This is a genomic window from Streptomyces sp. NPDC058579, assembly GCF_042718575.1.
Classification (GTDB): Bacteria; Actinomycetota; Actinomycetes; order Streptomycetales; family Streptomycetaceae; genus Streptomyces.
The window spans coordinates 284,563-341,853 of record NZ_JBHXPI010000002.1; the positions used below are offsets into that span (position 1 = coordinate 284,563).

Annotated in this window: 46 protein-coding genes and 1 tRNA gene; 31 read left to right on the forward strand and 16 right to left on the reverse strand. The window is 71.6% G+C overall.

What is annotated here, in order from left to right; genetic code table 11:
- Positions 1–79: 79 nt before the first annotated feature.
- From ACFWRO_RS04165 to ACFWRO_RS04250, 18 genes are all read left to right on the forward strand, one after another.
- Positions 80–757 carry a GntR family transcriptional regulator gene (locus tag ACFWRO_RS04165; protein WP_362002521.1) on the forward strand — a complete coding sequence of 226 codons (678 nt, stop codon included), beginning with the start codon at positions 80–82 and terminating at the stop codon, positions 755–757.
- A gap of 162 nt (positions 758–919) precedes the next feature.
- A complete protein-coding gene (locus ACFWRO_RS04170; protein WP_384504107.1) occupies positions 920–1,648 on the forward strand; it encodes a hypothetical protein in 729 nt (242 codons plus the stop codon).
- Between the two features lie 80 nt (positions 1,649–1,728).
- Positions 1,729–2,373 carry a class F sortase gene (locus ACFWRO_RS04175; RefSeq protein ID WP_384504108.1) on the forward strand — a complete coding sequence of 215 codons (645 nt, stop codon included), beginning with the start codon at positions 1,729–1,731 and terminating at the stop codon, positions 2,371–2,373.
- 194 nt (positions 2,374–2,567) lie between these two features.
- Positions 2,568–3,749 carry an ROK family protein gene (locus ACFWRO_RS04180; protein ID WP_384504110.1) on the forward strand — a complete coding sequence of 394 codons (1,182 nt, stop codon included), beginning with the start codon at positions 2,568–2,570 and terminating at the stop codon, positions 3,747–3,749.
- Positions 3,750–4,105: 356 nt separating this feature from the next.
- The gene (locus ACFWRO_RS04185; protein WP_384504494.1) at positions 4,106–5,596 is read left to right on the forward strand and encodes a sugar ABC transporter ATP-binding protein; all 1,491 of its coding nucleotides are present in this window, start codon (positions 4,106–4,108) and stop codon (positions 5,594–5,596) included.
- Complete coding sequence (locus tag ACFWRO_RS04190; RefSeq protein WP_384504112.1) at positions 5,593–6,603, forward strand: ABC transporter permease; 1,011 nt, start codon at positions 5,593–5,595, stop codon at positions 6,601–6,603. The genes ACFWRO_RS04185 and ACFWRO_RS04190 overlap by 4 nt, the downstream gene beginning before the upstream one ends.
- Before the next feature lie 56 nt (positions 6,604–6,659).
- The gene (locus tag ACFWRO_RS04195; protein ID WP_384504114.1) at positions 6,660–7,697 is read left to right on the forward strand and encodes a substrate-binding domain-containing protein; all 1,038 of its coding nucleotides are present in this window, start codon (positions 6,660–6,662) and stop codon (positions 7,695–7,697) included.
- A gap of 64 nt (positions 7,698–7,761) precedes the next feature.
- Complete coding sequence (locus ACFWRO_RS04200) at positions 7,762–9,003, forward strand: Gfo/Idh/MocA family protein (RefSeq protein ID WP_384504116.1); 1,242 nt, start codon at positions 7,762–7,764, stop codon at positions 9,001–9,003.
- A gap of 13 nt (positions 9,004–9,016) precedes the next feature.
- The gene (locus ACFWRO_RS04205; protein ID WP_384504117.1) at positions 9,017–10,021 is read left to right on the forward strand and encodes a sugar phosphate isomerase/epimerase family protein; all 1,005 of its coding nucleotides are present in this window, start codon (positions 9,017–9,019) and stop codon (positions 10,019–10,021) included.
- 264 nt (positions 10,022–10,285) lie between these two features.
- Entirely contained in the window at positions 10,286–13,987 is a 3,702-nt protein-coding gene (locus ACFWRO_RS04210; protein ID WP_384504118.1) for a ThuA domain-containing protein, read from the forward strand.
- An 83-nt stretch (positions 13,988–14,070) separates the two neighbouring features.
- A complete protein-coding gene (locus ACFWRO_RS04215) occupies positions 14,071–15,204 on the forward strand; it encodes an inositol-3-phosphate synthase (protein ID WP_384504120.1) in 1,134 nt (377 codons plus the stop codon).
- Positions 15,201–16,436, forward strand: a complete 1,236-nt coding sequence (locus ACFWRO_RS04220; protein ID WP_384504122.1) for an SCO3242 family prenyltransferase — start codon at positions 15,201–15,203, stop codon at positions 16,434–16,436. Before ACFWRO_RS04215 ends, ACFWRO_RS04220 begins: the two co-directional genes overlap by 4 nt.
- Entirely contained in the window at positions 16,433–17,371 is a 939-nt protein-coding gene (locus tag ACFWRO_RS04225) for a sugar phosphate isomerase/epimerase family protein (protein ID WP_384504123.1), read from the forward strand. The genes ACFWRO_RS04220 and ACFWRO_RS04225 overlap by 4 nt, the downstream gene beginning before the upstream one ends.
- On the forward strand, positions 17,365–17,928 hold the full coding sequence (locus tag ACFWRO_RS04230) for an EboA domain-containing protein (RefSeq protein WP_384504125.1): 564 nt from the start codon (positions 17,365–17,367) through the stop codon (positions 17,926–17,928). The genes ACFWRO_RS04225 and ACFWRO_RS04230 overlap by 7 nt, the downstream gene beginning before the upstream one ends.
- Positions 17,928–18,779 carry a TatD family hydrolase gene (locus ACFWRO_RS04235; protein WP_384504127.1) on the forward strand — a complete coding sequence of 284 codons (852 nt, stop codon included), beginning with the start codon at positions 17,928–17,930 and terminating at the stop codon, positions 18,777–18,779. The genes ACFWRO_RS04230 and ACFWRO_RS04235 overlap by 1 nt, the downstream gene beginning before the upstream one ends.
- A gap of 13 nt (positions 18,780–18,792) precedes the next feature.
- Complete coding sequence (gene eboE / locus ACFWRO_RS04240) at positions 18,793–19,962, forward strand: metabolite traffic protein EboE (protein ID WP_384504129.1); 1,170 nt, start codon at positions 18,793–18,795, stop codon at positions 19,960–19,962.
- Complete coding sequence (locus ACFWRO_RS04245; RefSeq protein WP_384504131.1) at positions 19,959–21,356, forward strand: alkaline phosphatase family protein; 1,398 nt, start codon at positions 19,959–19,961, stop codon at positions 21,354–21,356. Before eboE ends, ACFWRO_RS04245 begins: the two co-directional genes overlap by 4 nt.
- Before the next feature lie 49 nt (positions 21,357–21,405).
- Positions 21,406–22,494 (forward strand): sugar phosphate isomerase/epimerase family protein, encoded by a 1,089-nt coding sequence (locus ACFWRO_RS04250; protein ID WP_384504133.1) that lies wholly within the window; start codon positions 21,406–21,408, stop codon positions 22,492–22,494.
- An 18-nt stretch (positions 22,495–22,512) separates the two neighbouring features.
- Here the strand turns inward: ACFWRO_RS04250 and ACFWRO_RS04255 are convergent, their stop codons facing one another.
- From ACFWRO_RS04255 to ACFWRO_RS04270, 4 genes are all read right to left on the reverse strand, one after another.
- Positions 22,513–23,898, reverse strand: coding sequence for an OFA family MFS transporter (locus tag ACFWRO_RS04255; RefSeq protein WP_384504134.1), 1,386 nt, complete (start codon positions 23,896–23,898; stop codon positions 22,513–22,515).
- 119 nt (positions 23,899–24,017) lie between these two features.
- Positions 24,018–26,222, reverse strand: a complete 2,205-nt coding sequence (locus tag ACFWRO_RS04260; RefSeq protein ID WP_384504136.1) for an acetate--CoA ligase family protein — start codon at positions 26,220–26,222, stop codon at positions 24,018–24,020.
- A complete protein-coding gene (gene frc / locus ACFWRO_RS04265) occupies positions 26,223–27,497 on the reverse strand; it encodes a formyl-CoA transferase (protein ID WP_384504138.1) in 1,275 nt (424 codons plus the stop codon).
- Between the two features lie 12 nt (positions 27,498–27,509).
- Positions 27,510–29,207, reverse strand: coding sequence for a thiamine pyrophosphate-binding protein (locus ACFWRO_RS04270; RefSeq protein WP_384504496.1), 1,698 nt, complete (start codon positions 29,205–29,207; stop codon positions 27,510–27,512).
- A 145-nt stretch (positions 29,208–29,352) separates the two neighbouring features.
- On the opposite strand from ACFWRO_RS04270, the gene sucC reads away from it, so the two are divergent.
- The 4 genes from sucC to ACFWRO_RS04290 all read left to right on the forward strand — a co-directional run bounded on the left by sucC (position 29,353) and on the right by ACFWRO_RS04290 (position 33,783).
- Positions 29,353–30,489 (forward strand): ADP-forming succinate--CoA ligase subunit beta, encoded by a 1,137-nt coding sequence (gene sucC / locus ACFWRO_RS04275; RefSeq protein WP_384504140.1) that lies wholly within the window; start codon positions 29,353–29,355, stop codon positions 30,487–30,489.
- Between the two features lie 80 nt (positions 30,490–30,569).
- On the forward strand, positions 30,570–31,478 hold the full coding sequence (gene sucD, locus ACFWRO_RS04280; protein ID WP_384504142.1) for a succinate--CoA ligase subunit alpha: 909 nt from the start codon (positions 30,570–30,572) through the stop codon (positions 31,476–31,478).
- A gap of 53 nt (positions 31,479–31,531) precedes the next feature.
- Positions 31,532–33,145, forward strand: a complete 1,614-nt coding sequence (locus ACFWRO_RS04285; RefSeq protein ID WP_384504144.1) for an aldehyde dehydrogenase family protein — start codon at positions 31,532–31,534, stop codon at positions 33,143–33,145.
- Between the two features lie 23 nt (positions 33,146–33,168).
- Entirely contained in the window at positions 33,169–33,783 is a 615-nt protein-coding gene (locus tag ACFWRO_RS04290) for a GNAT family N-acetyltransferase (protein ID WP_384504146.1), read from the forward strand.
- 19 nt (positions 33,784–33,802) lie between these two features.
- Here the strand turns inward: ACFWRO_RS04290 and ACFWRO_RS04295 are convergent, their stop codons facing one another.
- Positions 33,803–35,071: a DUF2254 domain-containing protein gene (locus tag ACFWRO_RS04295; RefSeq protein ID WP_384504498.1), complete on the reverse strand. Its 1,269-nt coding sequence runs from the start codon at positions 35,069–35,071 to the stop codon at positions 33,803–33,805.
- Between the two features lie 254 nt (positions 35,072–35,325).
- On the opposite strand from ACFWRO_RS04295, the gene ACFWRO_RS04300 reads away from it, so the two are divergent.
- Positions 35,326–35,410, forward strand: a tRNA-Leu gene (locus tag ACFWRO_RS04300).
- A gap of 107 nt (positions 35,411–35,517) precedes the next feature.
- Here the strand turns inward: ACFWRO_RS04300 and ACFWRO_RS04305 are convergent.
- Genes ACFWRO_RS04305 through ACFWRO_RS04315 form a run of 3 tightly spaced genes read right to left on the reverse strand, consistent with a single transcriptional unit; the run spans position 35,518 to position 37,125 of the window.
- A complete protein-coding gene (locus ACFWRO_RS04305; protein WP_384504148.1) occupies positions 35,518–36,228 on the reverse strand; it encodes a class I SAM-dependent methyltransferase in 711 nt (236 codons plus the stop codon).
- Positions 36,197–36,694, reverse strand: coding sequence for a hypothetical protein (locus ACFWRO_RS04310; protein ID WP_384504150.1), 498 nt, complete (start codon positions 36,692–36,694; stop codon positions 36,197–36,199). Before ACFWRO_RS04310 ends, ACFWRO_RS04305 begins: the two co-directional genes overlap by 32 nt.
- Positions 36,688–37,125, reverse strand: a complete 438-nt coding sequence (locus ACFWRO_RS04315) for an ATP-binding protein (protein WP_384504499.1) — start codon at positions 37,123–37,125, stop codon at positions 36,688–36,690. Before ACFWRO_RS04315 ends, ACFWRO_RS04310 begins: the two co-directional genes overlap by 7 nt.
- 256 nt (positions 37,126–37,381) lie before the next feature.
- Between ACFWRO_RS04315 and ACFWRO_RS04320 the strand changes: the two genes are divergently transcribed.
- From ACFWRO_RS04320 to ACFWRO_RS04330, 3 genes are all read left to right on the forward strand, one after another.
- On the forward strand, positions 37,382–38,245 hold the full coding sequence (locus ACFWRO_RS04320) for a helix-turn-helix domain-containing protein (protein ID WP_384504151.1): 864 nt from the start codon (positions 37,382–37,384) through the stop codon (positions 38,243–38,245).
- Positions 38,246–38,482 carry a DUF397 domain-containing protein gene (locus tag ACFWRO_RS04325; protein WP_384504153.1) on the forward strand — a complete coding sequence of 79 codons (237 nt, stop codon included), beginning with the start codon at positions 38,246–38,248 and terminating at the stop codon, positions 38,480–38,482.
- A gap of 80 nt (positions 38,483–38,562) precedes the next feature.
- Positions 38,563–39,369 carry an SAM-dependent methyltransferase gene (locus ACFWRO_RS04330; RefSeq protein ID WP_384504154.1) on the forward strand — a complete coding sequence of 269 codons (807 nt, stop codon included), beginning with the start codon at positions 38,563–38,565 and terminating at the stop codon, positions 39,367–39,369.
- Positions 39,370–39,411: 42 nt separating this feature from the next.
- Here the strand turns inward: ACFWRO_RS04330 and ACFWRO_RS04335 are convergent, their stop codons facing one another.
- The 4 genes from ACFWRO_RS04335 to ACFWRO_RS04350 all read right to left on the reverse strand — a co-directional run bounded on the left by ACFWRO_RS04335 (position 39,412) and on the right by ACFWRO_RS04350 (position 45,068).
- Entirely contained in the window at positions 39,412–41,316 is a 1,905-nt protein-coding gene (locus tag ACFWRO_RS04335) for a M64 family metallopeptidase (RefSeq protein WP_384504156.1), read from the reverse strand.
- A gap of 70 nt (positions 41,317–41,386) precedes the next feature.
- On the reverse strand, positions 41,387–42,730 hold the full coding sequence (locus tag ACFWRO_RS04340; RefSeq protein WP_384504158.1) for a 6-phospho-beta-glucosidase: 1,344 nt from the start codon (positions 42,728–42,730) through the stop codon (positions 41,387–41,389).
- 56 nt (positions 42,731–42,786) lie between these two features.
- Positions 42,787–43,185, reverse strand: coding sequence for a DUF3592 domain-containing protein (locus ACFWRO_RS04345; protein WP_384504160.1), 399 nt, complete (start codon positions 43,183–43,185; stop codon positions 42,787–42,789).
- A gap of 86 nt (positions 43,186–43,271) precedes the next feature.
- On the reverse strand, positions 43,272–45,068 hold the full coding sequence (locus tag ACFWRO_RS04350) for an FAD-dependent oxidoreductase (RefSeq protein WP_384504161.1): 1,797 nt from the start codon (positions 45,066–45,068) through the stop codon (positions 43,272–43,274).
- Between the two features lie 148 nt (positions 45,069–45,216).
- Here ACFWRO_RS04350 and ACFWRO_RS04355 point away from each other — a divergent pair, with 148 nt between their 5' ends.
- On the forward strand, positions 45,217–45,672 hold the full coding sequence (locus ACFWRO_RS04355; protein WP_384504163.1) for a YchJ family protein: 456 nt from the start codon (positions 45,217–45,219) through the stop codon (positions 45,670–45,672).
- A gap of 132 nt (positions 45,673–45,804) precedes the next feature.
- Here ACFWRO_RS04355 and ACFWRO_RS04360 read toward each other — a convergent pair whose 3' ends face one another.
- Complete coding sequence (locus ACFWRO_RS04360; protein WP_384504165.1) at positions 45,805–47,889, reverse strand: MDR family MFS transporter; 2,085 nt, start codon at positions 47,887–47,889, stop codon at positions 45,805–45,807.
- Positions 47,890–48,123: 234 nt separating this feature from the next.
- Here ACFWRO_RS04360 and ACFWRO_RS04365 point away from each other — a divergent pair, with 234 nt between their 5' ends.
- Positions 48,124–50,424 (forward strand): FG-GAP-like repeat-containing protein, encoded by a 2,301-nt coding sequence (locus ACFWRO_RS04365; RefSeq protein ID WP_384504166.1) that lies wholly within the window; start codon positions 48,124–48,126, stop codon positions 50,422–50,424.
- Positions 50,425–50,455: 31 nt separating this feature from the next.
- On the opposite strand, the gene ACFWRO_RS04370 is transcribed toward ACFWRO_RS04365, so the two are convergent.
- The gene (locus tag ACFWRO_RS04370; protein WP_384504501.1) at positions 50,456–50,653 is read right to left on the reverse strand and encodes a hypothetical protein; all 198 of its coding nucleotides are present in this window, start codon (positions 50,651–50,653) and stop codon (positions 50,456–50,458) included.
- 526 nt (positions 50,654–51,179) lie between these two features.
- On the opposite strand from ACFWRO_RS04370, the gene ACFWRO_RS04375 reads away from it, so the two are divergent.
- Positions 51,180–53,093 carry an AMP-dependent synthetase/ligase gene (locus ACFWRO_RS04375; protein WP_384504168.1) on the forward strand — a complete coding sequence of 638 codons (1,914 nt, stop codon included), beginning with the start codon at positions 51,180–51,182 and terminating at the stop codon, positions 53,091–53,093.
- A 12-nt stretch (positions 53,094–53,105) separates the two neighbouring features.
- On the opposite strand, the gene ACFWRO_RS04380 is transcribed toward ACFWRO_RS04375, so the two are convergent.
- The gene (locus ACFWRO_RS04380) at positions 53,106–54,164 is read right to left on the reverse strand and encodes an ATP-dependent DNA ligase (protein ID WP_384504169.1); all 1,059 of its coding nucleotides are present in this window, start codon (positions 54,162–54,164) and stop codon (positions 53,106–53,108) included.
- Between the two features lie 52 nt (positions 54,165–54,216).
- Between ACFWRO_RS04380 and ligD the strand changes: the two genes are divergently transcribed.
- Together ligD and ACFWRO_RS04390 are read left to right on the forward strand one after the other, a co-directional pair.
- Positions 54,217–55,239 carry a non-homologous end-joining DNA ligase gene (ligD, locus tag ACFWRO_RS04385; protein ID WP_384504171.1) on the forward strand — a complete coding sequence of 341 codons (1,023 nt, stop codon included), beginning with the start codon at positions 54,217–54,219 and terminating at the stop codon, positions 55,237–55,239.
- A gap of 230 nt (positions 55,240–55,469) precedes the next feature.
- A complete protein-coding gene (locus ACFWRO_RS04390; RefSeq protein ID WP_384504173.1) occupies positions 55,470–56,204 on the forward strand; it encodes a class I SAM-dependent methyltransferase in 735 nt (244 codons plus the stop codon).
- A 25-nt stretch (positions 56,205–56,229) separates the two neighbouring features.
- Here ACFWRO_RS04390 and ACFWRO_RS04395 read toward each other — a convergent pair whose 3' ends face one another.
- Positions 56,230–57,267: an alpha/beta hydrolase gene (locus tag ACFWRO_RS04395; protein ID WP_384504175.1), complete on the reverse strand. Its 1,038-nt coding sequence runs from the start codon at positions 57,265–57,267 to the stop codon at positions 56,230–56,232.
- Positions 57,268–57,291: the final 24 nt, after the last annotated feature.

Consider the following 57,291-nt stretch of genomic DNA (forward strand, 5'->3'; position numbering starts at 1 on the left):
TAGCCAATCCATGGTGATCGGTGTTCGACGATCGGTGACTGCCGACGCTTGATCGCCTACGGCGTACGAGGGGGCCGCGATGTTGTCCGCAGGACTGCCGCAAGGGGCCGTGCCCCGGCTGGAGCGGCCGGGGCCGCTGCGCGACCGGGTCTACGAAGCGCTGCTCGAACTGATCACGACCCGTGCCCTGCGTCCCGGTCAGCACCTGGTCGAGAGCGAACTCGCAGGTCACCTCGGCGTCTCCCGTCAGCCGGTGCGCGAGGCGCTCCAGCGGCTGAACACCGAGGGCTGGGTCGACCTGCGGCCCGCGCAGGGCGCCTTCGTCCACGAGCCGACCGACGAGGAGGCCGACCAGCTGCTCTCCGTCCGTACGCTCCTGGAGGCGGAGGCCGCCCGGCTCGCCGCCGCGAACTCCGGCTCGGCCGGGATCGCCGCCCTCGAGGAGCTCTGCGCGCGGGGCGAGCAGGCCGTCGCGGACGACGACGTCGACCTGGCCGTGGCGACGAACGCGGCCTTCCACGCCAAGGTCATGGAGCTGGCGGGCAACGTCGTGCTCGCCGAGCTGGCCGGCCAGGTCGACCGCCGCGTCCGCTGGTACTACACGCCGGTCGCCCGGCAGCGCGGCGAGCAGTCCTGGAAGGAGCACCGGCAGCTGATCGCCGCGATCGCGGCCCGCGACGAGACCCGCGCGACGACCGTCATGCGCGCCCACACGGAACACACCCGGGCTACCTACCGGGAACACAGCCAGGGCTGACGGGCATGGCCCAGCCGCCCGTTCGCCGGTTCCTCCGTTCGGCTGGGCCCGGTGGCGGGGGCCCCGGGGCCGTCCTAGCTTCGGACGGGTCGAGGGTCATCTCGTAGCCGTATGCGGAACCGTCCGCCGCGCGCCCTCGCGTGACCGGGAGGATCGACCGCCATGCGCGCGATACGAGGGGCCGCCACCGCCCTGCTCGCCACCGCCGCCCTCGGCCTGGGCGCGCCGACGGCCGGGGCCGTGGACGACGTCCCGGCGGCCGACGTCCCGGTGAGCGAGGTACCGGTGAACGACGTCCCGGCGCCCGACGTCCCGGTGAGCGACATCCCGGGGAGCGTCGGTACGGGCAGTGCTGCCGCCACCGGCGAGGGCACCGGCCAGGGCATCACCTCCTTCGGCTTCTCCGTGTCACCCTCGACGGTCGCCCCCGGCGGCAAGGTCACGCTGAAGGCCGACGGCTGCGAGACCCCGTCCGTGACCGTCACCTCAGGGGTCTTCGCCACCGTCACGCTCGACGAGGGCCGCTCGGGCACCGCCACCGTCGACGCCGACGCCAAGGTCGCCGCCGAGTACCAGGTGACCTTCGACTGCAAGGGCGAGAAGGGCACCACGAAGCTGATCATCGCCGGCCAATCGACGGGCGGTCACGAGACGGGCGGGCAGTCGACAGGCGGCGGGGACGGCGCCTCCACAGGGACCTCGACAGGGATCTCCACCGGCATCGCCACCGACACCGGCGCGCACAAGGGCGTCAAGGCCGGCTTCGGCGGCGGCGCCGACGCCATGGGCGCCACCGAGGTCGTCCTGGGCACGGCGCTGATCGCGGGCGCGTTCGGCGCGGGCGGCGTCCTGGTGGCGCGCCGCCACCGCCGCGCCACCGACCGCGCCTGAATCAGCTCCTCCGCCCTGGGATGACGAGGTCCGGGGCGGAGGAGCGCCATCGCGTACAGCGGGAACCGGGAGCGCACATCGTGCAGGGGTCGAACGGACCGTCCAGGCGCGGCGCGTGGGGCGTCGTCATCGTCGTCCTGCTCGTCGGCGTCCATCTCGTCCGGGGCGGTACGGAGGGGTGGGGGACCGGAGGCCCTCCGCAGCCGCCGGCCGCCGCGGCCGCAGGCCATGCCGCCGCCCTCGCGCCCGTACGCATCCCCGATCCGCTGCCCGCCTCCCGGCCCGCCCGGGTCCGCGTACCCGCCGTCCACATCGACGCGCCCTTCGCCGCCGTCGGTCTCGACGCCGGGGGGTGGATCGACACCCCGCCCGCGGACGAGACGAACCTGGCCGGCTGGTTCACCGGCGCCGTCACCCCCGGGGAGAAGGGCACGGCGGTCGTCGTCGGTCATGTCGACACCCCGGTCGGGCGGGCCGTCTTCTACGACCTCGGGGCGCTCGCCAAGGGCCAGCGCGTCGAGATCCTCCGGCAGGACGGCAGGACCGCCGTCTTCTCCGTGTACGGCATCGAGGTCGTCCCCAAGGAGCGTTTCCCCGCCGAGCGGATCTACCGGGCGTCCCCGTACCCCGAGCTACGCGTCATCACCTGCGGCGGAGGCTTCTCGCGGCAGCGGGGGTACGACGGCAACGTCGTCGTCTCCGCCCGTCTTGTCGAGGTGCGCTGACCTCGATCGGCCGACGGCCCCGCCCGGCGGCTCTTTGTCCTTCTCCGGGAAAAAGTCTGCACGGATCACTGCGCGACTTCTTCCCACCCCCGGACACCACTGCTACGTTCCCCTCGAAAGCCCGGCGGAGAGCCGACTTCCGTCGGGCGCCGAAGGGCTTCGCCGACTCGCTAGGGGAGGGGCGCGTGAGACGCATGACCGCACGACCCGCCAACGCGCACCAGGCGCGACTGCTGCGCCTGTTGCGTGACGGAGGCCCCAACTCCCGCGCGCAGCTCGGTGATCAGATCGATCTGTCCCGTTCCAGGCTCGCCGTCGAGGTGGACCGGCTCCTCGACACCGGCCTCGTCGTCGCGGACGGCCTCGCCGCCTCGCGCGGCGGCCGCCGTTCGCACAACATCCGGCTCGCCCCCGAACTCCGCTTCCTCGGCGTCGACATCGGCGCCACGTCCGTCGACGTGGCCGTCACCAACGCCGAGTTGGAGGTGCTCGGGCATCTCAACCACCCCATGGACGTCCGCGAGGGCCCGGTCGCCGTCTTCGAGCAAGCCCTCGCCATGGCCGCGAAGTTGCGCGCCTCAGGGCTCGCCGAAGGCTTCGACGGCGCCGGAGTCGGCGTCCCGGGACCGGTCCGCTTCCCCGAGGGCATCCCGGTCGCGCCGCCGATCATGCCCGGCTGGGACGGCTTCCCCGTACGGGAGGCCCTCAGCCAGGAACTCGGCTGCCCGGTCATGGTCGACAACGACGTGAACCTCATGGCCATGGGCGAGCAGCACGCGGGCGTCGCCCGCTCGGTCGGCGACTTCCTCTGCGTCAAGATCGGTACGGGCATCGGCTGCGGCATCGTCGTGGGCGGGACCGTGTACCGCGGTACGACGGGCAGCGCCGGCGACATCGGGCACATCCAGGTGGAACCCGACGGCCGCGCCTGCGCGTGCGGCAACAAGGGCTGCCTGGAAGCCCACTTCAGCGGCGCCGCCCTGGCACGCGACGCCGAGGACGCGGCGCGCGCGGGCCGCTCGGAGGTGCTCGCAGGACGCCTGGCGGCGGCCGGCACGCTCACGGCGGTCGACGTCGCCGCAGCGGCCGCCGCGGGGGACGCCACCTCGCTCGCCCTCATCCGCGAGGGCGGCAACCGGGTCGGGCAGGTCATCGCCGGACTCGTCAGCTTCTTCAATCCCGGTCTGGTGGTGATCGGCGGCGGGGTCACCGGCCTCGGTCACAACCTCCTCGCCAGTGTCCGCACCCAGGTCTACCGCCAGTCCCTCCCGCTGGCCACCGGCAACCTCCCCATCGTTCTCGGCGAGTTGGGCCAGACCGCCGGCGTCATCGGCGCGGCCCGCCTCATCAGCGACCACCTCTTCTCCCCGGCGTAACAACCGCCTCCGGCGCCCCGATCCGCCGTCGGCAGTCCGTGCCTCACCGGCAGCCCTTGCCCCACCGGCGGTCCAAGCCTCCGAACCGGCGGTCCGAGCCGCCGTAGCTAGTCCCTGCCCTACCGGCGGTCGGACCTCCAAACCGGCGGTCCGATCCTCCGCACCTGCGATCCGGCCCCCGCACCGAAACGCACCCGCCCGCACCGCACCGCCCGCACCCGCCCGCATCGTCCGTACCCGCCCGCACCGCACCACCCGCCCCGCCTCCGTCACCACCCGCTCAGGCGCAACCCGCATCCGCCGAGGGGATCCCACCCATGCCTCAAGACACCCAAGCGCCCCCGCCCCTGCTCACCATGTCCGCCATCACCAAGTCCTTCCCCGGCGTCCGCGCCCTCGACGGTGTCGACCTGGAGGTCGCGTCCGGCGAGGTGCACTGCCTCCTCGGCCAGAACGGTGCCGGGAAGTCCACCCTCATCAAGGTCCTCGCCGGCGCCCACCAGCCGGACGGCGGCCGGATCACCTGGCGCGGCGAACCCGTCCAGCTGCGCTCCCCGATCGCCGCCATGCGCCTCGGCATCGCCACCATCTACCAGGAACTCGACCTGGTCGAAGGTCTCTCCGTCGCCGAGAACGTCCACCTCGGCCACGAACCCACCAGCGCCGGATTCATCGTCAGGGGCCGCGCCGCCCGTACCGCCACGGCCGCGCTCCTGAAGCGGCTCGGTCACCCCGAGATCGAACCGGCCCGCCGCGTCGGCGAACTCTCCGCCGCCCAGCAGCAGATCGTGTCGATGGCCCGCGCCCTCTCCCACGACGTCCGGCTCATCGTCATGGACGAGCCGTCCGCCGCCCTCGACCCCGACGAGGTCGACAACCTCTTCCGTATCGTCGCCGACCTCACCGCCGCCGGAGTCGCCGTGGTCTACATCTCCCACCGCCTGGAGGAGATCCGCCGCATAGGCGACCGCGTCACCGTCCTCAAGGACGGCCGCGCCGTCGCCGGCGGACTGCCCGCGGCCTCCACCCCGACGCGTGACATCGTTGCCTTGATGACCGGCCGGAACGTCGAGTATGTCTTCCCGCCGCGCCCCGCCGAACCCCCGGCCGCCGCACCCGTACTCCAGGTCCAAGGGCTCGCCAGGGAAGGCGAGTTCGAGCCCGTGGACCTCGAACTGCGGCCCGGGGAGATCGTCGGCCTCGCCGGGCTCGTCGGCTCCGGCCGCTCCGAGATCCTGGAGACGATCTACGGCGCCCGGAAGGCCGGCGCGGGCCGGGTCCTCGTCGACGGGCGCGCCCTGCGCCCCGGCAGCGTCCGCGCCGCCGTCCGCGCCGGGCTCGGTCTCGCCCCCGAGGAACGCAAGGCCCAGGGCCTGCTGATGCTGGAGTCCGTCACCCGCAACGTCTCGGTCTCCACGCTCGCCCGCTTCGCGCGCGCCGGCTGGATCGACCGTAACGGCGAACGCGAAGCCGCCCGGGCCGCCACCCGGGAGCTGTCGCTGCGCCCCGAGAACCCCGACGTCCCGGTCCGTACCCTCTCCGGCGGCAACCAGCAGAAGGCCGTCCTGGCCCGCTGGCTGCTGCGCGGCTGCCGCGTCCTGCTCCTGGACGAGCCGACCCGCGGCGTCGACGTCGGCGCCCGCGCCGAGCTGTACGCCGTCATCCGCCGCCTCGCCGACGAAGGCCTCGCCGTCCTCCTGGTGTCGAGCGAGGTGCCCGAGGTCCTGGGTCTCGCCGACCGCGTCCTGGTGCTCAGGGAGGGCCGGGTCGTGCACACGGCGCCCGCCCGGGAGCTCGACGAACACCGCGTACTCGACCTCGTGTTGGAAGGGAGCCCCCGCTCATGACGCTGTCCACCGCCAAGACCACCGAGGCGTCCGCGCAGGACGGCGGCCGGCGCCCGCTCGGTCTGCGGGCCGACGTCCGCAACCTCTCCCTGCTCGGCGTGCTCGCCGTGCTGATCGCGGTCGGCGGACTCACCCGCCCCGACGAGTTCCTCGCCGTCTCCAACCTCCAACTCGTGCTCACCCAGGCCTCCGTGATCGGTGTCGTCACCGTCGGCATGACCTTCGTCATCACCAGCGGCGGCATCGACCTCTCGGTCGGCGCGATCGTCGCCCTCGCTTCCGTGTGGGCGACGACGCTGGCGACACAGGAGTACGGATTCGCCGGCATCCTCTTCACGGCCGTCGTCGTGGGCGTGGGCTGCGGCCTGGTGAACGGGCTGCTCGTGGCGTACGGCGGGATGGTCCCGTTCATCGCGACCCTCGCCATGCTCGCCTCGGCCCGCGGCCTCGCGCTGCAGATCACCGACGGCCGGACCCAGATCGTCACCGTCGACTCGGTCCTCGACCTCGGCATCCCCGACGCCTACATCCTGGGCATACCGCCGCTGGTCCTGGTCTTCGCCGCCGTCACCGTCCTCGGCTGGCTGGTCCTCAACCGGACCACGTTCGGACGCCGCGCCATCGCTGTCGGCGGCAACGCGGAAGCCGCCCGGCTCGCCGGCATCGACGTCCGCCGCCAGCGCCTCTACCTCTATCTGCTCTCCGGCCTGTGCTGCGGCATCGCGGCCTTCCTGCTGATCATCCTGTCCGGCTCAGGACAGAACACCAACGGCAACCTGTACGAACTCGACGCCATCGCCGCCGCGATCATCGGCGGCACCCTCCTCAGCGGCGGCCGGGGCACCATCGTCGGCTCCGTCCTCGGTGTCCTCGTCTTCACCACGATCACCAACATCTTCGCGCTCAACAACCTGCAGAGCGACGTCCAGCAGATCGCGAAGGGCGCGATCATCGTCGCCGCCGTCCTGGTCCAGCACCGCACCGCCCGCCACGGCGAAGCCACCTGACCCCCCCCACCACCACCCGGCACGTCTCTCCCTCACCCCCGAAGGGAACCACCGCCATGCCAGAAACCAGCCGCAGAGGACTGCTGTTCGGCACCGCAGCCGTCTCCGCCGGAGCCCTCCTCACCGCCTGCACCAGCAACGAGCCCAAGGCCCAGGCCACGGCGGCGAGCAACGTGCCCGCCGCCGACGACAAGCCCGGCACACCCGTCACCATCGGCTTCGCCGGCCCCCAGGCCGACCACGGGTGGCTCAACGCCATCAACCAGAACGCCAAGGACCGGGCGAAGAAGTACTCCGAGGTGACCCTGGAGATCACCGAGGGCTCCAACGACACCGCCGTCCAGATCGGCCAGATCCAGACCCTCATCAACAAGAAGGTCGACGTCCTCGTCATCCTGCCCGCCGACGGCAAGGCGCTCACGCAGGTCGGCCTCCAGGCGATGAAGGCGGGCATCCCCGTCATCAACCTGGACCGGATCTTCGCCTCCCCGCAGGCCTACCGCTGCTGGATCGGCGGCGACAACTACGGCATGGGGCTCAACGCCGGCCGCTACATCGGCGAGCAGCTCAAGGACAAGCCGAACGCCACCGTCATCGAACTCGCCGGCATGGACAGCCTGGAGCTGACCAAGCAGCGCAGCCAGGGCTTCGACGACGCCCTCAAGAACTACCCCAACATCCGCAAGGTGGCCCGCCAGGCGGCCGACTTCACTGTCGAGTCCGGCCAGGCGAAGATGGCCCAACTCCTGCAGGCGCAACCGAAGTTCGACGCGCTGTGGAACCACGACGACGACCAGGGCGTGGGCGCGCTGCGGGCCATCGCCCAGGCCGGCCGCAAGGACTTCCTGATGGTGGGCGGAGCGGGCGCCAAGTCCGCGATGGACGCCATCAAGGCCGACGACAGTGTGCTCAAGGCCACCGTCCTCTACCCGCCGACCATGGCCGCCTCCGCCATCGACCTGGCCCGTGCGCTCGGCCAGAAGAAGGGCGTCGGCGGGCTGTCCGAGCTGGAGATCCCGGCCTCCCTCACCCTCTACTCGGCCGTGGTGACCAAGGAGAACGTCGACGAGTACCTGCCCACCGGCTTCAGCTGACCGGGCCCGGGCCGCCGGCCCGAGCCCGGCACCCCCCACCGTGCAACCGACGAGGAGGAACCCTATGGAACAGCGGGAGAGCGAAGGCGACGAGGCCACGCCGACAGCGACGGCGGCCGAGGTGTCTGCTTCGGCTCCGACGCTCGGCATCGGCATGGTCGGCTACGCGTTCATGGGCGCCGCCCACTCCCAGGCGTGGCGCACCGCGGGGCGCGTCTTCGACCTGCCGCTGCGGCCCGTCCTCGCCGCCGTCGCCGGCCGGGACCGGGCCGCCGTGCGGGCGGCGGCGGACAAGCACGGCTGGGCCGCCGCCGAGACCGACTGGCGCGCCCTCGTCGCCCGCGACGACGTCCAGCTCGTGGACGTCTGCACCCCGGGCGACAGCCACGCGGAGATCGCCGTCGCCGCCCTGGAGGCGGGCAAGCACGTCCTGTGCGAGAAGCCGCTCGCCAACTCCGTCGCCGAGGCCGAGGCCATGGTCGCCGCGGCCGAGGCGGCGGCCGCCCGCGGCCAGGTCGCCATGGTCGGCTTCAACTACCGGCGGGTGCCGGCCCTCGCGTACGCCCGCCGGCTCGTCGCCGACGGCAGGCTCGGCGCGCTGCGGCACGTACGGGTCACGTATCTGCAGGACTGGCTCGTCGACCCCGCCTTCCCGCTGACCTGGCGCCTGGAGCGCGCGCACGCAGGCTCCGGGGCGCTCGGCGACCTCGGTGCGCACGCCGTCGACCTCGCCCAGTACCTCGCGGGGGAGCTCCTGGTCGGGGTCTCGGCGCTCACCGAGACCTTCGTACGGGAACGGCCCCTGCTCGCGGGCGTGTCGGCCGGGCTCTCCGGGGCGGCCACGGGCGGGTCGTACGGGGCGGTGACGGTGGACGACGCCGCGCTGTTCACCGGGCGGCTCGCCTCCGGGGCGCTCGCGTCCTTCGAGGCGACCCGGATGGCCGCGGGCCGCAAGAACGCGCTGCGGCTCGAGCTCAACGGCGAGAAGGGTTCCCTCGCCTTCGACCTGGAGCGGCTCAACGAGCTGTCGTTCCACGACCACACCGAGCCGGCCGCCGCCGCGGGTTTCCGCCGGATCCTGGTGACCGAGCCCGACCACCCGTACCTGGAGGGCTGGTGGCCGCCCGGTCACGCGCTCGGCTACGAGCACACCTTCGTCCACCAGGCCCGCGACCTGGTCCTCGCCGTCGCGTCCGGGTCCGGTCCTGCCCCGTCCTTCGCCGACGGGCTCCAGGTGCAGCGGGTCCTGGCCGCCGTTGAGGAGAGCGCCGAGAAGAACGCCGTCTACACCCCCGTACCGTTCTAGGAGGCCGTTGACCGTGTCCCGTCCCTTCACCCTCTTCACCGGCCAGTGGGCCGACCTGCCGCTGGAGGAGGTCTGCCGGCTCGCCCGTGACTTCGGCTACGACGGTCTCGAACTCGCCTGCTGGGGCGACCACTTCGAGGTCGACAAGGCGCTGACCGACCCTTCGTACGTCGAAGGACGCCACGCCCTTCTGGAGAAGTACGGCCTGAAGTGCTGGGCGATCTCCAACCATCTGGTGGGCCAGGCCGTCTGCGACCATCCCATCGACGAGCGCCACCAGGCGATCGTGCCCGCCCGGATCTGGGGCGACGGTGAGCCGGAGGGCGTACGGCGGCGGGCGGCGCGGGAGTTGGCCGACACCGCCCGGGCCGCTGCCGCGCTCGGCGTCGACACCGTCATCGGCTTCACCGGCTCGTCGATCTGGCACCTGGTCGCGATGTTCCCGCCGGTCCCCGAGCGCATGATCGAGCGCGGCTACGAGGACTTCGCGGAGCGCTGGAACCCGATCCTGGACGTCTTCGACGCCGAGGGCGTGCGCTTCGCGCACGAGGTCCATCCGAGCGAGATCGCGTACGACTACTGGACCACCCAGCGCGCGCTCGACGCGGTGGACCGCCGGCCCGCCTTCGGGCTGAACTTCGACCCGAGCCACTTCGTCTGGCAGGACCTGGACCCGGTCGGCTTCCTCTGGGACTTCCGCGACCGGATCTACCACGTGGACTGCAAGGAGGCTCGCAAGCGGCTCGACGGGCGGAACGGGCGGCTCGGCTCGCACCTGCCGTGGGGCGATCCCCGGCGCGGCTGGGACTTCGTCTCGGCCGGGCACGGTGACGTGCCGTGGGAGGACGTCTTCCGGATGCTCCGCTCGATCGGCTACGCGGGGCCGATCTCGGTGGAGTGGGAGGACGCCGGGATGGACCGGCTCACCGGCGCTCCGGAAGCGCTCGCCCATCTCAAGCGCTTCGACTTCGACCCGCCCTCGGCCTCCTTCGACGCCGCCTTCGGCAGCCGCGACTGAGCGGAGGGACCAGGTGGAGGCCCGGGTGGCGGCGACGTCACCCGGGCGGCTCCGCCGTGCCCTTCCGCGGCTTTGTCCTGTCGCGGTGAAAAGTTCGACAGGGGTGGTGCGCAAGGGCTTTCCGCCCCGGACGAACCCCGCTACGGTCCCTGATGTAGCCCCTGATGTGTACATGACGTAGCTCGATGGTTGCGACCAGCGTGACGGCGCGCGCCGGTCCCCGGACACCCGCACTCTCACCCGGCCCTACTCCGGAGGACATCCGTGCACAGCAAGAAACGCCCCCGAGCCAGAAAGCCACTCGCCCTCCTCGCCGCCGGACTCCTCGCCCTCGGCGGCCAGCAGGCCCTCGCGGCGGAGACCGAGAACGGCACCGCCGCCCCCGCTACCTCGGCCGCCTCGGCCGCCGAGGAGTTCCAGCAGGTCACCCTGGCCAAGGGCGGTGAGGAGGTCGGCGAACCGATGTCGCTGGCCGTGCTCCCCGACCGCAGCGTCCTGCACACCTCACGTAACGGCGAGCTGCGCCGCACCGACGCCGCCGGCAACACCCAGGTCATCGGCACCGTCCCCGTCTACTCCCACGACGAGGAAGGCCTCCAAGGCATCGGCCTCGACCCGGACTTCGCCCAGAACCGGGCCATCTACCTCTACTACGCCCCGCCGCTCGACACCCCCACCGGCGACGCCCCCGAGAACGGCACGGCGGCCGACTTCGCCAAGTACGACGGCGTCAACCGACTCTCCCGCTTCACGCTGAAGGCCGACGGCACGCTCGACAACGCCAGCGAGAAGAAGGTCATCGACATCCCGGCCACCCGGGGCATCTGCTGCCACGTCGGCGGCGACATCGACTTCGACGCGCAGGGCAACCTCTACCTGTCGACCGGCGACGACTCCAACCCCTTCGCCTCCGACGGCTTCACCCCCATCGACGAACGCCCGGGCCGCAACCCGGCGTTCGACGCCCGGCGGACCTCCGGCAACACCAACGACCTGCGCGGCAAGATCCTGCGCATCAAGATCGCCGAGGACGGCTCGTACACCGTCCCCGACGGCAACCTCTTCGCCGCGGGCACCGCGAAGACCCGCCCCGAGATCTACGCCATGGGCTTCCGCAACCCGTTCCGCTTCAGCGTCGACAAGGCGACCGGCGTCCTGTACGTCGGCGACTACGGCCCCGACGCGGGCGCCGCGGACCCGAAGCGCGGACCGGCGGGACAGGTCGAGTTCGCCCGGATCACCAAGCCCGGCAACTTCGGCTGGCCGTTCTGCACCGGCAAGAACGACGCCTACCTCGACTACGACTTCGCGACGAAGCAGTCCGGCGCGGCCTTCGACTGCGGCGCGCCGAAGAACGACTCGCCGTACAACACCGGTCTCGTCGACCTCCCGCCGGCCGAGCCGGCCTGGCTCCCGTACGACGGCGGTTCCGTACCGGAGTTCGGCACCGGATCCGAGTCCCCGATGGGCGGACCCGTCTACCGCTACGACGCGGCCTCCACGTCCCCGGTCAAGTTCCCCGAGGCGTACGACGGCGACTTCTTCGCCGGGGAGTTCGGTCGGCGCTGGATCAAGCGGATCGAGCAGGGCGCCGACGGCACCGTCCAGTCCATCAACCCCGTGCCGTGGACCGGCACCCAGGTGATGGACATGGCCTTCGGCCCCGACGGCGCGCTGTACGTCCTCGACTACGGCACCGCCTGGTTCGGCGGCGACCACAACTCCGGGCTCTACCGCATCGAGAACGCCACCGGCGGACGCTCCCCGGTCGCCGAGGCGAGTGCGAACAAGACCTCGGGTGCGGCACCCCTGAAGGTCGCCTTCTCCTCCGCCGGCACGACCGACGGCGACGGCGACGCCCTCACCTACAGCTGGGAGTTCGGCGACGGCGGTACGTCCACGGCCGCCAACCCCACGTACACGTACCGGAAGAACGGCACGTACACCGCGACCGTGACCGCCAAGGACCCGAGCGGCCGCACCGGTTCGGCCTCCGTCCACGTCGTCGTCGGCAACACCGCGCCCAAGGTGACCCTCGAACTCCCGGCGGAGGGCGCCCTGTTCGCCTTCGGCGACGAGGTCCCCTTCAAGGTCAAGGTCACCGACCCGGAGGACGGCGCGATCGACTGCGCCAAGGTCAAGGTCACCTACGTCCTCGGCCACGACAGCCACGGCCACCCGGTCACCTCGGCCAACGGCTGCTCCGGCACCATCAAGACCTCCGCCGACGGCGGCCACGACGACGACGCCAACATCTTCGCCGTCTTCGACGCCGAGTACACCGACGGCGGAGGCGGCGGCCAGGCCGCCCTCACCACCCACGACCAGGCCAAGCTCCAGCCGCGCCACCGCCAGGCCGAGCACTTCGACGCCCAGCAGGGCATCACGACGTACGACAAGACCGAGGCGAACGGCGGCCGGACCGTCGGTGACATCGACAACGGCGACTGGATCTCCCTCAAGCCCTACAACCTCAGCGGGGCCACCAAGCTCACCGCCCGCGTCTCCTCCGGCGGCGCCGGCGGCTTCCTCGAAGTCCGCACCGGCTCGCCCACCGGCACCCTGCACGGCTCCGCACCCGTCCCCGTCACCGGCGGCTGGGAGACCTTCCAGGACATCGACGTACCCCTGCGGAACGTACCCCGCAAGACCACCGAACTCTTCCTCGTCTTCAAGGGCGGCGCCGGCGCGCTCTACGACGTGGACGACTTCACCATCTCCAGCGCCCCGGTCGACCGGAACGCCAAGCGCGTCCTCGTCTTCTCCCGTACCGCCGGCTTCCGGCACGACTCGATCGGCAGCGGCGTCACCGCGCTGAAGGAGCTCGGCGCGCAGAGCGGCATCACCGTCGACGCGACCGAGGAACCACGGCAGTTCACCACCAACAACCTCGCCCGCTACGACGCCGTCGTCTTCCTCTCGACGACCGGTGACGTCCTCAACGCCGAACAGCAGTCCGCCTTCGAGCACTACGTCTCCACCGGCGGCGGCTACATGGGCGTCCACGCGGCCGCGGACACCGAGTACGACTGGGAGTTCTACGGCGGGCTCGTCGGCGCCCACTTCCACTCGCACCCGCAGATCCAGCCGGCGACCGTACGGGTCGAGGACCACGACCACCCGGCCACCGAGCACCTCGACTCCACCTGGCAGCGCACCGACGAGTGGTACAACTACCGCACGAATCCGCGCGGTCAGGCCCGGATCCTCGCCACCCTCGACGAGACGACCTACGAGGGCGGCACCATGAAGGGCGACCACCCGATCGCCTGGTGCAAGTCGTACGGCGGCGGGCGGTCCTTCTACACCGGCGGCGGCCACACCAAGGAGTCGTACGCCGAGCCGGCGTTCCGACAGCACCTCCTCGGCGGTCTCCAGTACGCCACCGGCCAGGCCAAGGCCGACTGCCGGCCGCAGACCGGCTACCGCGAGCTCTTCAACGGAGAGACCCGCGAGGGCTGGAAGCAGGCCGGACCCGGCAGCTTCGACGTCGCCGACGGCGAACTGCGCACGGTGGGCGGCATGGGGATGCTCTGGTACCAGGCCAAGGAGTTCTCCTCCTACTCCCTCACGCTCGACTGGAAGGCCGCGGGCGACGACAACTCCGGCATCTTCGTCGGCTTCCCCGCCTCCGACGACCCCTGGTCCGCCGTGAACAAGGGGTACGAGATCCAGATCGACGCGACCGACGCCGCCGACCGGACCACCGGAGCCGTCTACGGCTTCAAGTCCGCCAACCTCGCGGCCCGCGACGCCGTGCTCCGGCCGCCGGGCCAGTGGAACAGCTACGAGATCCGCGTCCAGGGCGAACGGCTCCAGGTGTTCCTCAACGGGGTGAAGATCAACGACTTCACCAACACCGACCCGGCGCGGAGCCTCAAGGACGGCCACATCGGCATCCAGAACCACGGAGCCGACGACCAGGTGTCGTTCCGCGCCATCAAGCTCAGGGAGCTCCCCTCGTAGAGCCCCCTGCCCAGCCGACGGCGGGCGGGGAGGCGCCGTACCCCCCGCCCGCCGTCTCCACCACAGTCCAGGGAGGCAGGGTCGTGACCACCACAGGAACACGGACGGACGCCGTCGGGCGTACGGGAGTCTGGCTCGTCGGAGCGCGCGGCTCCGTCGCCACCACGGCGGTGGCCGGCTGCGCCGCCGCCACCGGGGGCCTGCACCCACCCACCGGCATGGTGACGGAGACCGCCCCCTTCGCCTTCGCGGGACTCCCGCCCCTCGCCTCCCTCGTCTTCGGCGGACACGACACGGCGGCGTGTCCGCTGCCCAAACGCGCCGAGACACTCACCGTCGCGGGCGTCCTCCCGCACGGCCTCGCCTCCGCCGTCGCGGCCGAACTGCGCGCCGCCGACGCGGAGATCCGCCCCGGCGGCCCGCTGCCGGGCGACACCCGCACGGAGGAGGAGCTGATCTCCTGCTTCGCCGCCGACCTGACGGACTTCCGGATCCGGCTTGAACTCGACCGGGTCGTCGTGATCAATGTTGCCTCCACGGAGCCGGCGTCGGGGGGCGCCGGGCTCCCGCCCAGCTCCCTCTACGCGGCCGCCGCGCTCCGGGCCGGCTGCCCGTACGTCAACTTCACCCCCTCGACCGGGCTCCGCCACCCCGCCCTCGCCGACACCGTCGCGGCGAGCGGCCTGCCGCACGCGGGCCGCGACGGGAAGACCGGCCAGACCCTGCTGCGCTCCGTCCTCGCCCCGATGTTCCTCCAGCGCGCCCTGACCGTACGGGCCTGGTCGGGCACCAACCTGCTGGGCGGCGGAGACGGCGCGGCCCTCGCCGACCCGGCCGCCGCGGCCGCGAAGAACGCGGGCAAGGAACGGGTCCTCGCGGACGTCTTCGGCCACGCCCCGGAGGGCGAGGTCCACATCGACGACGTCCCGGCGCTCGGGGAGTGGAAGACGGCCTGGGACCACATTGCCTTCGAGGGCTTCCTCGGCTCCCGGATGGTCCTCCAGACCACCTGGCAGGGCTGCGACTCGGCCCTCGCGGCGCCCCTCGTCCTGGACCTGGCCCGGCTGACCGCCCGCGCCCACGAGGCGGCTCTCTTCGGCCCTCTGGCGGACCTCGCCTTCTATTTCAAGGACCCGGAGGGCGATGCCCCGGCGGGCCTCGCGGACCAGTACGCGCGGCTCGTGGCATTCGCGGCGCGCCTGGGGGAGGCCCGGTGAGCCGGGCGCGCGGGCGCGTAACGGCCTGGGCGGAGCTGCTGCGCGTCTCCGCCCTTGCCACCGTGCCGGGCGACGCCCTGGCGGGCGCGGCGGCGGCCGGGCTCCGCCCCAACCGCTCCACCCTCCTCGCCATCGGCTCCTCCCTCTGTCTGTACGAGGCGGGCATGGCGCTCAACGACTGGGCCGACCGCGTCGAGGACGCCGTCGACCGCCCTGGGCGCCCCATCCCTTCGGGCCGCGTCACCCCGCGCGCCGCCTTGGTGGCCTCCGCAACCCTGACGGCCGCCGGCCTCGCCCTCGCCGCCCGCGCGGGCCGCCCCACCCTGGCGACGGCCACCGCCCTCGCGGCGACGGTCTGGTCCTACGACCTCCACCTCAAGCACACCCCGGCGGCCCCCGCCACGATGGCCACGGCCCGCGCCCTGAACCTCCTGCTGGGGACGGTCGCCACGTCGAGCGGCTGTGCGTGGGCGGGCGGGGTGAGGCGGCCCGGGGGGAGAGGCGTCGGCGCCGCCGTCCGCGCGGCCGCCGCCGTCGGCGCCCACACCTACGCGGTCACCGCGGTCTCCCGCCACGAGACCCAGGGCGGCTCGACCCGAACCCCACTCCTGGCCCTCGCCACAACCTTGACCCTGACGGCCCTCATGGCCCGCCCCTCGCCGCAGCCCACGCCGTCCGCCGCCCAGCCCACGACCGGGGCCGACCGCTTCACGTCCGGGCCCACGGCCGGGACTGTCGCCCAGCCCACGGTGGGGCTCAAGGCGAGGGCTGTCACCCATCCCACGCCCGGGCCCACCACGCCGGCCGCCGCCCAGCCCACGGCCGGGGCCGACCGCCTCACGGTCGGGGCCGACCGCTTCACGCCCGGGGCCGACCGCTTCACGCCCGGGGCCGTCGCCCGCCCTGCCGGCAGCCCCGCCGCCCGCGCCGCATCCGCGGCCCGCCCTCGCCCGGCCGGCACCGCCGCCTCGCGGGTCTCCGCCGCGGTGGGCCCCCTCATCACGGCCGCCCTCGCCGCCTCCTACGCCCGCACCCCCGCCACCCCCCTCCTCCACGCGGCCCTCAACCCGTCACCGCCCCTCACCCAGCGCTCCGTCGGCGCCGGCATCCGTGCCCTGATCCCGCTCCAGGCCACCCTCGCCGCCCGGTCCGGCGCGCCCGGCACCGCGCTCCTGGTGCTCGGCCTCGCCCCCCTCGCCCGAGCCCTCGCCCGGAAGGTGAGCCCGACATGAGCGCCACGCCCTCCGCCACGCCCTCCACGCCCTCCTCCACCCCCGGCCCGCCCGCGATCCGGTTCGGCTACGGCACCAACGGCCTCACCGACCTCCGGCTCGACGACGCCCTCGCCGTCCTCGCCGACCTCGGGTACGACGGCGTCGGCCTCACCCTCGACCACATGCACCTCGACCCCCTCGCCCCCGAACTCCCCGCCCGCACCGCCCAGGTGGCCCGGCGCCTGGACGCCCTCGGTCTCGGGGTGACCGTCGAGACCGGCGCCCGCTACGTCCTCGACCCCCGCCGCAAGCACGGCCCGTCACTCCTCGACCCGGACCCCGAGGCCCGTGCCGCCCGCGTCCACCTGCTGCTCCGCGCGGTGCGGGTCGCCGCCGACCTCGGCGCCCACGCCGTGCACTGCTTCAGCGGCATCACCCCGGACGGAACCACCGACGAGACCGCCTGGAAGCGTCTCGTGGAATCCCTCGCCCCCGTCCTCGAAGCGGCCGCCGCCGCCCGCGTCCCCCTCGCCGTCGAACCCGAACCAGGTCACCTCCTCGCCACCCTCGACGACTTCCACACCCTCCGCTCCCTCCTCGGCGACCCGGACCCCCGCCACCTCGGCCTCACCCTCGACATCGGCCACTGCCAGTGCATGGAGGCCGCGTCCCCCGCCGACTGCGTCCGGGCCGCCGCACCCTGGCTGCACCACGTCCAGATCGAGGACATGCGCCGCGGGGTCCACGAGCACCTCCCGTTCGGCGACGGCGAGATCGACTTCCCACCCGTCCTCGCCGCCCTCGCCGAACTCACCGCCGCCGGTTACCCGGGCCTCACGGTCGTCGAACTGCCCCGCCACTCCCACGCCGGCCCGGAACTCGCCCGCTCCTCCCTCGCGTTCCTGCGCGGCCACTCCGGCCACCCCACCCCACCGAGGGAGCCGACATGCTGACCCCGACCGCCCGGGCCTGGTTCGACGAGGCGCTCACCGCCGCCACCGACCGCACCGCCCTCTGGGAGCTGCGCTTCGCCTCAGCCGGCCGGCACTGCGGCCCGGAACACGCCGACTCCGTCCGCGTCGCCCTGCTCCGAGCGGCCCGCGCGGAGCCGGCCGTCCTCACCCGGCTCTACCAGCAGGGCTCAGCCCCCGAGCGGCGCGCCGTCCTTCTCGCCCTCCCCTCCCTCGTCACGGGCCCCGAGGCGCTTCCCCTCGTCGAGGACGCCCTGCGCACCCACGACACCCACCTGATCGCCGCCGCCCTCGGCCCCTACGCCGCCGCCCACCTCGCCCCCCACCCCTGGCGGCACGCCCTCCTCAAGTGCCTCTTCACCGGCGTCCCCCTCGACACCGTCGCCGGTCTCCACGACCGCGCCCGCGGCGACTCCGAACTCGCCCGGATGCTCGCCGACTACGCCACCGAACGCACCGCCGCCGGCCGCCCGGTCCCTGACGACCTCCCCCGCGTTCTCGCCCTCACCGCCCCCACGGCCCCCACCGAGGAGTCCTGATGCGCATCTTCGACCCCCACATCCACATGACCTCGCGCACCACGGACGACTACCGCGCGATGTACGACGCCGGGGTCCGCGCCCTGGTCGAGCCCGCCTTCTGGCTCGGCCAGCCCCGCACCTCACCGGCCTCCTTCGTCGACTACTTCGACTCCCTCCTCGGCTGGGAACCGTTCCGGGCCGCCCAGTACGGCATCGCCCACCACTGCACCCTCGCCCTCAACCCCAAGGAGGCCAACGACCCCCGCTGCACCCCCGTTCTCGACCTCCTGCCCCGGTACCTCGTCAAGGACAACGTCGTCGCCGTCGGAGAGATCGGCTACGACTCCATGACCCCCGCCGAGGACACCGCCCTCGCCGCCCAGCTCCAGCTCGCCGCCGACCACGGCCTGCCCGCCCTCGTCCACACCCCGCACCGGGACAAGCTCGCCGGCCTGCGCCGGACCCTCGACGTGGTCCGCGAGTCCGACCTCGCCCCCGACCGGGTGCTGCTCGACCACCTCAACGAGACGACCGTCAAGGAGGCCGCCGACAGCGGCGCCTGGCTGGGCTTCTCCGTCTACCCCGACACCAAGATGGACGAGGACCGCATGGTCGCCGTGCTCAAGGACCACGGCCCGGACCGCGTCCTGGTGAACTCGGCCGCCGACTGGGGCAACAGCGACCCGCTGAAGACCCGCAAGGTCGGCGACGCCATGCTCGCCGCCGGATTCTCCGCCGACGACGTCGACCGCGTGCTCTGGCGCAACCCCGTCGCCTTCTACGGCCTCAGCGGCCGCCTCGATCTCGCCCCTCCTTCCTCCGACGCCCCCACCCACCTGGGCAACTCCGTCCTCCGCGGCGGGGAATGAGGCGGGCCGGACGATGCGCTTCCGCCACCCGGACGGCTCCACCGTCCACCTCGCCTACTGCACCAACGTCCACCCCGCCGAGACCCTCGACGGCGTCCTCGACCAACTCCGCGACCACTGCGAACCCGTCCGCCGGCGCCTCGGCCGGGACCGCCTCGGCATCGGGCTCTGGCTCGCCCGGGACGCCGCCCACGCCCTGATCACCGACCCGGGCTCGCTGCGCACGCTCCGCGCCGAGATCGACCGGCGCGGCCTGGAGGTCGTCACCCTCAACGGCTTCCCGTACGAGGGCTTCGGCGCCGCCGAGGTCAAGTACCGCGTCTACCAGCCGGACTGGACCCGCCCCGAACGCCTCGCCCACACCACCGACCTGGCCCGGCTCCTCGCCGCGCTCCTCCCCGACGACGTCACCGAGGGCTCCGTCTCCACCCTGCCGCTCGCCTGGCGCACCCCCTTCGACTCCCGCGCCGAGGACACCGCCCTCGCCGCTCTGACCACCCTCGCCGAACGCCTCGACGCCCTCGAGGAACTCACCGGGAAGAGCATCCGGATCGGACTCGAACCGGAACCCGGCTGCACCGTCGAGACCACCGCCGACGCCATCGCCCCCCTCACCGCCGTCTCAAGCCCCCGCGTCGGCGTCTGCCTCGACACCTGTCACCTCGCCACCTCCTTCGAAGACCCGACCACCGCCCTGGACGCCCTCGGCGCCGCCGGCATCCCCGTCGTCAAGGCCCAGCTGTCCGCCGCCCTGCACGCCGAGCACCCCCATCTCCCGGAGGTCCGCGCCGCGCTCGCCGCCTTCGCCGAGCCCCGCTTCCTCCACCAGACCCGCACCCGGACCGCCGCCGGCCTGCGCGGCACCGACGACCTGCCCGAGGCGGTCTCCGGCCGGGCCCTCCCCGACGGCGCCCCCTGGCGCTCCCACTTCCACGTCCCCCTGCACGCCCCGCCCGAGCCTCCGCTCACCTCCACTCTTCCGGTCCTCCGCGCAACCCTCGCCCTCCTCCTCGGCGGCCCGCGTGCGCGCACCCACCACCTGGAGGTCGAGACCTACACCTGGCAGGCCCTCCCGGCCGACCGGCGCCCCCGCAACCGCGCCCGCCTCGCCGACGGCATCGCCGCCGAACTCACCCTGGCCCGCGACCTGCTGACCGACCTCGGCCTCAAGGAACTGCCATGACCAGCTCCCGGAGCGACACCCGGCCCACCCCCCTCCTCGTCCTCGACGTCGTCGGTCTCACCCCCCGCCTCCTGGAGCACATGCCCCGTCTGCGGGCCCTCGGCGCGGCCGGCTCACAGGCCCCGCTCACCACCGTCCTGCCGGCCGTCACCTGCACCGCTCAGACCACCTTCCTCACCGGCACCCTCCCCTCCGAGCACGGCATCGTCGCCAACGGCTGGTACTTCCGCGAACTGGGCGACGTCCTCCTCTGGCGCCAGCACAACGGCCTCGTCTCCGGCGACCGGCTCTGGGACGCCGCCCGCCGCGCCCACCCCGGCTACACCGTCGCCAACATCTGCTGGTGGTACGCCATGGGCGCCGACACCGACATCACCGTCACCCCCCGTCCCGTCTACTACGCCGACGGCCGCAAGGAACCCGACTGCTACACCCGACCACCCGCCCTCCACGACGAACTCACCGAGAAACTCGGCACGTTCCCCCTCTTCCACTTCTGGGGCCCGGGCGCCGACCTGGTCTCCAGCAGCTGGATCATCGACGCCACCCGCCACATCCTGCGCACCCGCCACCCCGACCTCGCTCTCGCCTACGTCCCGCACCTGGACTACGACCTCCAGCGGTACGGCCCGGACGACCCGCGCGCCTTCCGGGCCGCGGCCGACCTGGACGCCGCGCTCGCCCCTCTCCTCGACGACGCCCGAGCCGAAGGCCGCACGGTCGTCGCCCTCTCCGAGTACGGCATCACCCGCGTCAGCCGACCCGTCGACATCAACCGCGCCCTGCGTCGCGCCGGCCTCCTGGAGGTCCACACCCAGGACGGCATGGAGTACCTGGACCCGATGACCTCCCGCGCCTTCGCGGTCGCCGACCACCAGCTCGCCCACGTCTACGTCCGCCACCCCGAGGACCTCGACGCCGTCCGCGAGTCCCTCACCGGACTCCCGGGCGTCGAACGGCTCCTGGACGACGAGGGCAAGAAGGAGCACGGCCTCGACCACCCGCGCTCGGGCGAACTCGTCGCCCTCGCCGAGCCCGACGCGTGGTTCACGTACTACTACTGGCTCGACGACGCGCACGCGCCCGACTTCGCCCAGCTCGTCGAGATCCACCGGAAACCCGGCTACGACCCCGCCGAACTCTTCATGGACCCGCTCGATCCCTACGTACGCGTCAAGGCGGCGAAGGCGATCGCCCGCAAGAAGCTCGGCATGCGCTACCGGCTCGCGGTCGTCCCCCTGGACCCCTCACCTATTCGCGGCAGCCATGGCCGCCTCCCCACGAGCGAGGACGAAAGTCCGCTCATTCTGTGCTCCACCCCCCGCGCTGTGAGCGGCCGCGTAGCGGCCACCGATGTGAAGTCCCTCTTGCTCCGACTGGCCGGCCTTTCCTGACCGAACTCCAGTGAAGCAGAGCCCACCGACAACGAGGAGTTATCCACAGATGACCCGCTCCCGCCGCATCTCGCCGGCCACCCCCGACCCGGAGCTGACCCGGAAGCTCAGCAGACGGAACATGCTCGGCGTCGCCGCCGGAACCACCGCCGCCGCCCTGCTCGGAGCGGCCGCCCCGCAGGCCGCCGCGGCCCAGTCGACCGACCGCCACCAAGGCAACGGCGGCGGCCACGACCACGGCCACGGAAAGGGCCGCCCCGTCCTCCCGCCCGGCCGCCTCGGCATCCAGCTCTACTCACTGCGCGACAAGGTCGCCACCCTCGGCTTCGCCGCGGTCTTCGCCGAACTGAGCAAGTACGGCTACGACGAGGTCGAGTTCGCCGGGTACGGCCAGGGCTCCGCCGGCCCGATCACCCTCGCCGAACTGAAGAAGCTCACCCGCGAGAACGGACTGCGCGGCATCGGCAGCCACGTCGGCTACTACAACGACGGCGACCCGAACGCGTACACCTTCGCGCAGAACCTCGACAAGGTCCTCGACGACGCCCAGGCCCTCGGCCTCCCGCACATCGGCACCGCCTCGGGCCCCTGGCGCTACGGCGCCACCGTCGACGGCTGGAAGCGCTGCGCCGAGGACTTCAACCGGTACGGCGCGGAGGCGAAGAAGCGCGGCATGAAGTTCTACCAGCACAACCACGCCGAGGAGTTCTCCTTCGCCACCGACCGGCCGAACGTCCGGCTCTACGACGTCCTGCTCGCCGAGACCGACCCCGATCTCGTCCACCTCGAAATGGACGTCTACTGGGCGTACGTGGCCCAGTTCCGCTTCTCCCGCCGGGCCGACGGCACCCCCGCCCCCTTCGACCCGCTGCGCTACGTCCTCGCCCAGCCCCACCGCTACCCGCTCTTCCACGTGAAGGACGGCGAACGCGACGACTCCGTCCGCGACGGCTACCGCATGGCGGACGTCGGGGACGGAGACATCGACTACCGGCGCTTCATGTCGGCGGTGAACCGCACCCACCACGGCTACCGCGCCCACCACTGGCAGGCCGAACACGACAACCCGGTCGAGTCCTTCGCGTTCGCCCGCAAGTCCAGCGCGCACCTGCACTCGCTGCGCGAGAAGCGCCGCTGAGCCGGAGGGCCGTCACGGTCACACGTCGCGGCTGATCGGCCGCGGGTTCGCCGCCACCCGGCGGGCCCGCGGCCGACCCGGCGGATGCAGGAAGACGGCCACGAAGCCGGCGAACAGCGAGATCGACCCGGCGAGCACGAAGGCCCCCGAGTAGTCCCAGGCCGAGACCACGACCGCGCCCATACCGGAGCCGAGCAGCCCCGACACCAGCTTGGAGCTGTAGACCAGGCCGTAGTTGGAGGCGTTGTTGTTCTCCCCGAAGTAGTCCGCCGTCATCGCCGCGAACATCGGGAAGATCGCGCCGCCGCCGAAACCGGAGATGCTGGAGAACACCAGGAACAGCGGCAGGTTGTGGATGCTGCCCGACCAGAGGATGCCGTACTGGGCGAGCCCCAGGACGATACAGACGAAGATCAGGCACTGCTTGCGGCCGTAGCGGTCGGAGAGCCAGCCGATCACGCCCCGCCCGGTGCCGTTCACGATGGCCTTCAGGGACATCGCCGTGGCCACGATCCCGCCCGCGAACCCCGCCTCGTCGCCGAACGGCACCTGGAAGGCGATGCCGAAGATGTTGACGCCCGAGGTACAGAGCAGACAGAACCACATCAGCCCGACCCGCCCGGTTCGCCAGGCCTCGATCGGCGTGTACTGCTTCACCGCCGGCGGGTTCTTCTCCATGGCCCGCCGCGCGCGTGGGTCGTCCGGTTTCCTCAGCGGATCCACCTGGGCCGGCCACCAGTTCTTCGGCGGGTCCTGGAAGAAGTACCCGGCCACCGCGACCATCGCGGCAAGGAAGAGCCCGACGGAGACCAGTACCCAGCGGAAGTTCGTCAGGTCCATGTAGCCGGTGAAGATGAAGACGAACGGCACCGAACCATAGGCGAAGCCGCCGTTCACGAAACCCGTCTTGCCGCCCTTCCGCTCGGGATACCACTTGCCGACCATGTTCACGCAGGTCGCGTAGACCATGCCCGCGCCCATACCGCTGAACATGCCGAAGCCGAGATACGCGACGATCACATGCGGGGCGAAGGCGAGCGAGAGATAGCCGAGCAGCGTGCCGACGGCGCCCAGCATCATCGCCCAGCGGGCCGGCAACCGCCCGCTCTCCCGCAGCTTTCCGGCCGGGAAGGCCACCGCGGCCTGGAAGAAGACCCAGACCCCGAGCATCCAGAAGATGTGCGCACTGCTCCAGCTGTGCGCGGTGTGCAGGGTGTCCTCGGCGGACGCGAACGCGTACTCCGCCGAGCTGATGCCCATCATGCCCACCCAGGGCAGGATGACCATCCACTTGCGCGTGCGGCCCATCAGGTCGACGTCGGTCTCACCGAGCCGGTACGTACGGCCGTTGGCGTCCGTCACCTCCCTGTAGGGGAGGGTGGTCGTGATGTCGGTTGTCGTCATGGAGATCGAACCCCTCGCGTGGAAGAAGTCTGGCCAGCGCCCCCTGTCCGTTCCCTTCGCACCAGAGCCCGCGGCGGGCGGGATACGGCCGCCGCGAGCCCCGTGGTTCGAGCTGTCGCTCAGCTCACCGCACCACCGTCCAGGAGCCCCGCCGCCCGCGCCCAGCGGTACTTCGCGCCGAGCACCGCCACCGGCCGCTCCGTCGTGTACGGGTAGGCCACGACCCCCCGCTCGAACAGGTACTGGCAGGCCTCCTCGACCTCGACGTCGCCCGCGAGCGAGGCCACGACCGGCTTCTCGACGCCCCGCTCGCGGAACTCCGCCACCACGCGCGCGGTGAGCTCGGCGAACACCATGGGGGGAGTGACGATGGTGTGCCAGTAGCCGAGGACGAGCGCGTGGATCCGCGGGTCCTCCATGCCGAGCCTGATGGTCGCCTCGTACGTCGACGGCGGCTCGCCGCCCGTGATGTCGATCGGATTGCCCGAGGCCCCGAAGGGCGGGATGAACGCCTTGAAGGCCGCGTCCAGGTCGTCAGGGATCTCCATCAGCCGCAGTCCGTTGTCGACGATCGCGTCCGACAGGAGGACCCCGGAACCGCCGGCCCCGGTGATGACGACGACGTTGTCCCCGCGCGGCGCCGGCAGCACGGGCAGCGCCCGCGCGTACTCCAGCATGTCGCTCAGCCCCGACGCCCGGATGACCCCCGCCTGCCGCAGGATGTCGTCGTAGACCGCGTCGTCCCCGGCGAGCGCGCCCGTGTGCGAACCGGCTGCCCGCGCCCCGGCACTGGTGCGCCCGGCCTTGAGGACGACCACCGGCTTCTTCGGCACGGTCAGCCGGGCCGCCTCCACGAAGGCCCGCCCGTCCTTGAGGTCCTCCAGGTGCATCGCGATGCAGTCGGTACGCGGATCCTCACCGAACCAGGTCAGCAGGTCGTCCTCGTCGATGTCCGACTTGTTGCCGAGCCCGACGATCGCCGACACACCCGTCCGCGTGGTCCGGGCGAAGCCCAGGATCGCCATCCCGATCCCGCCCGACTGCGAGGTCAGCGCCACGCCCCCCTTGACGTCGTACGGCGTGCAGAACGTGGCGCACAGGTCCTGCCAGGTGGAGTAGTACCCGTAGATGTTCGGGCCCAGGAGCCGGATGCCGTACCGCTCCGCCACCGCCACGATCTCGTCCTGCAGCGCGTGCTCCCCGGTCTCGGCGAAGCCGGACGGGATCAGCACCGCGTTCGGAATGCCCTTGCGGCCCACCTCCTCCAGCGCCGAGGCCACGAACGGAGCGGGGATCGCGAAGACCGCCACATCCACCTCACCGGGAACGTCCGTGACACTCTTGTACGCCTTGCGGCCGAGGATGTCATCGGCCCGCGGGTTCACCGGATGAATCTCCCCGGGGAAGCCGCCGTCGACGAGGTTGCGCATCACCGAATTGCCGATCTTCCCGCGCTCGTTGGAGGCCCCGATCACGGCCACCGCGCGCGGCTCCATCAGCCGCCGCATCGAGCGCAGGATCTCCTCGCGGCCGAAGGTCCGCCTAGGGGCGGGCATCTCGGAGGCGAGGATCACGCGGATGTCGGCCGCCATCGCGCCCTCGGGTGTGGCGATCACCGGATTGAGGTCGACCTCGGCGATCTCCGGGAAGTCGCCGACCAGGTGGGAGACGCGCCGGATCTGCTCGGCGAGCGCCCAGCGGTCGACGGCCGGCGCGCCTCGGACCCCACGCAGGATCTCCGCGGCCCGGATCGAGTCCAGCATCGACACCGCCTCGTCGGCGGTCACCGGGGCCAGCCGGAAGGTGACGTCCTTCAGCACCTCCACGAGCACCCCGCCCAGGCCGAAGGCGACGACCTTGCCGAAGGCCGGATCGGTGACGGCGCCGACGATGACCTCCTGCCCCGGCGGCAGCAACTGCTGGACCTGGACGCCGTCGATCCGCGCGTCCGGGGCGTATGCGCGGGCGTTCTCGACGATCCGGCAGAACGCCTCGCGGACCTGCGACGCCCCCTCCACCCCGACGACCACACCACCCGCGTCGGTCTTGTGGAGGATGTCCGGGGAGACGATCTTCAGGACCACCTTCCCGCCGAGCCGGTCGGCCTGCGCCACCGCCTCGTCCACATCCCGGGCGAGCGCCTCGCCCGGCACCGCGATCCCGTACGCGTCGGCGAGGAGCTTCCCCTCGGGCGCCGTCAGGGCCGTGCGTCCCTCCGCCCGGACCGCGTCTAGGAGTTCGCGTACGGCTTGCTTGTCGAAGCTGTGCGCCGTGCTGGACGCAGTGTTGTGCGCCGAGCTGTCCGCCGTGTTGTGTGCGCTCACCTAGATCACCCCGCTCGTCTTGAGCAGCCGCAGCTCCTCGTCGCCGAGACCCAGCTCGCCGACGTACACCTCTTCGTTGTGCTCGCCGAGCAGAGGGGAGCTGACGACCTCCACCGGGGAGTCGGAGAGCTTGAGCGGGGAGCCCACCGTCGTGAAGCTGCCGCGCTCTGGGTGCGCAACCTCGACCACCATCTCGTTGGCGACCAGCGAGGCGTCCTCGATGATCTCCTTGGTGGAGAGGATCGGGCCGCACGGAACGCCCCGGGCGTTGAGCCGCTCCAGGACCTCCCACTTGGGCAGCGTCGAGGACCACTCCTCGATCAGCTGGAACATCTTGGAGAGCTTGGGCAGCCGGGCCTCCGGCGTGGCCCACTCCGGGTCCTCGGCGAGTTCGGGCCGGCCGATGAGCTCTGAGAGCGGGGCCCAGCCGACGGGCTGGACGATGACGTACACGTAGTCGTTCGGCCCGCCGGGCGCGCACCTCACCGCCCAGCCGGGCTGGCCGCCGCCGGAAGCATTACCCGAACGGGGGACTTCCTCGCCGAAATCTTCGTTGGGATACTCGGAGAGCGGTCCGTGCGAAAGTCTCTGCTGATCCCGCAGTTTCACCCGGCAGAGATTCAGCACCGCGTGCTGCATCGCGACGTTCACCCGCTGCCCCCGCCCGGTGTTCTCGCGCTGGAAGAGCGCCGCCAGGATTCCCGCCACGGCATGGATGCCGGTGCCGGAGTCACCGATCTGGGCGCCCGTCGCCAGCGGCGGCCCGTCCTCGAACCCGGTGGTGGCCATCGAGCCGCCCATGGCCTGAGCGACGACCTCGTACGCCTTGAAGTTGGTGTACGGGCCGTCCCCGAACCCCTTGATGGAGGCATAGACGATCCGTGGATTGATCTCCTCGATCCGATCCCAGGTGAAACCCATACGGTCGACGGCCCCCGGGCCGAAGTTCTCGACCATGACGTCACTGCGGCGGATCAGCTCGGTCAGCAGCTCCTTGCCGCGCTCGGTCTTGGTGTTGAGGGTGATGCTCCGCTTGTTGCAGTTGAGCATCGTGAAGTAGAGCGAGTCGACGTCCGGGATGTCCCGCAGCTGCTTGCGGGTGATGTCACCGGACGGGGCCTCCAGCTTCACCACGTCCGCACCGAGCCAGGCGAGCAGCTGCGTGGCGGAGGGACCGGACTGCACGTGCGTCATGTCGAGGACACGAACGCCGTGGAGCGCCTTGGCGCCGAGCGCGTTCGCACCGACAGCCGTGGTACCGAGAGCCTTGGTCATGATGAAGACCCCTCACTTGTACATGGTCTGGTTCATGGTTCCGGGGGCGTACGCGTCCGGGTCGACCCACACGTTGATCAGCGACGGCAGTCCGGACTCGCGGGCGCGCCGCAGCGCCGGGGCGATGTCGGCGGGGTCCCGCACCTCCTCGCCGTAACCGCCGAGCATCCGGGCGAACTTGTCGTAGTGCACGTTGCCCAGGGTGTTGCCGACCCGCTCCCGCTCCCGGCCGTACTTCTGTGCCTGGCCGTAACGGATCTGGTTCATCGAGGAGTTGTTGCCGACGATGCCGACGAAGGGGAGGTTGTAACGGACGAGCGTCTCGAAGTCCCAGCCGGTGAGGGAGAACGCGCCGTCGCCGAAGAGCGCCACCACCTCCTTGTCCGGGCGCGCCTGCTTGGCCGCCAGGACGAAGGGGATGCCGACACCGAGCGTGCCGAGCGGCCCCGGGTCCATCCACTGCCCGGGTGACTTGGGCTGCACGACCTGGCCGGAGAAGGTGACGATGTCCCCGCCGTCGCCGATGTAGATCGAGTCCTCCGTGAGGAAGTCGTTGATCTCGCTGACCAGGCGGTACGGGTGGATCGGCGAGGCGTCCGACCGCAGCTGCGGCAGCCGCTTGTCCAGCGCGGTCTGCTCGGCGGTGCGCAGCTCCTCCAGCCAGGCCTTGCGCTTGATGGCCCCGCCGTTGAGCCGGCCGGTCGCCGCCTCCGTGACCGACTTCAGGATCAGCCCCGCGTCGCCGACGATCCCGAGGTCGATGTCCCGGTTCTTGCCGACGGTCCGGTAGTCGAGGTCGATCTGGACGACGGTGGCGTCCGGGGAGAGCCGCTTGCCGTACCCCATCCGGAAGTCGAAGGGGGTGCCGACGATGACGATGACGTCCGCGTTCGCGAAGGCGTAGCGCCGGGAGAGCTGGAAGTGGTGCGGGTCGCCGGGAGGCAGGGTGCCGCGCCCTGCCCCGTTCATGTACGCGGGGATGTTGAGGGTCCGTACGAGCTCGACGGCCGCGTCCGTGGCGCGGGTCGTCCAGACCTGGCTGCCCAGCAGGACGGCCGGCTTCTCGGCGTGCACCAGCAGATCGGCGAGCCGCTCGACCGCCTCGGGGTCACCGCCGCTGCGGGTGGAGGCCCGGTAGTGGCCGGCCTTGGGCACCCGCGCCTTCTCCACGGGGACGGTGGCGTCCAGGACGTCGCGCGGGATCTCCAGGAAGGAGGGCCCGGGGGCGCCGTGGTAGCACTCGCGGAACGCCATGGACACCATGTCCGCCGCGCGGGCCGTGTCCGGCACGGTGGCGGCGAACTTGGTGATCGGCGTCATCATGTCGACGTGCGGGAGGTCCTGCAGGGAGCCCATCTTGTGCTGGGTGTGGGCGCCCTGACCGCCGATCAGGAGCATGGGGGACTCGGCGCGGAAGGCGTTGGCGACTCCGGTGACCGCGTCGGTGGTGCCGGGACCTGCGGTGACCACGGCGCAGCCGGGCTTGCCGGTGATCCGGGCATATCCGTCGGCGGCGTGCGCGGCCACCTGTTCATGGCGTACGTCGACGACTTCGATGCCCTCGTCGACACAGCCGTCGTAGATGTCGATGATGTGGCCGCCACAGAGCGTGTAGATGACATCGACGCCCTCCGCCTTGAGGGCCTTGGCGACCAGATGTCCACCAGAGATGAATTCCTGCGCGGGCTGCTGCCGGCTGTCGTCGGGCATGGCGAAGTCCTGTCCCTTCGTAGGGGAGTTGAGGGTGATCGCGGTCGATTGCATACAGTCGACGAATACTGTATGAAGCTTGTTATCCCGCATCGCCCGGATGGTGTCCAGGGGGTGTGCGGCACTTTCGAGTGAGGGAGCCGAGATGGACCTGTACGAGTACCAAGCGAGGGAAATCTTCACGGGTCACGGCATCGCGGTCCCCGACGCGGCCGTCGTCGACCACCCCCGAGAGGCCCGCCGCGCCGCCGAACTACTCGGCGGGCTTGTCGTGGTCAAGGCGCAGGTCAAGACCGGTGGCCGGGGCAAGGCCGGCGGGGTCAAACTCGCGGCCGACCCCGCGGCCGCCGAGCTCACCGCCCGGCAGATCCTCGGCATGGACATCAAGGGCCACCCGGTCCGCCGGGTCATGCTCGCCCAACCGGTCGACATCCAGGACGAGTTCTATGTGAGCTACGTCCTCGACCGGGCGGCCGGCACGTTCCTCGCCATCGCCTCGGCCGAAGGCGGCATGGACATCGAGGAGGTCGCCGCCACCCGCCCCGAGGCCGTCGCGCGGATCCCGGTCGACCCGGCCGAGGGGGTCTCCGAGGCCAAGGCCGCCGAGATCGCCGCGGCGGCGGGGCTGCCGCCGGAGACCGCCGACACCCTGGCCCGCCTCTGGCAGGTCCTCGTCCGCGAGGACGCCCTGCTCGTCGAGGTGAACCCGCTCGTCCGCACCACCGCCCACCAGATCCTCGCCCTCGACGGCAAGGTCACCGTGGACGACAACGCCCACTTCCGTCAGGCTCGTTGGGGCGAGTCATCAGAGGTACGTGACGTCGACGGCGACCCGCTGGAAGCCGCCGCGGCGGCCAAGGGCCTCACCTACGTCAAGCTCGACGGAGAGGTCGGCGTCATCGGCAACGGAGCCGGACTCGTCATGTCCACCCTCGACGTCGTCGCCGGCCGGGGCGCCCGCCCCGCCAACTTCCTCGACATCGGCGGCGGCGCCTCCGCGCAGGTCATGGCCGACGGCCTCGAGGTCATCCTCTCCGACCCCGACGTCAAGGCCGTCCTCGTCAACGTCTTCGGCGGCATCACCGCCTGCGACGCCGTCGCCGAGGGCATCGTCCGGGCCCTGGACGCCGTCCACCTCACCCGGCCGCTCGTCGTCCGCCTCGACGGCAACAACGCCGCCCGCGGCCGGGCGATCCTCGACGCCCGCGCCCACCCGCTGGTCGAACAGGCCACCACGATGGACGGCGCCGCCGCCCGAGCCGCCGAACTCACCACCCGCTGAGCACCCACTGAAGCCCCACCACGGGCAACCGCTGAAGCAACCGCTGAAGCCCCACCACGGCAACCAAGGGATGTGAACCCATGGCCATCTTCCTCACCGAGCAGAGCAAGGTCCTCGTCCAGGGCATGACGGGCGCCGAGGGCATGAAGCACACCCGTCGCATGCTCGCCGCGGGCACCGACGTCGTCGGCGGAGTCAACCCCCGCAAGGCGGGCACCACCGTCGACCTCGACGGCCGCCGGATCCCCGTCTTCGGCACCGTTCGCGAGGCCGTCGACGCCACCGGGGCGGACGTCACCGTCGTCTTCGTCCCGCCGCCCTTCGCGAAGGCGGCCGTCCTCGAAGCCGTCGACGCCCGCGTCGGCCTCGCCGTCGTCATCACCGAGGGCGTCCCCGTCCACGACACCGTGGCCTTCCATGCGTACGCCCGCGCCCACGGCGGCACCACCCGGATCATCGGCCCCAACTGCCCAGGTCTGATCAGCCCCGGCCGGTCCAACGCGGGCATCATCCCCGCCGACATCGCCCCCGAGCCCGGCCGGATCGGACTCGTCTCCAAGTCCGGCACGCTCACCTACCAACTCATGTACGAACTACGGGAGTACGGCTTCTCCTCAGCCGTCGGCATCGGCGGCGACCCGGTCGTCGGCACCACCCACATCGACTGCCTCACCGCCTTCGAAGCCGACCCCGACACCGAACTGATCGTGATGATCGGCGAGATCGGCGGTGACGCAGAGGAGCGCGCCGCCGACCACATCGCCGCGCACATCACCAAACCCGTCATCGCCTACGTCGCCGGTTTCACGGCCCCCGAGGGCAAGACCATGGGCCACGCCGGCGCCATCGTCTCCGGTTCGTCCGGTACGGCAGAAGGGAAGCGGAAGGCCCTGGAAGCGGCCGGGGTCCAGGTCGGCTCCACCCCCACCGAGACCGCCGCCCTCGTCGTCGCCCGGCTGGCGGCGCCCGACACCCTCACCCAGAATTGACGCGGCCATCGCACTTCCCGCCCCGACTGTGCACCGAGAGCGGAGAACACCCCATGGCACCGACCCCGACCCCCGCCCCTTCCCCGACCCCCGCCCCTTCCCCGACCCTTTCCCCAACCCCTTCTCCTTCCCCCACCCTCTCCCTCAAGCCCGGCACCGCCTGGGCCGACGCCTGGCAGCGCTGTCTGGCCGTCGCCCCCGAGGCGTTCCGCGACGACACCGTCCTCAACCTCTGGGCCGGTACCTGGCAGCCCGACGGCCGGCCACTGCCCGCCATCAGCCCCGTGGACGGCAGCCCGATCGTGGGCCCGCCACGCCTCGACGCGGCCACCGCCCACCAGGCTGTACGCGCCTCGCTCGACCAGCACCGGGCCTGGCGCCACGTCCCGACCGCCGAGCGCCGCGCCCGCGTCTCCGCGACCCTCGACGCGCTCACGGCCCACCGCGAGCTGCTCGCCCTCCTCCTCGTCTGGGAGATCGGCAAGCCCTGGCGGCTCGCGCAGGCCGACGTGGACCGCGCGATCGACGGCGTGCGCTGGTACGTCGACGGCATCGACACCATGCTGGCCGACCGCGTCCCGCTGCCCGGCCCGGTCTCCAACATCGCCAGCTGGAACTACCCGATGTCCGTCCTCGTCCACGCCCTGCTCGTGCAGGCCCTGGCCGGGAACGCGGTCATCGCCAAGACCCCGACCGACGGCGGCCTCGCCTGCCTGACCGTCGCCGCCGCGCTCGCCGCCCGCGAGGGCATCCCGATCACCCTCGTCAGCGGCAGCGGGGGCGAGCTGTCCGAGGCCCTGGTCCGCGCCCCCGAGATCGGCTGCGTCTCCTTCGTGGGCGGTCGCGACACCGGCGCGCGCATCGCCACCGAGGTCGCCGACCTGGGTAAACGCCACATCCTCGAACAGGAGGGCCTCAACACCTGGGGCGTCTGGAAGCACAGCGACTGGCCGGCCCTCTCCGCCGTGATCCCCAAGCTCTTCGACTACGGCAAGCAGCGCTGCACCGCCTACCCCCGCTTCGTCGTCGAGCGCACCGCCTTCGCCGACTTCCTCGCCGCCTACCTGCCTCCGGTCCGCGCCCTCCGCTTCGGGCATCCGCTCGCCGTCGAGCACCCGGAGGACGCGCTTCCCGATCTCGACTTCGGCCCGCTCATCAACGCGGCCAAGGCCAAGGAGCTGGGCGACCAGGTCGCCGAGGCCATCGACCGGGGCGCGATCCCGCTCCACCGGGGCTCCCTCGCCGACGGCCGGTTCCTGCAGGGCCAGGACACCTCGGCGTACCTCCCGCCCGTCGCGCTCCTGAACCCGCCCCCGTCCTCACCCCTCCACCACGCCGAACCCTTCGGCCCGGTGGACACGATCGTCCTCGTCGACACCGAGGCCGAACTCCTGGCCGCGATGAACGCCTCCAACGGCGCCCTCGTCGCGACCCTCGCCACCGACGACCCGGAGACGTACGCGCGCCTCGCCCCACAGATCCGGGCCTTCAAGACCGGCCACGGCAAGCCCCGCTCGCGCGGCGACCGCGACGAACTGTTCGGCGGCTTCGGCGCGTCCTGGCGGGGCGCCTTCGTCGGCGGAGACCTCCTGGTCAAGGCCGTCACCGACGGCCCGGAGGGGGAGCGCCTCCCGGGCAACTTCCCGGACTACCACCTGATGCCGTAAGCGAGCCTTGGCATGATGGCTCGATGATCGATTCGATACCGGCGGTGGTTCCGGCGGGCCGTATGAGCGACTGTGATCAGCCGGTCTTCGGCCTCGGCCTCGGCGGAGGCTTCGAGCTGAGGCCGTGGCGGGAGGACGACGCCGAGGTGTTGGCGGAGTCGTGCGGCGATGCGGACGTCCAGCGGTGGAACCGTCCCGGGCAGCTGACGCTGGAGGAGGCGGGCGCCAAGATCGAGGCCTGGCGGCAGCGTTGGGTCGCGGAGCAGGCCGCGATCTGGGCGATCGCCCCGCCCGGCGAGGGCGGGCCGGTCGGTCTGATCGGCCTGGGCGACATGGACCTCCACGGGGGAAGCGCCGAGTTCCTGTACTGGCTTCTGCCGCGAGGCCGCGGCCACGGGGTGATGACGCGGGCGACGGTCCGGATCAGCCGGTGGGCCCTGGACGACCTGGGCCTGCACCGGCTCCGCATCACGCACTCCGTGGCCAACCCCGCGTCCTGCCAGGTCGCGACCAGGGCGGGCTTCCCGCTGGAGGGGACCATGCGGAGCGCCTTGCTCCACGCGGACGGATGGCACGACGAGCATCTGCACGCGCGCGTGCAGGGCGATCCGTGGCCGTCGTCGCACGGCGCGCCGTGACGCCAAGGCGCCGCCCCGCTCACCCGATGCCTTGACGATCCCCCTCCAGCGCGAACGCCCGGTCGGCCGCCTCCGGTGTCGTGCGCTCGACCAGTTGGGTCAGCAGCGTGCGGTGCCGGAGCAGGGGCGCGCGGCGGTCGGCCGGCACCAAGGAGAGCAGGTCGTCAAAGCCCGCCAGCATCCGCCGCGACACCTGGGGGTTGCCAGGGGCGCAGCCGCGGATCTCGGTGAAGCCGAGGTCCACGAGGTCCGTCCACCCCGGTACGTCCTGCACCAGCCGGACCGTGTCCTTGCCGTCGCGATGGTGGACCGCCCCCAGCGGGCGGTTCGCCACGGCGGCCAGGAACTGCGTGATCCGGTCCAGGGCCTGCACGGCGGTCGTCGGGTCGTTCACGGCGGGGGAGAGGGCCCGCAGCCCGATGTCCGCCAGCTGCCGCAGCCCGAAGCCGAGGTCCTGGTGGAAGGTCCGCTCCACGCCCACCGAGACCGCCGCCCCGATCCTGCGCGGCACCCGGCCCCCGTACACGGCGAGGATCGGGGTCCCCGGCACCACGAAGTCGCCGATCCGGGGCAGCAGCCGCAGCACCACCCCGTGGCGCCGCGCGAGCCGCACGAGCAGGGCGACATTCACGTCCCGCAGGACCCCGGCGCGCCCCCGGTGCAGCACGTGCTCCGTCGCCTCGCCCAGGTCGCCGAGCTCACCCGCGTACTGCGGCTGCTTGGCGAGAACACCGAACGCCTCCCAGGTGATGCGGTCCACCACATGCCCCACGCGCATCAGGCGCAGCGTCGAGTTCACGTACGCCACGAAGAGCAGCAGGCTCAGCCCGACCATGAGCACCGTCAGTACCGACTGCACCAGCGGCACCGTCGAGACGTACCGGGGGTCGGTCTCGCTGTCGTACGAGGTGAGGACGAGCAGCGAGAGCAGGAACGTGGCGAGGAAGACGGAGAACGTCGCCTTGGTGATCCGGCTCCGGATGAAGATCCGCACGACGCGGGGGCTGAACTGCCCGCTGGCCATCTGCACGGCGACGAGCGAGATGGAGAAGACGACACCGATGAAGGTCATCATCGCCGAGCTGATCGTGGTCACGATCGTCTTGGCGTCCTCGACGATCCCGATGAGCTCGGTGACCGCGTCGTAGTCCTGCTCCTCCTGGAGGAACCGGATGATCGCCTCGTCCAGCTCGGAGGAGACGAGCCACAGCACGAAGACGGCAGCCATGCTTGCGATCGGGGCGAACCAGAAGGTGTCCCGCAGATGCTCCCGCAAGGGCGACAGCATCCTGGGCCGGCGGTACGTGGACCCTCGGCGCTCGAAGAGGTAGCTCACCCAGCGCAGGCTAGGCGCCCCCACCCGCTACGCCACGCAGGCGTACGACGACACTCTGTGCACCACTCCCGGCGGCCCGGCGATGATCAAGACTCCGCACCCGCCGCACCCCACTGACCACGGGAAACGTGGGTGAAAGGCACCTCAAACCCCTGGTAGAGTTATCCATGTCGCCGCGGGGAACACCCCAGAACGACAAACACCTAGTCCGGGTGGCGGAATGGCAGACGCGCTAGCTTGAGGTGCTAGTGCCCTTTATCGGGCGTGGGGGTTCAAGTCCCCCCTCGGACACAGATCAGAACGGCCCCAGCCCAGCTGGGGCCGTTCTGCGTTTCCGCCGGGCACCGCGCCCGCCTCGCGCCTCCTGGCGCGGGCTGCATCCCGCCGCCCGCCCCCCGTCACACCTTCCGAGCCAGCACCAGCCGGCACCGAGGGCTCCCGTCGTCCCGCCGCCCCAGTGAGTCGATCGCCCGGGTCTCCACCGTGAAGCCCGCTCGCGTCAGGCGGGCGCGTACGTCCGGTAGGCGGAAGGTTCGGTAGTACATGACGAAGGGGGGTCGCCAGACCGCGTTCCGTACGCGCATCGCCGTGTCGAAGCCCAGCAGGGTCCAGTACGCGCGGGAGCCGACGCGTGGTGGGGCCGGGAGGGGGAAGGCCAGGAGGCCGCCCGGGCGGAGGGAGGCGTGGGTTTGGCGGAAGAGGGTGAGCTGGTCGCGGGGCAGGAAGTGGCCGAAGGCGCCGAAGCTGACCGCCAGGTCGAACGTCGGGGCGAAGGGGAGGGCCAGGACGTTCGCGCGGATCAGGGTGGCCTTCGGGTGGGCCCTGCGGGCTTCCTCCAGCATCCCCGCGCTGAAGTCGACGCCCGTGACCCGGCCCGCGCACAGCGAGTGGAGGACGGACAGACCCGCCCCCGTGCCGCAGCACACGTCTAGGCCCGTGTCGAAGGGGCCGACGGGGCGCAGCGACTCCGTCACCGCCGAGAGGACCGCGTCCGGCGTGCGGAAGGGTGTCGCGTCGAACTTCCTCGCCAGCAGGTCGTAGCCGTGCTCCACGGAGGAGAACGCCTGGACGGTCAGTTCACGTGCGGTCGGGCCCTGAGGGGTGAACATGCTCCGACATTACGCCGCTCCCCTGCGTGGGGATCAAGCTCCAGGACGGAGCGGTACCCGTCAGTTGGCAGGCCAGTAGGTAGAGGGGGATCGGTGGAGTGTACGGAGACGTGCCGTCGGGGTGGTGGATCAGTCGAGGGCGGCGGTCCGGGATCTCGGCGCCCGAGGCGTAGCAGGACGGTAGCGGCCAGCGCAGGTCCAGGTCGGAGCCGGCCGGGACCAGCCACCACCACCAGTCCGTGTCCGCGTAGACACAGCCCTTCGACGGCAGCCGGGACAGGACGCGGAAGCCGTAGCGCGCCGGGACGCCCACCGCGTCACAGCCCAGGGTGGTGCGGAAGCCCGGCGGGACGATCAGTGAGGTCGAGCCGCCGGCCACCCCGGCGGCCGTTCCCGAATCCGCGCCTGTCCCGTCCGGCGTCCTGCGGGACCTCGGCGTCAGGAGGGTCGCCATCGACCTCAGCACGTGTGCCCCATGCCGTGGGCCAGTTCGGCCCAGACGACCCGCGCCGTGCCGTGCCCCGTGCTGTCCGATCCCCACGCGCTGCACAGCGCGTCCACGAGGAGCAGCCCCCGGCCGCGTTCCTCCTCGCCGCAGTCCCGGATCCGCGGGTCCGCCGCGCCGCCCTCGTCCCGTACCGCTATCCGCAACTGGTCCTCCCCCTCGCGCAGTTCGCAGACGACATGGCCGCTCGCGGTGTGCACCACCGCGTTGGTGACCAGCTCGGAGACGATCAGCATGACCGTGTCACGTATGTCGGGGGCGCAGCCCCAGAGGATGAGCCGCTCCTCCGCCAGTCTGCGGGCGCGCGAGACCGACGAGGTGCGGGCGGGGAGCTCGAAGGTGAACCGGCGGACGTCGTGGCGGAGAGGTTCGGTGCGTGGGCGCTGCTGCATGACGCGGGGGCTCATGAGACCTGAGGGAAGCGCGTTACCAGAAGCCACGACCGGTTCCTCACAACAGTGGGTAAGCAGTGCCGTACGCAACCCCCCGAGGCGTCGCGCGGCAGCAGCGCGTACTGGTTCACCGGAATACTTTGCTCCCGACGCGGACACTTGGCAAGTGGCACTCTGAAAATTGCAGAGTGATGTGTTCTCTCTGGCCGTGTTCGTGGCACACTCAAACGAAACAGTGCGTCGGGGAGGTCTGAGAGTGAGCGAGCCGCGGTCCGCCCCCACGGTGGGACAGGTCGTTCTCGGTAGACGTCTGCAGGATCTGCGCGAGCGGGCCGGCCTGAAGCGGGAGGAGGCCGCCAAGGTCCTCCGTGTCGCCCCGGCCACCATCCGCCGCATGGAGACCGCCGAAGTCGCGCTGAAGATCCCGTACGTCCAGCTCCTGCTCCAGGCGTACGGCATCAACGACTCCGAGGCCGAGGCGTTCGTCGCCCTCGCCGAAGAGGCGAACCTGCCCGGCTGGTGGCAGCGGTTCCACGACGTGCTGCCCGGCTGGTTCTCCATGTACGTCAGCCTGGAGGGGGCCGCGAGCCTCATTCGGGCGTACGAACCCCAGTTCGTCCCCGGTCTGTTCCAGACCGAGGGGTACGCCCGCGCCATTCTGCGCAGCGGGGCGGTCGGCGCGAGCAACGCCGAGGAGATCGAGCGTCATGTGGCCCTGCGGATGGAGCGCCAGTCCCTGCTGACCAGGGAGGACGCCCCGAAATTCTGGGTGATCATGGACGAGACGGTCTTCCGCCGACCGGTCGGCGACGGGCCCGAGGTGATGCGCGACCAGCTCGACCGGCTGCTCGAAGCGTCCGAGCTGCCGAACGTCACCCTGCAGGTCGCGGAGTTCGCGTCCGGCCACCATCCCGGCACCTACGGACCGTTCGTCCTCTTCCGCTTCGCCGTGCCCGAACTCCCGGACATGGTCTACAGCGAGTACCTGACCGGCGCCGTCTATCTCGACGCGCGCCCCGAGGTGGCCTCCCACCTCGAGGTCATGGACCGCATGGCGGCTCAGGCCGCGACTGCACAACGCACGAAGGAGATCCTCCGGGGTCTCCGCAAGGAGCTGTGAATGGATCGCATATACAACGGCATGCCCGCCGCGGATCTCGGTGCCGAGGGCTGGCACAAGCCGTGGAGCGGCGGGAACGGGGGCAACTGCGTGGAGGCCATGAAGCTGGCCGACGGCAGAATCGCCGTGCGACAGTCCGCAGACCCCGAGGGACCCGCGCTCATCTACACCCACGGCGAGATCGCCGCGTTCATCCAGGGAGCGAAATCCGGTCAGGCAGACTTTCTGCTCACCTGACCCCTTCCGTCACACCCCTACCGTCGCGTAACTCTTGCTGCAGTGCCAGTTGTTCCACTCCCGGACCAGGAGCCCCCCCCATGACCCAGGACCCCGCAGCCGTACGGATCGACACCAGCAAGCCGCACCCCGCGCGGATGTACGACTGGTTCCTGGGCGGCAAGGACAACTACCCGGTCGACGAGGAGATGGCCAAGCAGCTCCTCACCCTCGACGCCCGCGGCCGTGACATGGCCCGCGTCAACCGGGCCTTCATGCACCGCGCCATCCGCTGGCTCAGCGCCAACGGCGTACGCCAGTACCTGGACATCGGCACCGGCATCCCGACCGAGCCCAACCTGCACCAGATAGCCCAGCAGGCGGCGCCCGAGTCCCGGATCGTCTACTGCGACAACGACCCGATCGTGCTCGCGCACGCGGCCGCCCTGCTGCGCTCGACCCCCCAGGGGGCCACCGAGTACATCCAGGCGGACGCCCGCGACCCCGAGATCATTCTCGAAAGGGCCGGAAAGGTCCTTGACTTCGACCAGCCCATCGCCCTCTCGATGCTCGCCCTGCTGCACTTCGTCGGCGACGAGGACGGCGCGTACGACCTGGTCGGCAAGCTCGTCGAGAAGCTGGCCCCGGGCAGCTACCTCGTCCTCTCGCACGTCACCGGGGACTTCGACCCGGAGGGCGCGGCGAAGGCCGTCGAGATGTACAAGGCCCGCGGGCTGACCCTGCGGCCGCGCTCGCGCGACGAGCTGGCCGCGTTCTTCGAGGGCCTGGAGCTCGTCGAGCCCGGCGTCTCGCTCACCGCCGAATGGCACCCGGAGCTCGGCGAGGTCGTCCCGGTCCAGGGCGACGACCCGATCCCGGGCTGGGCCGCCGTCGGCCGCATCGCCTGACAACTGGTCAGCCGCGCGGCCGTCGACGGGCCCGCCAGGGCCTCAGCCCCGCGGCTTCACCAGCGTCACCAGGAACGACTCGGCCGGGCCCACATTGCCCGCCGCGTCGATCGTGCGGTACTCGATCGTGTGCGTGCCGTAGTCCGGAGTCGCGTCGTCCCACGGCACGGCGCGGCTCCGGCCCAGCTTCCCGTAGACGAGGTCGTCGATGACCGTGCCGCTCGGCGAGAAGCGGAACGGCGCATCGGCGTCGGTGGGCCAGCCGTAGTACGTGTACCAGCCGTCACCGTTCACCCGGAACTGGCGCACCACGGAACCCGGTTGGTCGTCCCGCGCCGCGAGGCCCATCGTGAACGGCCCGTCGTAGACGTACTCGACGGGCCGGCCCGGTCGGTTCACCGTGCGCAGCGGAGTGGACAGTTCGTACGAGGCCGTGGCAGGCCGGGCGTCCACCGTCCACCTCAACTCGGCCTCCGTGCCCGGGATCCGGGCGGTCAGGGTGTGCGTCCCCGGGGTGAGGCGCAGCGCGCGCAGGTCCAGGTCCCGGTCGTTGCCCGGGTTCGCGACCGGCCGGCCGTCGAGCCGCCACCGGACGGCCGGGGCGGAGCGCGTCGGGTGGGTGGTGTCCGCGTGGACCACCGAACGCGCGCCCACCGGGGCCGTCGTCGGGGTGTGACCCGTGAACGCCGCTTCGGCGAGGTCGCCGGGTGTGGTCAGGGCGCGGTCCACGGTCCAGCTCACCGTGCGGGTCAGCGCCGCCGAGCCGCGTACCGCCGGGTCCCGCACGAACGGCGTCGGGTCGGTGACCGTGGCCGTCAGGGTGTGGGCGCCGGCGGAGAGGGAGAGGGCTCGCAGGTCGACCGTACGGGCGTTGCCGGTCCTGAGCGTGCGGCCGTCGAGCCGCCAGGCGACGTCGAGTTCACCGCCCAGCGGGTGCAGGGTGTCGACCCATACCGTCCGGTCGGCCCCGATCGGCGCCGAGTTGGGCGTGTGGTCCTGGAGGAGGTTCACCTTCGCGGAGATCGCCCGGACCATCACCTCGCGCTCGACCTGGTCGAAGGCGTAGCCGAGGGTCTTCATGATCGAGTGCCGGCTCGGCCGCCACACGCCCGTCGTGCTGTACAGACCGCCTTCGTGCCGCCCGATGACACCGCCCGCCTCGCTCGGTTCGCCCAGCCAGCGCCACCACTTGGCGCGCTGCTCCCGTATCTGAGGCTCCGTCAGCAGGGTGTGGTGGGCCGACGACGGCTCCGTCCCCTCGTACGCGCCGCCCGCGACCCCGCGCGCGTAGTAGTCGTACTCGTCCTGGAGGCCGCCGAGCGAGTGGCCTATCTCGTGCGGGGTGATCAGCGAGGAGAGCGCGTTTCCGCCGGACGCCGTCGCGTAACTGCCGCCCGCGCCACCGTAGGTGTCGCTGTTCGCGAGGGCCACGATCTGCCGGTTGGCGGGGCTCGTGCCCGGGACGAGACCGGCGAGCGCGGCGGCCTTCGCGCTGTCCACGGTCAGCAGCCGCTGCACACTGGCCGGGTTGCAGCCGCCCCAGAAGCCCATGTCCAGCGGGGTGTCGCGGCGGGGCGCGTCGAGGCCCGGGTCGCAGTCCACGCCCGACTCCGGCGAAGGGACCTCCACCGCCCACACGTTGATGTACGAGCGGTACGAGGCGAACGGCTCGATGCTCCACAGCACACCCAGGTGCGTGTCGACGTCGGCCCGGAAGGCGGCGGTCTCCTCGGCGGTGTAGCCGTCGCCCATGACCACCAGGTTGAAACGCTTGTCGGCGGGCCCGGTGAGCTGGACGGGGACGACGCGCGCGGCGGCGAGGGCCGGGTCGGCGGGCTGGGCGGACTCGGCGACCGCCGGTCCCGCGGCCACCAGTCCTGCGGTCAGCAGACAGCCCGTGGTGAGACGGACGATCGCCCTTCGAAAGCGTGTGGCAGGTGAGGTCATGGGGCGCGAGCGTAGGCCGCGCCCCTCGCTGCCGTAAAGATGTTCGCCGGACAGTCGTCCGGGCGTCGATTCACCGGCGCAGGTACGCCAGTTCGGGATGCTCGGCCGTGTAGCCGTCGACAAGGCGTCGCGCCACCGAGACCGAGTCGACCAGAGGATGCAGCGCGAACGCCTTCACCGCCGTCGCCCGGTCCCCGCTCTCCGCCGCCGCGAGCACCTCGCGCTCGACCGCCTTCACCGCCGTCACCAGACCCACCGCGTGGTACGGCAGTGGCGCCACGGAGACCGGATGGGCGCCGGCCGCGTCGACGAAGCAGGGCACCTCGATGAACGCGTCCGCGTCGAGCACCGAAAGGGTCGTGCCGTTGCGGACGTTGAGGATGAGAGTGGCCCGTTCGTTGCGTGCGATCGCCCGCATCAGGGCCAGGGCGACCTTCTCGTACCCGCCCGACTCCAGGTCCTCCTCGTCCCGCTCCCCGACCCCGGCGGCCTCCCGGTTGGCGGCCATGTAGGTCGCCTCGCGGTCCGCGAGCGTACGGTGCCAGGCCGCCAGCGGAGGGGTGTCCGGCTTGCCCATCTCCGAGTAGAAACCGGCCTGTTGGTCGCGGAGGTAGGCGCCCCGCGTCCGCTCGGCCCGCTGGTAGGCGCCGACGGCCTCGCGGTTGAAGTAGTAGTAGTGCAGGTACTCGTTGGGGATCGCGCCGAGCGAGCGCAGCCACTCGGGGCCGAAGAGCCGGCCCTCCTCGAAGGAGCCGAGCGCCTCCTCGTCCGCGAGCAGGCGCGGCAGCTCGTCCCGGCCGCCGACCCGCAGGCCCCGCAGCCAGCCCAGGTGGTTGAGGCCGACGTAGTCGATCCACGCCTCGGCCGGGTTCGCGCCCAGGATCCGGGCGACCCGGCGGCCGAGCCCGACGGGGGAGTCGCAGATGCCGACGACCCGGTCGCCGAGCACCCGGGACATCGCCTCCGTCACCAGGCCCGCCGGGTTGGTGAAGTTGATGACCCAGGCGTCCGGGGCGAGCGCGGCGACCCGCCGGGCGATGTGCGTCGCGACCGGCACCGTCCGCAGCCCGTACGCGATCCCGCCCGCGCCGACCGTCTCCTGACCGAGGACCCCTTCGGCGAGCGCGATCCGCTCGTCGGCGGCCCGGCCCTCCAGACCGCCGACCCGGATCGCCGAGAAGACGAAGTCCGCTCCGCGCAGCGCCTCGTCCAGATCCGTCGTCGCCGTCACCTCCGGGGCGTCCGGCACCCCCGCGCCCTGCTCCGCGAGGACCCGGGCGATCGCCGAGAGCCGGCCGCCGTCGAGGTCGTGCAGGGTCACCCGGGTGACCCTGCCCTCGGCGTGGTCGCCGAGCAGGGCGCCGTACACCAGCGGGACCCGGAATCCGCCGCCTCCGAGAATCGTCAGTTTCATGCTCGTACGCTACTCACCCGGCGGGGCCGGGCGGCCCATCGGGACGACGCGCCCCGTCACCGCCCGAAGGCGACAGCCACGGTGAGGAACACGGCGCCCACGCCGAACGCGAGGGCGAGGACCGTGACCTTGTACGCGACCGTGTCAAGCCGCGCCGTCTCCGGGCGCCCCGGCAGATGGACCACCTGCACGTGGGCTCCCGCCCGCGGGCTGCGGGGCGAGCCCTTCAGTTCACTGGTGAACTCCCGGTGCGTGCCGTGTTCGTCGCGGAAGCCGATCACCGGGGCGTACACGCGGCTGTTGCCTTCCTGCTCGGTGATCTCGTGACGCAGCACCACACCCTCGGAGCGGACTCCGTACCGCCGCATCCGCACCTGCGTCCGCGCCTCCCACAGTCCGCCGGCCACACAGAGCAGGCCCGCGAGGACCAGGAGGATCTGCCAGGAGCTGTCCACGGAACCACTCGCCTCTCGTCGCGCCCGTGCTCTGTCCGTATCACGATCGGGCGGGGTGCGACGGTTCCGTCGATCCGAGTCGCTCGTCACCCCACGTCGAGCGCGTTGCGCAGGCCCAGCCGGAAGCGCACCCGGTCGTGGCGCTTGAGCCCCTCCAGCTCGGGGGCGCGGAAGAGCGGCTTGACCGTGCACCGCGCGGCCGTCGAGCCCGTACGGTCGAGCAGCGCGTTGACGGCCTGCCGGGCGGAGGCGTTGGCGCCCTCCATGGTGGCCAGGTCGATGTCGACGGCCACGTAGTCGCCGGCCAGATAGAAGTTCGGCACCCGTGTGGCGGCCTGCGGGCGGTTGTGGAAGGTGCCGACCGGGTGGATGAGGAGCTGGTCGTCGTTGGTCGGGTTCGGGGTGCCGAGGCCGTCCACGCCCGGGTCCAGGAACCAGGAGTGCAGGGAGCCGTCCTTCAGGACCGTACGGCCCGTGTCGTTGAAGCCGGCCTTCAGCTGCGCCCACACCTCGCGCGCCACTTCCGTACGGGTGCACTGCTTGGCCGTCCTGCCGTAAAGGATGCCGGGCCGGTCCCACTCCGAGATGTCCACCGACAGACAGTCCACGACCGATCCGTCGCCGTAGTCGGCCGGGAAGTTCCGCGTCGGCCAGTGCTGCGCCTGCTGGATGCAGGTCAGGGACCAGGGGGAGTCGATCAGGTTGGCGTGTCCGGCGAGCAGGGGCGCCTTCTCGGTCAGATAGAACTGGATGCCCGTCATCCAGTCCGTCTCCAGCTTGTCGCACCGGGCCAGTTGGGGATCGGCCGCCCGCAGCGCGGCGCCCCAGGTCCGCCGGGCGTGCTCCACCGGCATGGCGGAGATGTAGTGATCGGCCGTGACCGACCTCCGTACGCCGGCCGGGTCCTCGATGACGGCGGCGGAGATCCGCCCGGCCGCCGCGTCGTACGCCATCTCCCGTACCGTCCAGCCGACCCGGAACTCCACGCCCAGGCCGGTCAGATGGCTGACCCAGGGGTCGATCCACGCCTCGTTGGTCGGCAGGTCGAGGATCCGGTCGAGCGGCCCGTCGGCGCCGCGTCCGAGCGCGTTGAGGGCGAAGGCCTCAAGGAGGGTCGCGACCGTACGGGTGCTGGCCTCCTCGGCCTTGGTGGCCACGATGTTGCGGGTGAGCCCGATCGCGAGGATGCGCTGGTAGTCGTAGCTCATCCGGTCCGCGCGCAGGAACTCCCACCAGGGCGTGGCCTCCCAGGTCCCGTTCCGCCGCTCGTCGCAGCTGGTCAGGAAGACCAGGAAGCGGTTGACGAAGTACGCGGCCTCGTGGAGCGGGATGGAGCGGGCGGTCTCCATGAGCGCGGTCAGGGCCCGGCGGATCTCGTCGAGGGTGAGCTCGGCGGGTCGGTGTCCTGGCCAGGGGAGCGGGATGCGCAGGTCCTCGCGGCCGGTGCGGGCGAAGGCCATCTCGGCCGGGGCGACGAGGTTGTCCCAGACGCCGTTGGCGTTCCCGGGGAAGGGGATGCGCCGCATCGTGTCGGGGAGGTTGTGGTAGATCCCGGGGATGAAGCGGAAGCCGTGCTCGGCGGGGAGCGCCCGCCGCCCGCCGCGGGCGCTGTCCGGCACGTCCATGGAGCGGGCCTTGCCGCCGAGCGCCCGGCGCTCGTAGACGGTGACCCGGAAGCCGCGTTCGGCCAGTTCGTGGGCGGCGGTGAGCCCCGCCACGCCACCGCCGAGCACGGCGACGGCAGGGGGTGCGGCCTGCTCGGCGCGGTCGGTCGTGGCGGCCGCGTGGGCCGGTACGGCTCCGACGCCGGCGGTGGCGGTGGCCGCGGTGACGGCGGCGGCCGTGCCGACGAAGGTGCGTCGAGAGGTGCCCGTACGGTTCATGCCCCAGCCCCTTTGGCTTACCGGCGGTAACAGTCACGTCCGGCGCAGGAGCATAAGGGCGTCCACCGGTCCCCGGAAGCGTCGTGCGGCCACCGCCGCGCACATGGCGCGATCCCGACCCCGCGCCCCGCACGACACAATGGGGGCCATGTCCCGCCGTAACGCCCGTAAGAGCCCCGCCCGTAAGACCGGCTCCACCGCCCCCACCACCTCCGCCGACTCGCCCTGCCCCTGCGGCCTGCCCGCGCGGTACGGCGAGTGCTGCGGGCGCTTCCACGCGGAGCCCGCCACGGCGCCCACCTGCGAGCTGCTCATGCGCTCCCGCTACAGCGCCTTCGTCGTCCGCGACGCCGGGTACCTGCTGCGCACCTGGGCACCGGAGACCCGCCCCGGCGAGGTCGACTTCGACCCGTCGATGCGCTGGGCGGGCCTGGAGATCCGGGAGGCGACCGACGGCACGGCCTTCCACCAGTCCGGCACGGTCACCTTCGTCGCCCGCTACACCCACGGCGGTGAACCCGGCTCGCTCCACGAGCGCAGCCGCTTCCGCCGCCACGAGGGCGCCTGGGTGTACGTCGACGGGGACTTCATCGACGAGGCGTGATCAGGAGCCGGTCCAGGCCGGATCAGGAGGCGATACCGGCCGGATCAGGAGGCAATACCGGCCGGATCAGGAAGCGGTACCGGCTGGATCAGGACCCGAACCAGGCCGGATCAGGACCCGACCCCGACCGGGTCAGGAGGAGATCCCCACCGGCTCCCGCTTGCGGGGCAGCCCCTGCGCCAGGTCCTCCGCGATCAGCTTCTTCGCGATGGCGTCCGTCGCCGCCCGCAGCTCGGGTCCGCTCGGCCGGCCGCGCTCCTCCTCGACCCGGTCCTTCAGCCAGTCGCCCCACGCGCGCGTGATCACCTCGGCCTCGCGCTCGCCCGCCCGGGTGTGGGACAGGAGGTTGCCGTCCCGGGTCAGGAACCCTTCGTCGACCATGCGCTGGAAGACCGGCAGCAGGACCTCCGGGGGGACCCTCCGTCCGGCGGAGATCAGGCCGAGACTGGCGTGCCCGACGGTCCGGGTGAAGAGCTCGACCTGCATCACGGCCCACGCGCCCGCCGTGTCGAGCCGGGTGTCGGATTCGGCGACGATCCGGCGTGCGGTGTCCAGGTCGGTCTTCCGCAGGATCCTGCCGACGGAGAGTTCGAGGAGCTTGGCCGAGTTGCCCGAGGACGTGGGCGAGGCGAAGCCCTCGCCCATGTCGGGGGCCGAGGCGCGGGCGGTGTCCCGGAGCGGCACCTCCTTGAGGAAGAGCGCGACGACGAAGCCGATCGCCGCGACCGGCACCGTCCAGAGGAAGACCGTGTGCAGGGTGTCCGCGTACGCCTGGACGATCGGCGCCGCCACGTCGTCCGGCAGCCCGTGGAGCCCGGCCGGACTCGTCGCGGCCGTGCCGATCTCGGACGCGGACAGGCCCGGCCCGGCGACGGCCGCCGCCTCGCCGACGCCCTGGGCCAGGTTGGGCTTGAGGGAGTTGGCGTAGATCGTGCCGAAGACGGCGGTGCCGAAGGCGCTGCCGAGCGTACGGAAGAAGGTGACGCCCGAGGTGGCGGTGCCGAGGTCGGCGTACTCCACCGTGTTCTGCACGGCGATCGTGAGCACCTGCATGCACAGACCGATGCCGGTGCCGAGCACGAACATGTACAGCGACTCCAGCCAGGCGCTGGTGCCCGTGTCCATCAGGGACAGCAGGAAGAGACCGACGCCCATCACCAGACAGCCCACGATGGGGAAGATCCGGTAGGTGCCGGTCTTGCTGACGGTGTTGCCGCTGTAGATCGAGGCGATCAGCAGACCGATGACCATGGGGAGGGTCCGGATGCCGGAGACGGTGGCCGAGTCGCCGTCGACGTACTGGAGGTAGGACGGCAGGAAGGTCAACGAGCCGAGCATCGCGAAGCCGACGACGAAGCTCAGCACGGAGCAGACGGTGAAGACCGGGTTGGCGAACAGCCGCATGGGCAGCATCGGTTCGGCTGCGCGGGTCTCCACCCAGCAGAAGAGCGCGAGCGCGATCAGACCGCCGGCGAAGAGCCCGATGATGACGCCTGAACCCCAGGCGTACTCGTTCCCGCCCCAACTGGTCGCCAGGATCAGGGCGCTGGACCCGGCGGCGACCAGGGCGATGCCCGCGTAGTCGATGATCGGTTTGCTCGCGGAGCGTACGGAGGGGATGGTGCGGGCGGCCGCGATGACGACGAGGATCGCGATCGGGACGTTGACGTAGAACGCCCAGCGCCAGCTCAGGTGGTCGGTGAAGAGCCCGCCGAGCAGCGGGCCGATCACCGTGGAGACGCCGAAGACCGCGCCGATCGCGCCCTGGTACTTGCCCCGGTCGCGCAGCGGGATGACATCGGCGATGAGCGCCATGGCGGTGACCATCAGACCGCCGGCGCCGATGCCCTGCAGTCCGCGCCAGACGATCAGGAGCGTCATGTTGGTGGCGAGGCCGCAGAGGAAGGAGCCGGTGATGAAGACGATCGCCGAGATCTGGAAGATCACCTTGCGGCCGAAGAGATCACCGAACTTGCCGACCAGGACGGTGGCGACCGTCTCCGCGAGCAGGTAGGAGGTGACCACCCAGGACATGTGGGCGGCGCCGCCGAGGTCCGAGACGATCGTCGGGAGGGCGGTGCCCACGATCGTCTGGTCGAGGGCCGCGAGCAGCACACCGAGCATGATCGTGCCGAAGACGATGTTGCGGCGGCGGCTGTCGAGCACGGGTGGCGAGGCGGCCGGGGGCGCGGGTGCGGCTTCGCTGGTGGTGGTCACCTTCGCAGCCTCACACCGGGCGGCGTCACCCGCATGCGGGGAACACCCGAACCGGTGCGGTACGGGGGCGGTGCCCCGAACGGCCTAAGGGGTGCGTCACGGGAGGCGTTCCTGGATGCCCTGGGCCGTAAGGCTTCGGTAAGGACTGTAATCCGCAAGAGGGCCGGACCCGGCGGTAGCGTCACCGACGGTAAATCGGCGGCGCGGAATATGAGGGAAAGCAAGGGGGCGACCATGACGTGGTGGCGAACCGCGAGAGCCATGGTGCTGGCTGTGGTGGCGGCGCTCATCGCATCGATAGGAGGCGTGGTGCCGGCGGCTCACGCCGATGATCCGCCGGTGGTGTTCGCCGGATGCCGGATCAACATCGTCAACTGCCGGTGGGGGGTCGACCGGGCCGCCTACAACATGGTGGGCAACGCCTACAACCACTTCAACGGCAGCACGATCAGGGTGGAAGGCGGGAACCTGTACCTCGGGACCGCCGGCGTCTTCCAGAACAACACGTTCGTCGCCGACAGAATCATCGTCCACGAGGACGCGATCGAGGGCGTGCTCGACCCCCGTAACAACAACGTGTTCATCGGCAATGTCGAAGTGGCCCGGGTCAATCAGGTGTACAGGGAAACCCTCAACCTGTGGGAGTGCACCGAGTCCATCATCCGGACGGTTCCCGGCGCGTGGAACTTCGAAGACCTCGACGGGGCGGGTGGAGGGCAGCCGGACGGGCTGGTGAGCACGGGGGATCTGGACGCTGCCGTGAGGAGCAGCGCAATTCCGTCGGAGGCCCGGACCTGTGCCGGCATGCTCGCCAGGTTCGACTACGAGCACTTCAGCGCCGTCCAGACCGAGCAAGGGGCGCAGGACAACCGCCTCGCCAACCGAGCGGACTTCCAACGCTTCAGCGACCACATCGAGGAGTGCGGAAGGGAGATGGAAGAAGCGGCCGACCGCGGTCACGGGGCCATTCTGACCGCTCTGCTCGCCTGCGCACGGCGTGGGAATGAGCGCGGACCTGAGACTGGAGGGTCCGGCGGAGCCGGAGGGAATGCCACGCAACCGGACGCCGGGAACGAGGGAGGCTTCCCCGGACAGGACGCGACGACCGGCGGATCCGAACCTCCCGGTGGTTGGACCATCGGGGGCGGGTCGGGAGGAATCAAGGACGAGCTGCGCAGGAGAGGGCTACCGCTCCTCCCCGCCGCGAGCCGCAACACCGATGTGCGCATGCTGCCGTTGGGTGATTCCATCACCTATGGCGTGGGAGCCGCCGGCGGGTCCAGCTATCGAGCGCGGCTGTGGGACTTCTTGGCGGACGACGTGAACTCCCTGGACTTCGTGGGGTCCTTGAAGTCCGGTCAGGGCCCCGACAGGGATCACGAAGGGCACAAGGGCCTGCGGATCGACCAGATCGACGACCTGGCCACGTGCACCGTCTCCCGATACCGGCCGAACGTGGTCACCCTGCACATCGGCACGAACGACATGAACGGGAACCATCAGGTCGATCAGGCCCCTGCCCGACTCCGGGGACTGGTCGACAGGATCCTCAAGCTGGCGCCCGAGGCCACGGTGCTGGTCGCCACGCTCGTCCCGTCCTCCACGCCGGAGGTCAACGAGCGGATCAAGCGGTACAACGCGCAGATCCCAGGCATCGTCGATGACTTCCGGGCCGCCGGCCGGCACGTCCGACTGGTCGACATGAACGCGGTGACCGTCGCGGACCTGAACGACTGGGTGCACCCCAAGGCCAGCGGCTACGAAAAGATGGTCGACGCCTTCTACACCGGGATCCACGCGGCGATCAGCGACGGATGGATCGCCCGCCCGCGCACCCAGAACCCCGCGCCGTGCGCTGCTCAGCCCCCTGCCACGGACGATGGCTGGAACTGGAAGGGGATGGTGGCTTCCGGCGTCGGCGCGCCCCGCGACCACATCAGGCTCGCTGACCTGAATGGTGATGGTCGTGACGACTATCTGGTTGTCGGGGATCAGGGTCAGGTCCGTGCGTGGATCAACAAGGGGCCTGCGGGTGGCGGTGGTTGGTCGTGGCAGTGGTCGGGTGAGGTTGCTTCTGGTGTGGGTGCGTCGCGTGATCAGGTGAGGTTCGCTGACCTGAATGGTGATGGTCGTGCCGACTACCTCGTTGTCGGCGACCAAGGTCAGGTCCGCGCCTGGATCAACAAGGGATCTGTGAGTGGCGGTGGTTGGTCGTGGCAGTGGTCCGGTGAGGTCGCTTCCGGTGTGGGTGCGCCGCGCGGCCAGGTGGGATTCGCTGACATGAACGGCGATGGCCGTACGGACTATCTCGTCGTGAGCGACCAGGGTCAGGTCCGCGCCTGGCTCAACAACGGACCTGCCGGTGGCGGCGGCTGGTCATGGAAGTGGTCCGGTGAGGTCGCTTCTGGCGTCGGAGCGTCACAGGACAGTGTCGGCTTCGCCGACATCGACGGTGACAAACGCGGCGACTACCTGGTGATGAGGGACTCCGGAGCAGTGGTCGCCTGGCTGAACGACCGGTTCCCGCGCGGCTGACGCGGGACCGTCCGCACCGTCCCCCCGACCGCTAGCGCGGGCGGACCGGCAGGAGCGGGTGGTGCTTGGCCAGGATCTTGTTCGCCTGGGCGAGCGCGGAGAGCGCGTGCTCGCGGTCCGCCCGGTCCTCCGCGCAGAGGGGACCGCGGAACCGCAGCACCTCGCGCGCCGCGCAGTCGGCGTCGACCTCCGCCTGCAGGACGTGCAGCGGCAGGCAGGACCCGATCATGGCGGCCACACGGTCGGGGATCGGGACGGGTACGAGGGGCGAGGGCGAGGTGATCACGGGCCAGTCCTTGGGTACGGAGTCGGGTGTGGGGTCTCCCTCCTCATACGTACAGGATCGGCTTCCCGGTTCGGAGACGGGGTTGTCTCCGTGGGGCAACGCCACGGCCCTCGTTCGGCGGGGTGTGCGGACGTTCGCCGCCCGGTCCGGGAGCGCCGCGCGCCGCGCCTCGCGGTGTTCCCGCAGGTGCGCGCCGCGCGGGGCGATCTTCCTCGTCGAGCGGGCGATCAACTCGACTGTTTGTTCGCCAAACATGGGATCGGGCGTCCGCACGTGAATGTGAAGCATCTCACTCCCGAAAGGGCAGGCCCGGCGTTCCCGAAAGGGCGGGCCGGGCGGCGGGAATCGCTCGGGTCCGGTCGTGCGCGAAAGGTTGAAATCTGGTTACGGGTGAGTAAGTTGACTTGGCGACAGGCCATCCGGAAGTCCCGCTCGTTCCCCGTCCGCACGCCGCGAACAGGAGCCCGCCATGGGCGTACGCAAGGACCTGAGGCAGGCCAGGAAGCGCCCCGACCTGATCGGCCGCTTCCCCGTGCGGCTCGTGCGGGAGGACGGTGTCGTCCGGGAGGCCCACACACCCCTGCCCGCCGGGCCCGCGCCCTCCGGAACCCCCGCCGACATCCCCTTCGGGCACGCGGCCGATGACCCCGGCGCGATCGTCATGCGCCGCCAGGAGCACGGGAACTGGCGGCCCGTCACCGCCGCCGAGTTCGCCGGCGACGTCGTCGCCGTGGCGAAGGGGCTGATCGCGGCGGGTGTCGAACCCGGCGGGCGCGTCGGGCTCATGGCCCGTACCGGGTACGCGTGGGCCGTGCTCGACTTCGCCATCTGGTCGGCCGGCGGGCAGACCGTCCCCGTCTACCCCACCTCCTCGCCCGACCAGGTCGCCTGGATCCTCCAGGACTCCGGCACGCGGCACGTCGTCACCGAGTGCGCCGAACACACCGCCACCGTCGCCGAGGCCGCCGCCACGCTCCCCGAACCGGTCCGCACCTGGCAGACCGACGCCGGCGGCCTGGCCCAACTCGCAGCCCTCGGCACGGAGATCGCCGACGACGTACCGGCCGAGCGCCGCGCAGCGCTCACCCCGGACACGGTGGCGACCCTCTGCTACACCTCCGGCACCACCGGCCGCCCCAAGGGCTGCGTCCTCACCCACGGCAACCTCCACGCCGAGGCGCGCGCCACGGTGGAGCTGCTGCACCCGGTCTTCAAGGCGATCACGGGCCAGCCGGCCTCGACCCTCCTCTTCCTGCCCCTCGCCCACATCCTCGGACGCGTCATCCAGCTCGCCTGCCTGATGGCGCGCATCGAGATCGGCCAGTTCCCCAGCATCAAACCCGACGAACTCCGCCCCGAACTACGCCGGTTCAGGCCCACGTTCGTCGTCGGCGTGCCGTACCTCTTCGAGAAGATCCACGACACCGGCCGCGCCACCGCCGAGAAGCTCGGCCGGGGCGCCTCCTTCGACCGAGCCGACTCCATAGCCGTGCGCTACGGCGAGGCCTCCCTGAACCACGCCCTCGGCACGGGACCCCGCCCCGGCGCAGGCCTCACCGCCGCCCACGCCCTCTACGACCTGCTCGTCTACCGGCGCATCCGCAAGGAGCTCGGCGGGAACCTGCGGTACGCCATCAGCGGCGGCTCCCCGCTCGACAGCCGCCTCAGCCACTTCTTCTACGCCTCCGGGGTCCTCGTCTACGAGGGCTACGGCCTCACCGAGACGAGCGCGGCCGCCACCGTCACCCCACCCCTGCGCCCCCGGCCCGGCACGGTCGGCCGCCCGGTGCCCGGCACCGGCGTCCGGATCGCCGACGACGGCGAGGTGCTCCTCAAGGGCCCCATCGTCTTCACCGGGTACTGGAACAACCCCGAGGCCGGTCAGGAGGTGCTGCGGGACGGCTGGTTCGCCACCGGCGACCTGGGCGCCCTCGACGAGGACGGCTACCTCGTCATCACCGGCCGCAAGAAGGACATCCTGGTGACCTCCGGCGGCAAGAACGTCTCGCCTGCCGTCCTGGAGGACCGGCTGCGCAGCCGCCCGCCGGTCGGCCAGTGCCTGGTCGTCGGCGACAACCGCCCGTACATCGGGGCGCTCGTCACCCTCGACCCCGAGGCGATCCAGCACTGGCTGGCCGTACGGAAGCGGCCGGCGGACACCCCCGTGGCCGTGCTCGCCGAGGACCCGGAACTGCTCGCCGACATCCAGAAGGCCGTCGACCACGCCAACCGGGCCGTCTCCCGGGCGGAGTCGATCCGCAGGTTCCGCGTCGTACCGGGGGAGTTCACCGAGGAGAACGGGATGCTGACCCCGTCCCTCAAGGTGAAGCGGCACGCGGCCATGGCGGCGTACGGGAGGGAGATCGACGCGCTGTACGGATAGCTGCCCGCCGGACTACGCCAGCACCTCGGAGAGGTCGTACGACACCGGCTCCTCCAGCTGCCCGTACCCGCACGACTCCGGCGCCCGGTCCGGCCGCCACCGCTTGAACTGGGCGGTGTGCCGGAAGCGGTCGCCCTCCATGTGGTCGTACCCCACCTCGCAGACCCGCTCGGGCCGCAGCGCCACCCAGGACAGGTCCTTCTTCCCCGACCAGCGGCTCGGCGCGCCCGGCAGCCGGGCACCCGCGTGCGCGGCCTCCTCGGCCCAGGCCGCCCAGGGGTGCCCGTCGGGCGGGTCCATCCGCAGCGGCTCCAGCTCGGCGATCAGCTCCTCGCGGCGCTTGGCGGTGAAGGCCGCGCAGACGCCGACGTGCTGGAGGGTGCCGCCGTCGTCGTACAGGCCGAGGAGGAGCGAACCGACGACAGGGCCGCTCTTGTGGAAGCGGTAGCCGGCCACCACCACATCGGCGGTCCGCTCGTGCTTGATCTTGTACATCAGCCGGGCGTCCGGCCGGTACGGCAGATCCAGCGGCTTGGCGATGACCCCGTCAAGGCCCGCCCCCTCGTACTGCTCGAACCAGCGCGCCGCGACCTCCGGGTCGGTCGTCGCGGGCGCCAGGTGGACCGGGGCGTCGACGCCGCGCAGGATCTCCTCCAGGGCGGCACGCCGGTCGGTCAGGGGGGTGTCGAGCAGCGAGTCGTCGTCGAGGGCGAGCAGGTCGAAGGCGATGAACCGGGCCGGGGTCGTCCCTGCCAGCATCCGCACGCGCGAGTCGGCGGGGTGGATGCGCTCGGAGAGCCGGTCGAAGTCGAGCCGTCCGTCGTGCTCGATCACGATCTCGCCGTCGACCACGCACCGCCGCGGCAGCCGGGGGAGCAGCGCCTCGACCAGCTCGGGGAAGTAGCGCGTCAGGGGCTTGCCCGTACGGCTGCCGATGACCAGCTCGGGGCCGTCGCGGTGCACGATGGCGCGGAAGCCGTCCCACTTGGCCTCGTACTGCATGCCCGGCGGAATCTTCTTCACGGCCTTGGCGAGCATCGGCTTCACGGGCGGCATCACCGGCAGATCCATGGACTGATTGTCCGGTATGCGGGGAATGTCGGCGAGCCCTACGCTGACACGCATGGCGAGCAAGACGGCAGCGGTGGAACTGGAAGTCGGCGAGCGGACGGTACGCGTCTCCAACCCGGACAAGGTCTACTTCCCCGAACCCGGCTACACCAAGCTCGACATGGTCAGCTACTACCTGGCCGTCGGCGACGGCATCACCCGCGCCCTGCGGGACCGGCCCACCACCCTGGAGCGCTACCCCGACGGGGTCACCGGCGAGTCCTTCTTCCAGAAGCGCGCCCCCAAGTACCTCCCGGAGTGGATCCCGACCGCGCACATCACCTTCCCCAGCGGGCGCTCCGCCGACGAGATGTGCCCGACCGAGCCCGCCGCCGTCCTGTGGGCGGCCAACCTCGGCGCGGTCACCTTCCACCCCTGGCCGGTACGGCGCGAGGACACCGACCACCCCGACGAGCTGCGCATCGACCTCGACCCCCAGCCCGGGACCGACTACGCCGACGCCGTACGCGCCGCCCACGAGCTGCGAGCCGTCCTGGACGAGCACGGGCTGCGCGGCTGGCCCAAGACCTCGGGCGGGCGCGGCCTGCACGTCTTCGTGCCGATCGAGCCGCAGTGGACCTTCACCCAGGTCCGGCGCGCGGCCATCGCCTGCGGCCGCGAGCTGGAGCGCCGGATGCCGGACCAGGTGACGATCAAGTGGTGGAAGGAGGAGCGCGGCGAGCGGATCTTCGTCGACTACAACCAGACCGCCCGCGACCGCACGATCGCCTCCGCCTACTCCGTACGCCCCCGCCCGCACGCCCCGGTCTCCGCCCCGCTGAACTGGGACGAGATCGACGACGCTGTGCCCCGGGACTTCGACATCCGGACCATGCCGGCCCGGTACGCGGAGGTGGGCGACGTCCACGCCGACATGGACGACCACCGGTTCAGCCTGGAGAGCCTGCTGGAACTGGCCCGCCGCGACGAGGCGGAGCACGGACTCGGCGACCTGCCGTACCCGCCGGAGTACCCGAAGATGCCGGGCGAACCGAAGCGGGTGCAGCCGAGCAGGGCGAAGAAGAGCGAGGACTGACCGGGAGCCTCGGAAACCTGGTCGGGGGCCGCGCGGAATGGCCTTCTGACGGCGTTCGGCGGGGGTGTCGGCACCCGTCCGCGGGGGGTCGGGGGTGGGTCGATCGGCGCTTGCGTACCCACCGCCTGGAGGGTCGTACAGAGCCTTGTCCGAGCCCCCGTAAACCCTTCCTGAGCTGGGCTTTCTTCGTGATCTCCCCTAGCGTTCAGCCATCGGGAAAGGGGTGCCGGATGGACCGGAACATTCGTGACGTCGACGATGTGCTGAAGCTGCTCGACGGGCTCTTCGCGCGGGAGGCCGACCGCTGGACCGCCGAGGCGGCCGACTGGTGGAACGGCTTCTACGGCGACCGGTCCAAGGGCGTGCCGTTCTTCGTCGCCAAGCCGGACGAGACCCTCGTCTCGTACGTCGAGCGCGGCCTGGTCGCACCCGGCCGGGCCCTCGACCTGGGCTGCGGCCCCGGGCGCAACGCCCTGTACCTGGCGTCCCTGGGCTTCGAGGTGGACGCCGTGGACCTCTCCGACGAGGCCATCGGCTGGGCGGAGCAGCGAGCACGGGAGGCCGGCGCGGAGGTGCGTTTCCACCACGGGGACGCCTTTGAGCTGGCCGGCGGCGCCCTGACCGGTCCGTACGACCTGATCTTCGACTCGGGGTGCTTCCACCATTTGCCGCCGCACCGCCGGATCAGCTATCTCGCGCTGCTCGACCGGCTGCTCGCGCCCGGCGGCCATCTGGCCCTGACCTGCTTCGCGTCCGGCGCGATGGGCTCGGAGCTGCCCGACGCCGCGTTCTACCGGGAACGCGAGCCGGGCCTGCACGGCGGGCTCGCCTACACGCCGGAGTCCCTGCGCCGGATCTTCGGGGAACTGACCGAGGTCGAACTGCGCCGCATGCGGGACGAGCCCGCCGACTCCCCGCACTTCGGCGAGGACTTCCTGTGGACGGCGCTCTTCCGTAGGCCCTAGTGAGGGGCCCGTGGTGCGTGTCGGCTCAGCGGCGGACGAGCTCCCAGAGCGCCAGGCTCGCGAAGAGACAGCCGAAGGCGAGGCTTGTGCTGCGGCCGCTTCCTCGTGTGCCGGAACTCGACTCGTAGCGGGCCACCAAGCCTCTGGCGCGGATCCCGTGGCGTCGCAAGCGGTAGAGGAGTACGGCCTCATGGACGCCGTACCCCAGGACGGCCAGACCGATCACCAGGAACGAAGCGGTCGCCGTTGCCGGTGCCTTTGTGAGGTGCCGGGCGAGGTAGTTGTTCCAGGTGTGGCGGAAGCTCTCCGCGAGGTGGGACTGCGGGGCGAACAGGTCGAAGGCGTGGTAGGCGCCGGGGTAGAGGTGCAGCTCGACGGGGACGCCGTGGGCGCGCGGGAGCGCGGCGTAGTCGAGGCTCTCGTCGCGGAAGACGTCGAGTTCACCGACGCCGATGAAGGTCGGGGGCAGGCCGTCGAGTTCGGTCGCGCGGGAGGCGGCGCAGTAGGGCGTGACGTCCTCGGTTCCGGCGCGGTCGCCGAGGACCGCCTGCCAGGCGAGGAGGTTGGTCGAGCGGTCCCAGATGCCGATGTCGGTGAACTCCCGACTCGAGTCGGTCGTGTTGCGGTCGTCGAGCATCGGGTACATCAGCATCTGGAACAGAGGGGTCGCCGCGCCGCGGTCGCGGATCACAAGGGCGGTGGTGGCGGCGATGCCTCCGCCGCCGCTCTGGCCGGCCAGGCCGACCCGGGTGGGGTCCAGGCCGAGATCGGTGGCGTTGTCGCTGATCCACCGATAGGCGGTGTATCCGTCCTCAGCGGCGCCGGGCGCGGGGGTCTCCGGGGCCAGGCGGTAGTCGACGGCGGCGACGGCGCAGCCGAGCGCCGCGGCGAGTTGCTTGAGCCAGGGTGCGTCCTGGGCGGCGAAGCCGAGCACCTGCCCGCCGCCGTGGAACCACATGATGACCGGCAGTGGTCCGGGTGTCGCCGCGAGCGACGACGTGAGCTTCTGAGCGGCTCCGTATCGCTCGGCGCGCCGAGTTGAACGAACGCCGGGCGTCCGCATTGATCGAACGTTGAGGGACCGTTT

What these genes read in the sequence shown, in the direction of transcription:
- ACFWRO_RS04165 (WP_362002521.1), top strand. Translation starts at nt 80, where the DNA reads ATGTTGTCCGCAGGACTGCCGCAAGGGGCCGTGCCCCGGCTGGAGCGG.
- ACFWRO_RS04170 (WP_384504107.1), top strand. Translation starts at nt 920, where the DNA reads ATGCGCGCGATACGAGGGGCCGCCACCGCCCTGCTCGCCACCGCCGCC.
- ACFWRO_RS04180 (WP_384504110.1), top strand. Translation starts at nt 2,568, where the DNA reads ATGACCGCACGACCCGCCAACGCGCACCAGGCGCGACTGCTGCGCCTG.
- ACFWRO_RS04185 (WP_384504494.1), top strand. Translation starts at nt 4,106, where the DNA reads ATGTCCGCCATCACCAAGTCCTTCCCCGGCGTCCGCGCCCTCGACGGT.
- ACFWRO_RS04190 (WP_384504112.1), top strand. Translation starts at nt 5,593, where the DNA reads ATGACGCTGTCCACCGCCAAGACCACCGAGGCGTCCGCGCAGGACGGC.
- ACFWRO_RS04195 (WP_384504114.1), top strand. Translation starts at nt 6,660, where the DNA reads ATGCCAGAAACCAGCCGCAGAGGACTGCTGTTCGGCACCGCAGCCGTC.
- ACFWRO_RS04200 (WP_384504116.1), top strand. Translation starts at nt 7,762, where the DNA reads ATGGAACAGCGGGAGAGCGAAGGCGACGAGGCCACGCCGACAGCGACG.
- ACFWRO_RS04225 (WP_384504123.1), top strand. Translation starts at nt 16,433, where the DNA reads ATGAGCGCCACGCCCTCCGCCACGCCCTCCACGCCCTCCTCCACCCCC.
- ACFWRO_RS04230 (WP_384504125.1), top strand. Translation starts at nt 17,365, where the DNA reads ATGCTGACCCCGACCGCCCGGGCCTGGTTCGACGAGGCGCTCACCGCC.
- ACFWRO_RS04235 (WP_384504127.1), top strand. Translation starts at nt 17,928, where the DNA reads ATGCGCATCTTCGACCCCCACATCCACATGACCTCGCGCACCACGGAC.
- eboE (WP_384504129.1), top strand. Translation starts at nt 18,793, where the DNA reads ATGCGCTTCCGCCACCCGGACGGCTCCACCGTCCACCTCGCCTACTGC.
- ACFWRO_RS04245 (WP_384504131.1), top strand. Translation starts at nt 19,959, where the DNA reads ATGACCAGCTCCCGGAGCGACACCCGGCCCACCCCCCTCCTCGTCCTC.
- ACFWRO_RS04250 (WP_384504133.1), top strand. Translation starts at nt 21,406, where the DNA reads ATGACCCGCTCCCGCCGCATCTCGCCGGCCACCCCCGACCCGGAGCTG.
- ACFWRO_RS04255 (WP_384504134.1), bottom strand. Translation starts at nt 23,898, where the DNA reads ATGACGACAACCGACATCACGACCACCCTCCCCTACAGGGAGGTGACG.
- frc (WP_384504138.1), bottom strand. Translation starts at nt 27,497, where the DNA reads ATGACCAAGGCTCTCGGTACCACGGCTGTCGGTGCGAACGCGCTCGGC.
- ACFWRO_RS04270 (WP_384504496.1), bottom strand. Translation starts at nt 29,207, where the DNA reads ATGCCCGACGACAGCCGGCAGCAGCCCGCGCAGGAATTCATCTCTGGT.
- sucC (WP_384504140.1), top strand. Translation starts at nt 29,353, where the DNA reads ATGGACCTGTACGAGTACCAAGCGAGGGAAATCTTCACGGGTCACGGC.
- sucD (WP_384504142.1), top strand. Translation starts at nt 30,570, where the DNA reads ATGGCCATCTTCCTCACCGAGCAGAGCAAGGTCCTCGTCCAGGGCATG.
- ACFWRO_RS04285 (WP_384504144.1), top strand. Translation starts at nt 31,532, where the DNA reads ATGGCACCGACCCCGACCCCCGCCCCTTCCCCGACCCCCGCCCCTTCC.
- ACFWRO_RS04290 (WP_384504146.1), top strand. Translation starts at nt 33,169, where the DNA reads ATGATCGATTCGATACCGGCGGTGGTTCCGGCGGGCCGTATGAGCGAC.
- ACFWRO_RS04295 (WP_384504498.1), bottom strand. Translation starts at nt 35,071, where the DNA reads ATGCTGTCGCCCTTGCGGGAGCATCTGCGGGACACCTTCTGGTTCGCC.
- ACFWRO_RS04305 (WP_384504148.1), bottom strand. Translation starts at nt 36,228, where the DNA reads ATGTTCACCCCTCAGGGCCCGACCGCACGTGAACTGACCGTCCAGGCG.
- ACFWRO_RS04315 (WP_384504499.1), bottom strand. Translation starts at nt 37,125, where the DNA reads ATGCAGCAGCGCCCACGCACCGAACCTCTCCGCCACGACGTCCGCCGG.
- ACFWRO_RS04325 (WP_384504153.1), top strand. Translation starts at nt 38,246, where the DNA reads ATGGATCGCATATACAACGGCATGCCCGCCGCGGATCTCGGTGCCGAG.
- ACFWRO_RS04330 (WP_384504154.1), top strand. Translation starts at nt 38,563, where the DNA reads ATGACCCAGGACCCCGCAGCCGTACGGATCGACACCAGCAAGCCGCAC.
- ACFWRO_RS04335 (WP_384504156.1), bottom strand. Translation starts at nt 41,316, where the DNA reads ATGACCTCACCTGCCACACGCTTTCGAAGGGCGATCGTCCGTCTCACC.
- ACFWRO_RS04340 (WP_384504158.1), bottom strand. Translation starts at nt 42,730, where the DNA reads ATGAAACTGACGATTCTCGGAGGCGGCGGATTCCGGGTCCCGCTGGTG.
- ACFWRO_RS04350 (WP_384504161.1), bottom strand. Translation starts at nt 45,068, where the DNA reads ATGAACCGTACGGGCACCTCTCGACGCACCTTCGTCGGCACGGCCGCC.
- ACFWRO_RS04355 (WP_384504163.1), top strand. Translation starts at nt 45,217, where the DNA reads ATGTCCCGCCGTAACGCCCGTAAGAGCCCCGCCCGTAAGACCGGCTCC.
- ACFWRO_RS04365 (WP_384504166.1), top strand. Translation starts at nt 48,124, where the DNA reads ATGACGTGGTGGCGAACCGCGAGAGCCATGGTGCTGGCTGTGGTGGCG.
- ACFWRO_RS04370 (WP_384504501.1), bottom strand. Translation starts at nt 50,653, where the DNA reads ATGATCGGGTCCTGCCTGCCGCTGCACGTCCTGCAGGCGGAGGTCGAC.
- ACFWRO_RS04375 (WP_384504168.1), top strand. Translation starts at nt 51,180, where the DNA reads ATGGGCGTACGCAAGGACCTGAGGCAGGCCAGGAAGCGCCCCGACCTG.
- ACFWRO_RS04380 (WP_384504169.1), bottom strand. Translation starts at nt 54,164, where the DNA reads ATGGATCTGCCGGTGATGCCGCCCGTGAAGCCGATGCTCGCCAAGGCC.
- ligD (WP_384504171.1), top strand. Translation starts at nt 54,217, where the DNA reads ATGGCGAGCAAGACGGCAGCGGTGGAACTGGAAGTCGGCGAGCGGACG.
- ACFWRO_RS04390 (WP_384504173.1), top strand. Translation starts at nt 55,470, where the DNA reads ATGGACCGGAACATTCGTGACGTCGACGATGTGCTGAAGCTGCTCGAC.
- ACFWRO_RS04395 (WP_384504175.1), bottom strand. Translation starts at nt 57,267, where the DNA reads ATGCGGACGCCCGGCGTTCGTTCAACTCGGCGCGCCGAGCGATACGGA.